Source organism: Desulfonispora thiosulfatigenes DSM 11270 (genome assembly GCF_900176035.1).
Lineage (GTDB): Bacteria > Bacillota > Peptococcia > Peptococcales > Desulfonisporaceae > Desulfonispora > Desulfonispora thiosulfatigenes.
In genome coordinates this window covers 1-57671 of record NZ_FWWT01000008.1, presented here as the reverse complement: position 1 = coordinate 57671, position 57671 = coordinate 1, and the positions used below count along the sequence as shown (strand labels likewise).

At 33.5% G+C, this 57671-nt stretch carries 64 protein-coding genes and 3 pseudogenes; 62 read left to right on the top strand and 5 right to left on the bottom strand.

The features are described from left to right. Positions 1-388 precede the first annotated feature (388 nt). The 3 genes from B8965_RS02055 (at position 389) to B8965_RS02050 (ending at position 3076) form a co-directional block, all read left to right on the top strand. Complete coding sequence (locus B8965_RS02055) at positions 389-1291, top strand: tyrosine-type recombinase/integrase (protein ID WP_242941909.1); 903 nt, start codon at positions 389-391, stop codon at positions 1289-1291. A 553-nt stretch (positions 1292-1844) separates the two neighbouring features. After that, on the top strand, positions 1845-1994 hold the full coding sequence (locus B8965_RS12410; protein ID WP_159446246.1) for a hypothetical protein: 150 nt from the start codon (positions 1845-1847) through the stop codon (positions 1992-1994). 323 nt (positions 1995-2317) lie between these two features. Beyond that, positions 2318-3076 (top strand): hypothetical protein, encoded by a 759-nt coding sequence (locus tag B8965_RS02050; protein WP_084052207.1) that lies wholly within the window; start codon positions 2318-2320, stop codon positions 3074-3076. Between the two features lie 156 nt (positions 3077-3232). Here B8965_RS02050 and B8965_RS02045 read toward each other — a convergent pair whose 3' ends face one another. From B8965_RS02045 to B8965_RS02035, 3 genes are all read right to left on the bottom strand, one after another. Then, positions 3233-4033, bottom strand: a complete 801-nt coding sequence (locus B8965_RS02045; RefSeq protein WP_084052206.1) for an ExeA family protein — start codon at positions 4031-4033, stop codon at positions 3233-3235. Beyond that, positions 4034-5308 (bottom strand): DDE-type integrase/transposase/recombinase, encoded by a 1275-nt coding sequence (locus tag B8965_RS02040; protein ID WP_084052205.1) that lies wholly within the window; start codon positions 5306-5308, stop codon positions 4034-4036. Between the two features lie 142 nt (positions 5309-5450). After that, positions 5451-5981 carry a DUF6431 domain-containing protein gene (locus B8965_RS02035; RefSeq protein WP_084052204.1) on the bottom strand — a complete coding sequence of 177 codons (531 nt, stop codon included), beginning with the start codon at positions 5979-5981 and terminating at the stop codon, positions 5451-5453. Between the two features lie 110 nt (positions 5982-6091). Between B8965_RS02035 and B8965_RS12890 the strand changes: the two genes are divergently transcribed. The 18 genes and pseudogenes from B8965_RS12890 to mntA all read left to right on the top strand — a co-directional run bounded on the left by B8965_RS12890 (position 6092) and on the right by mntA (position 23776). Continuing rightward, the gene (locus tag B8965_RS12890; RefSeq protein ID WP_278336314.1) at positions 6092-6223 is read left to right on the top strand and encodes a hypothetical protein; all 132 of its coding nucleotides are present in this window, start codon (positions 6092-6094) and stop codon (positions 6221-6223) included. 286 nt (positions 6224-6509) lie between these two features. Further along, positions 6510-9290 carry a bifunctional DNA primase/polymerase gene (locus tag B8965_RS02030; protein WP_084052203.1) on the top strand — a complete coding sequence of 927 codons (2781 nt, stop codon included), beginning with the start codon at positions 6510-6512 and terminating at the stop codon, positions 9288-9290. 105 nt (positions 9291-9395) lie between these two features. Further along, complete coding sequence (locus B8965_RS12405) at positions 9396-10064, top strand: hypothetical protein (protein WP_159446245.1); 669 nt, start codon at positions 9396-9398, stop codon at positions 10062-10064. A 145-nt stretch (positions 10065-10209) separates the two neighbouring features. After that, positions 10210-11067: a tyrosine-type recombinase/integrase gene (locus B8965_RS02015; protein WP_084052201.1), complete on the top strand. Its 858-nt coding sequence runs from the start codon at positions 10210-10212 to the stop codon at positions 11065-11067. Beyond that, positions 11048-11863, top strand: coding sequence for a hypothetical protein (locus tag B8965_RS02010; RefSeq protein ID WP_200805862.1), 816 nt, complete (start codon positions 11048-11050; stop codon positions 11861-11863). The genes B8965_RS02015 and B8965_RS02010 overlap by 20 nt, the downstream gene beginning before the upstream one ends. Positions 11864-12090: 227 nt before the next feature. Then, complete coding sequence (locus tag B8965_RS12885; RefSeq protein ID WP_084052345.1) at positions 12091-13725, top strand: flagellin N-terminal helical domain-containing protein; 1635 nt, start codon at positions 12091-12093, stop codon at positions 13723-13725. Between the two features lie 499 nt (positions 13726-14224). Further along, positions 14225-14683: a hypothetical protein gene (locus B8965_RS02000; protein ID WP_084052199.1), complete on the top strand. Its 459-nt coding sequence runs from the start codon at positions 14225-14227 to the stop codon at positions 14681-14683. A 555-nt stretch (positions 14684-15238) separates the two neighbouring features. Continuing rightward, positions 15239-16153, top strand: coding sequence for an Rpn family recombination-promoting nuclease/putative transposase (locus B8965_RS01995; RefSeq protein ID WP_084052198.1), 915 nt, complete (start codon positions 15239-15241; stop codon positions 16151-16153). Positions 16154-16298: 145 nt separating this feature from the next. Then, positions 16299-17441 (top strand): Rpn family recombination-promoting nuclease/putative transposase, encoded by a 1143-nt coding sequence (locus B8965_RS01990; protein ID WP_143334195.1) that lies wholly within the window; start codon positions 16299-16301, stop codon positions 17439-17441. A gap of 401 nt (positions 17442-17842) precedes the next feature. Further along, entirely contained in the window at positions 17843-18625 is a 783-nt protein-coding gene (locus B8965_RS01985) for a hypothetical protein (RefSeq protein WP_084052196.1), read from the top strand. Between the two features lie 75 nt (positions 18626-18700). Further along, positions 18701-19069, top strand: a pseudogene (locus tag B8965_RS01980) (flagellin N-terminal helical domain-containing protein); the annotation flags it as partial. 681 nt (positions 19070-19750) lie between these two features. Next, positions 19751-19975 (top strand): annotated as a pseudogene (locus B8965_RS01975) (tyrosine-type recombinase/integrase); the annotation flags it as partial. 137 nt (positions 19976-20112) lie between these two features. After that, positions 20113-20217 (top strand): phage terminase family protein, encoded by a 105-nt coding sequence (locus tag B8965_RS13095; protein WP_242941908.1) that lies wholly within the window; start codon positions 20113-20115, stop codon positions 20215-20217. Between the two features lie 87 nt (positions 20218-20304). Further along, positions 20305-21348 carry a type II toxin-antitoxin system Phd/YefM family antitoxin gene (locus B8965_RS01970; protein WP_084052194.1) on the top strand — a complete coding sequence of 348 codons (1044 nt, stop codon included), beginning with the start codon at positions 20305-20307 and terminating at the stop codon, positions 21346-21348. A 4-nt stretch (positions 21349-21352) separates the two neighbouring features. Beyond that, complete coding sequence (locus B8965_RS01965) at positions 21353-21568, top strand: hypothetical protein (protein WP_084052193.1); 216 nt, start codon at positions 21353-21355, stop codon at positions 21566-21568. Positions 21569-22056: 488 nt separating this feature from the next. Further along, complete coding sequence (locus B8965_RS01960) at positions 22057-22314, top strand: hypothetical protein (RefSeq protein WP_084052192.1); 258 nt, start codon at positions 22057-22059, stop codon at positions 22312-22314. A 746-nt stretch (positions 22315-23060) separates the two neighbouring features. Next, positions 23061-23255: a YjfB family protein gene (locus B8965_RS01955; protein WP_084052191.1), complete on the top strand. Its 195-nt coding sequence runs from the start codon at positions 23061-23063 to the stop codon at positions 23253-23255. An 83-nt stretch (positions 23256-23338) separates the two neighbouring features. Further along, entirely contained in the window at positions 23339-23776 is a 438-nt protein-coding gene (gene mntA / locus B8965_RS01950) for a type VII toxin-antitoxin system MntA family adenylyltransferase antitoxin (RefSeq protein ID WP_084052190.1), read from the top strand. Between the two features lie 106 nt (positions 23777-23882). Here mntA and B8965_RS01945 read toward each other — a convergent pair whose 3' ends face one another. Both B8965_RS01945 and B8965_RS01940 read right to left on the bottom strand, forming a co-directional pair. Then, positions 23883-24302 (bottom strand): universal stress protein, encoded by a 420-nt coding sequence (locus B8965_RS01945; protein ID WP_084052189.1) that lies wholly within the window; start codon positions 24300-24302, stop codon positions 23883-23885. Between the two features lie 21 nt (positions 24303-24323). Continuing rightward, positions 24324-25787, bottom strand: coding sequence for a SulP family inorganic anion transporter (locus tag B8965_RS01940; RefSeq protein ID WP_084052188.1), 1464 nt, complete (start codon positions 25785-25787; stop codon positions 24324-24326). Positions 25788-25966: 179 nt separating this feature from the next. Between B8965_RS01940 and B8965_RS01935 the strand changes: the two genes are divergently transcribed. From B8965_RS01935 to B8965_RS01745, 41 genes and pseudogenes are all read left to right on the top strand, one after another. After that, on the top strand, positions 25967-26242 hold the full coding sequence (locus tag B8965_RS01935) for an EscU/YscU/HrcU family type III secretion system export apparatus switch protein (protein ID WP_084052187.1): 276 nt from the start codon (positions 25967-25969) through the stop codon (positions 26240-26242). After that, positions 26242-27186: a hypothetical protein gene (locus B8965_RS01930; RefSeq protein WP_084052186.1), complete on the top strand. Its 945-nt coding sequence runs from the start codon at positions 26242-26244 to the stop codon at positions 27184-27186. The genes B8965_RS01935 and B8965_RS01930 overlap by 1 nt, the downstream gene beginning before the upstream one ends. A gap of 151 nt (positions 27187-27337) precedes the next feature. Beyond that, entirely contained in the window at positions 27338-27745 is a 408-nt protein-coding gene (gene flgB, locus B8965_RS01925) for a flagellar basal body rod protein FlgB (protein WP_159446244.1), read from the top strand. A 6-nt stretch (positions 27746-27751) separates the two neighbouring features. Next, on the top strand, positions 27752-28180 hold the full coding sequence (gene flgC, locus B8965_RS01920; protein ID WP_084052184.1) for a flagellar basal body rod protein FlgC: 429 nt from the start codon (positions 27752-27754) through the stop codon (positions 28178-28180). A gap of 75 nt (positions 28181-28255) precedes the next feature. Next, positions 28256-28558: a flagellar hook-basal body complex protein FliE gene (fliE, locus tag B8965_RS01915; protein ID WP_084052183.1), complete on the top strand. Its 303-nt coding sequence runs from the start codon at positions 28256-28258 to the stop codon at positions 28556-28558. Between the two features lie 76 nt (positions 28559-28634). Next, entirely contained in the window at positions 28635-30203 is a 1569-nt protein-coding gene (gene fliF / locus B8965_RS01910) for a flagellar basal-body MS-ring/collar protein FliF (RefSeq protein ID WP_084052182.1), read from the top strand. 11 nt (positions 30204-30214) lie between these two features. Continuing rightward, a complete protein-coding gene (gene fliG, locus B8965_RS01905) occupies positions 30215-31228 on the top strand; it encodes a flagellar motor switch protein FliG (protein WP_084052181.1) in 1014 nt (337 codons plus the stop codon). Further along, complete coding sequence (locus B8965_RS01900; protein WP_207651161.1) at positions 31218-31955, top strand: FliH/SctL family protein; 738 nt, start codon at positions 31218-31220, stop codon at positions 31953-31955. The genes fliG and B8965_RS01900 overlap by 11 nt, the downstream gene beginning before the upstream one ends. Continuing rightward, positions 31952-33271, top strand: a complete 1320-nt coding sequence (fliI, locus tag B8965_RS01895) for a flagellar protein export ATPase FliI (RefSeq protein ID WP_084052179.1) — start codon at positions 31952-31954, stop codon at positions 33269-33271. Before B8965_RS01900 ends, fliI begins: the two co-directional genes overlap by 4 nt. Positions 33272-33353: 82 nt before the next feature. Beyond that, positions 33354-33704 (top strand): annotated as a pseudogene (locus tag B8965_RS01890) (flagellar export protein FliJ); the annotation flags it as partial. A gap of 29 nt (positions 33705-33733) precedes the next feature. Beyond that, entirely contained in the window at positions 33734-34969 is a 1236-nt protein-coding gene (locus B8965_RS01885; RefSeq protein WP_084052177.1) for a flagellar hook-length control protein FliK, read from the top strand. Between the two features lie 10 nt (positions 34970-34979). After that, positions 34980-35480, top strand: a complete 501-nt coding sequence (locus tag B8965_RS01880) for a flagellar hook capping FlgD N-terminal domain-containing protein (protein WP_084052176.1) — start codon at positions 34980-34982, stop codon at positions 35478-35480. A gap of 18 nt (positions 35481-35498) precedes the next feature. After that, positions 35499-35882 (top strand): TIGR02530 family flagellar biosynthesis protein, encoded by a 384-nt coding sequence (locus tag B8965_RS01875; RefSeq protein WP_084052175.1) that lies wholly within the window; start codon positions 35499-35501, stop codon positions 35880-35882. Between the two features lie 82 nt (positions 35883-35964). Beyond that, the gene (locus tag B8965_RS01870) at positions 35965-36768 is read left to right on the top strand and encodes a flagellar hook-basal body complex protein (protein WP_084052174.1); all 804 of its coding nucleotides are present in this window, start codon (positions 35965-35967) and stop codon (positions 36766-36768) included. 99 nt (positions 36769-36867) lie between these two features. Beyond that, positions 36868-37662 carry a motility protein A gene (locus tag B8965_RS01865; protein ID WP_084052173.1) on the top strand — a complete coding sequence of 265 codons (795 nt, stop codon included), beginning with the start codon at positions 36868-36870 and terminating at the stop codon, positions 37660-37662. Next, entirely contained in the window at positions 37649-38413 is a 765-nt protein-coding gene (locus B8965_RS01860; RefSeq protein WP_084052172.1) for an OmpA family protein, read from the top strand. The genes B8965_RS01865 and B8965_RS01860 overlap by 14 nt, the downstream gene beginning before the upstream one ends. Before the next feature lie 66 nt (positions 38414-38479). Further along, positions 38480-38857 (top strand): flagellar basal body-associated FliL family protein, encoded by a 378-nt coding sequence (locus B8965_RS01855; protein WP_143334194.1) that lies wholly within the window; start codon positions 38480-38482, stop codon positions 38855-38857. 11 nt (positions 38858-38868) lie between these two features. Further along, a complete protein-coding gene (locus B8965_RS01850) occupies positions 38869-39255 on the top strand; it encodes a FliM/FliN family flagellar motor switch protein (protein ID WP_084052170.1) in 387 nt (128 codons plus the stop codon). Positions 39256-39259: 4 nt separating this feature from the next. After that, a complete protein-coding gene (gene fliO / locus B8965_RS01845; protein WP_084052169.1) occupies positions 39260-39595 on the top strand; it encodes a flagellar biosynthetic protein FliO in 336 nt (111 codons plus the stop codon). Next, positions 39588-40334: a flagellar type III secretion system pore protein FliP gene (gene fliP, locus B8965_RS01840; protein ID WP_084052168.1), complete on the top strand. Its 747-nt coding sequence runs from the start codon at positions 39588-39590 to the stop codon at positions 40332-40334. Before fliO ends, fliP begins: the two co-directional genes overlap by 8 nt. Positions 40335-40352: 18 nt before the next feature. Next, positions 40353-40622: a flagellar biosynthesis protein FliQ gene (gene fliQ, locus B8965_RS01835; protein ID WP_084052167.1), complete on the top strand. Its 270-nt coding sequence runs from the start codon at positions 40353-40355 to the stop codon at positions 40620-40622. 10 nt (positions 40623-40632) lie between these two features. After that, positions 40633-41403 carry a flagellar biosynthetic protein FliR gene (gene fliR, locus B8965_RS01830; RefSeq protein ID WP_159446242.1) on the top strand — a complete coding sequence of 257 codons (771 nt, stop codon included), beginning with the start codon at positions 40633-40635 and terminating at the stop codon, positions 41401-41403. Continuing rightward, the gene (gene flhB, locus B8965_RS01825) at positions 41400-42488 is read left to right on the top strand and encodes a flagellar biosynthesis protein FlhB (RefSeq protein ID WP_084052165.1); all 1089 of its coding nucleotides are present in this window, start codon (positions 41400-41402) and stop codon (positions 42486-42488) included. Before fliR ends, flhB begins: the two co-directional genes overlap by 4 nt. 13 nt (positions 42489-42501) lie before the next feature. Next, entirely contained in the window at positions 42502-44580 is a 2079-nt protein-coding gene (gene flhA / locus B8965_RS01820; protein ID WP_084052164.1) for a flagellar biosynthesis protein FlhA, read from the top strand. Beyond that, the gene (gene flhF, locus B8965_RS01815) at positions 44570-45721 is read left to right on the top strand and encodes a flagellar biosynthesis GTPase FlhF (RefSeq protein ID WP_084052163.1); all 1152 of its coding nucleotides are present in this window, start codon (positions 44570-44572) and stop codon (positions 45719-45721) included. Before flhA ends, flhF begins: the two co-directional genes overlap by 11 nt. Beyond that, positions 45718-46602 (top strand): MinD/ParA family protein, encoded by an 885-nt coding sequence (locus B8965_RS01810; protein WP_084052162.1) that lies wholly within the window; start codon positions 45718-45720, stop codon positions 46600-46602. Before flhF ends, B8965_RS01810 begins: the two co-directional genes overlap by 4 nt. Positions 46603-46612: 10 nt before the next feature. Then, a complete protein-coding gene (locus B8965_RS01805) occupies positions 46613-47293 on the top strand; it encodes a flagellar brake protein (RefSeq protein ID WP_084052161.1) in 681 nt (226 codons plus the stop codon). A 6-nt stretch (positions 47294-47299) separates the two neighbouring features. Continuing rightward, the gene (locus tag B8965_RS01800; RefSeq protein ID WP_084052160.1) at positions 47300-47971 is read left to right on the top strand and encodes a sigma-70 family RNA polymerase sigma factor; all 672 of its coding nucleotides are present in this window, start codon (positions 47300-47302) and stop codon (positions 47969-47971) included. Further along, positions 47968-48327, top strand: coding sequence for a hypothetical protein (locus B8965_RS01795; RefSeq protein ID WP_084052159.1), 360 nt, complete (start codon positions 47968-47970; stop codon positions 48325-48327). The genes B8965_RS01800 and B8965_RS01795 overlap by 4 nt, the downstream gene beginning before the upstream one ends. A gap of 5 nt (positions 48328-48332) precedes the next feature. Further along, positions 48333-48509, top strand: a complete 177-nt coding sequence (locus B8965_RS12400; RefSeq protein WP_159446241.1) for a hypothetical protein — start codon at positions 48333-48335, stop codon at positions 48507-48509. Between the two features lie 12 nt (positions 48510-48521). After that, positions 48522-49223 carry a flagellar hook-basal body protein gene (locus B8965_RS01790; RefSeq protein WP_084052158.1) on the top strand — a complete coding sequence of 234 codons (702 nt, stop codon included), beginning with the start codon at positions 48522-48524 and terminating at the stop codon, positions 49221-49223. Positions 49224-49249: 26 nt separating this feature from the next. Next, positions 49250-49750, top strand: a complete 501-nt coding sequence (locus tag B8965_RS01785; protein WP_084052157.1) for a chemotaxis protein CheD — start codon at positions 49250-49252, stop codon at positions 49748-49750. A 17-nt stretch (positions 49751-49767) separates the two neighbouring features. Then, positions 49768-50052: a protein-glutamate O-methyltransferase CheR gene (locus tag B8965_RS13010; protein WP_341451553.1), complete on the top strand. Its 285-nt coding sequence runs from the start codon at positions 49768-49770 to the stop codon at positions 50050-50052. Then, entirely contained in the window at positions 50028-50534 is a 507-nt protein-coding gene (locus tag B8965_RS01780) for a CheR family methyltransferase (RefSeq protein WP_341451573.1), read from the top strand. Before B8965_RS13010 ends, B8965_RS01780 begins: the two co-directional genes overlap by 25 nt. A gap of 20 nt (positions 50535-50554) precedes the next feature. Continuing rightward, positions 50555-51172 (top strand): chemotaxis protein CheC, encoded by a 618-nt coding sequence (locus tag B8965_RS01775; RefSeq protein ID WP_084052156.1) that lies wholly within the window; start codon positions 50555-50557, stop codon positions 51170-51172. 11 nt (positions 51173-51183) lie between these two features. Next, the gene (locus B8965_RS01770; RefSeq protein WP_084052155.1) at positions 51184-51546 is read left to right on the top strand and encodes a response regulator; all 363 of its coding nucleotides are present in this window, start codon (positions 51184-51186) and stop codon (positions 51544-51546) included. Positions 51547-51567: 21 nt separating this feature from the next. Continuing rightward, positions 51568-52551, top strand: coding sequence for a flagellar motor switch protein FliM (gene fliM, locus B8965_RS01765; protein WP_084052154.1), 984 nt, complete (start codon positions 51568-51570; stop codon positions 52549-52551). A gap of 1 nt (position 52552) precedes the next feature. Further along, entirely contained in the window at positions 52553-53863 is a 1311-nt protein-coding gene (gene fliY, locus B8965_RS01760) for a flagellar motor switch phosphatase FliY (protein ID WP_084052153.1), read from the top strand. A gap of 54 nt (positions 53864-53917) precedes the next feature. Further along, positions 53918-55315: a M1 family aminopeptidase gene (locus tag B8965_RS01755; protein WP_084052152.1), complete on the top strand. Its 1398-nt coding sequence runs from the start codon at positions 53918-53920 to the stop codon at positions 55313-55315. A gap of 12 nt (positions 55316-55327) precedes the next feature. Further along, positions 55328-56971 (top strand): CoA-disulfide reductase, encoded by a 1644-nt coding sequence (locus B8965_RS01750; protein ID WP_200805864.1) that lies wholly within the window; start codon positions 55328-55330, stop codon positions 56969-56971. Positions 56972-57181: 210 nt separating this feature from the next. Next, a partial coding sequence (locus B8965_RS01745; RefSeq protein ID WP_143334192.1) for a helix-turn-helix domain-containing protein occupies positions 57182-57671 on the top strand: 490 nt, incomplete at its 3' end.

Genomic DNA, 57671 nt, shown 5'->3' with positions numbered 1-57671 from the left:
GGTTGAAAAACCTAGAGTAAGTATTTGTCAAAAGCACTTACTGGCTGAAAAATAGTGACCATTCTCGTTGAAAAACAATGGTGAAATAGAACAAAGTATAGCTTTTCATTCATACCAACAAAACTACTAAAAACGAACCAGAAAAACTCACTGCATAATCTAAATTCTACAACCAGTCCTCCCTTTTTTGATGCACACCCAAATTTGACCCCTAAATATCGTCAGTACCAAAAGTAGCGACAGCCCCACAGGAAAAGCTACAAAGCAAAACCTATAAGAAATTCCTGCAATAAATACCTTTTGTCGCTAGTGCCGATACTGACGGTAAAAACAGAGCAAAAAGGGGGAGGGGAAGGTATAGCTAGAAAATCATACTAACTTTCAGGGAGTGATAGCAGTGGCACATATGAGCAGCCACGAAATCCTGCAAGCCTTTCAGGAATACCTAATAGTAGATGGCAAAGGCGGAAAAACAGTAGTAAGCTATACAGGTGATATTGCTAGATTTTTGACTTGGCTAGAAACAAAGCAAATAGAGTTCACAGGTGAGCTCACAAGATTTTTCATCATCAGCTACAAAGAATACCTAGTAGGAAAAAACTATAGCGTGAACACCATCAACAAAAAGATCAACAGCTTACACAGTTTCAACCAGTTTCTAATAGCTCAAAACTTGTGTAAGGAATTGCTAGTCTACCCAAGCAAAGACAAAATTAAAGTAGCCAGTGGCAGCGAACAAGAAGTAGAAGTTTTCACAGATGAAGAAGTAGAACGCCTGCTATTCTACCTAGAAAATAGAAATAATGTTAGCCAAAGAGATAGAGCAGCTATTGTACTTCTACTCTATACAGGACTAAGGGTAAGTGAGCTTGTAAATCTAAAAACTAAAGATATAGATTTTCTAACAATGTACCTAAAAGTAGTTGGTAAGGGTGGAAAATATCGAGAAGTACCTCTAAAAACAGAAGTAATAGAAGCTATCAAAGACTACTTAGAAGGTGAAAGGAAAAATCATAAGCTAGTAGATAGCCAGTACCTGCTCCTGACCCAAAGGGCAGAGAAAATGGACAAGGACACCATCAATAAACTTCTAAAAAAGCATGGCAAGCAGCTACATCTAGAGATGTACCCCCATAAGTTTCGACATACCTTTTGCACAAGACTAATAAAAAAGGGAGTAGAAATAACCACCGTAGCTAAGTTAGCAGGGCACGCTAATATCCAGACCACCAGTGACTACTATATCAATACCAGCAGAGAAGAAAAACAGCATGCGGTCAATCTGCTCTAGCCCCTTTTTGAGCCTAAAATATCGACAGTATTGTCAATAGTGGCAGATGAAAATAATTAATAATAGAAGGAGGGATGATTCATGGGTTGGTTTCTCGGAGGAATTGTCACAGGCGTAACTATATGTATAACCCTTGAAGTAAATAGTGCAAGATTAAGTTACTAGATAAAAGCATAAATAAGAAAGGAGGGAATTATTATGTTACCATTTCTAACACCAGTAGCTACTGTAAAAACAGTAGAACTTTTCACAAACGGATTAATGCTAGGTATCACAGCCTATACAACAGTAAATAAAGAAAACAAATAGTCTCAATCTCTAAGCCAAGGGATTGAGGTTATTTTTGTGCTACAGATGAAAAGCATAACCTATGTTGAAGTAAATAAAAATTGCTAATAATAAATTGTAATTAATAACTCCTTATCTTCTTATTTGCGGTCAATCTATTATAAGGGTGGTGGCAAAAAATATTTAAACGGGCAAACCAAGATATGCAACGAAATAAATAGCATCAAATGTAAGTGTTGAAATACAAGTAATTCTTTGGAGGATAATGGACAGACGCAGGAACAATCAAGAACCACAACCGTCAATGGAAATGATTGTCCAATTAGAACTGACAGAGAGTCAACCCATTGATACAACTACTTGGATTTGGGATGATGGTTCGCATTGTACTATGATGTTTCCCAATGACTACTAATTGGAGGGGAAAAGGATGGATACTAAGCAAATTGTTATTATCAAGAAAGTGGTATGTGCTTTTTTATCGATTGCTTTGGAAGAATTGTCTAAGAAGAATATAAGGTAAAATGATTTTCTAAATTGGCTGAAGAAAAGGCTAATCACTCACCTTTTGGAAGTGATTAGCTTTTTTTTGCAGAAGCTAGAGGAAAAACGCTGTTTGTGGTCTAGTTCCAATGTTTGGGGAATTCAGGGAAGGCCCCAGAAGTCCCTGAAAAGGCTACTGTCAAGTATGGAAAAAATCTATTTTTTTGGTATTCTTTTAGAAAGGAGTGATTGAAAATGAGTAATGAAGGCTGCTTTGTGTCATTGTACAAAATATGTGAGGAGCTTTTTGAAGAGAAATCACAAAAAGAAAAAGAAAAGTCAAAAGAGGATTTTGAAGAGAAGAGTTTCCAAAATTACTATAATAAACAGAAATCACGTTTCAAAGAAATCCTTACTAGCTTAGGGATTGACATCAATGTATTAAGAAAAGTAGAGGATGATACATTTGAAATCCCAGTAGAAAAGAAAAAGATAGTAAAAAAACTGCTCCATAATTACACATCAAAAGTGATGAAGAAGGTTAGAAAAAAGGATTTCACTGGTATTCCTATTAAAGAATTAAAACAGATAATCGGAGATGTGGAGTTAATAATGGATGGGAAGGTCGATGATGGAAAATATCAATTGGAAAGGAATCGAATGTACTTTTTAACGAGATATTCTGTAGCGAAGGTAATATCCGATATAAAAGAGGATTTGTTAAAACAGATAGAAACAGATATAGAAGAAATGATTCCAATCGTTACCGAGTATACTCTAAATGATGAGGATAAAATAAATTTATTGCGCTTTTATAAGATGCGCTTAAAAGAGATGCATGAGGAAATGAAATCAATTGTTCAATATGTATCTGATTATAGGTTAGATGAACTTTTTAATATTAGTCAAGAAATGATTGAACAAGGTATAGAAAATGACGAAGCCCCCGATCAGAGGGAATTAAGCTTGGACGAAGGCTGGGGAATCATTTTAGAAGCGTTACATACATTGTGAACTTGCACAATAAACCAGTATCTAAATTTCAAATTAAAGCAGGGTAAAATTCTTGCTTTAAAAGTGCATTTATCAAATTAAATTAGGATTTTCCAAGACTTTTTTCACATTAGCATAGTCTTTTAGGATATGAAAAAAGCCGGGAAATCCCGGCAATTATAATCCTGTTTCATTAGAAACCTTCATCACAACCTCCTCATCAATGGTATTTAGTCTTTTTTGACAGCCATAAAGGAGACAATTAGTAGCTAAATTGTTAATAAGCCTAGGCCAGCCATGAGTCCGGCTAGCTATGGCTTCTAAGGCCATAGGAGAAAATATTTCATAATTAGCACCAGCTAAATTTAGATGGTGATTAATATAAGCATTAACTTCCTCTTTTGATAGAGGATTAACCTTAAATCTCATAATAATACGTTGGTTAAGAGATTGGTTATGAGCCAAAGCTAGCCTATCCATAAGATATGGTAGACCAGCTAAAATAAGCACAAAAGGATTATCTGAGTCCATAGAAAAGTTAAAAAGAATACTAAGATCATTTAAAAATTTGTTACTAGAAAGCTGCATCTCATCTAAAATAAAAACAGGTGTGATTTTCTTTTCATTATGCAAAGTGGTTACACCCTTTTGAATCCGTCTAAATAAATCCACCTTCCTAAAACCAGGCATTTCCCCTAATCCATAAGCAAGTCCACGGTAAAAGTCCATCACTGTTCCTGTAGAAAGAGGAAAATAAATAACCTTAAATAAAGATGGATTTAAATAATTGACAAAACTCCTTAAAGTAGAAGTCTTACCTGCTCCTGGCTCACCTACAACTACGCCAATACCCCTTGAATCTTTTAAATAATTAAGTCTTGCTGATAATTCAGTAAAACTTTCAGAAGGGAATAAATTTTTAGTTTCAATTTCTTTAGAAAAAGGTCTCTTAGCTAAAGAATAAAAAGAAGTAAACATTTAATTCTCCCTCCCTTTATTAATTTCTTTAAAGGCTAAAGGAGAAGGATCTTTAATATTTTTAGCTCTTTTAATCTTGGTATTATCACTAAAAGAGACCTTTTTACCAGAGTCTATTCTTTTTCCATCAAGATAAATAAATATTTCATCTAAATTATCTTCAGAATATCTGATATCTAACTTTTCTCCAATATATTTAAAAGGCACCTCATATAAAATAGAATTTAAAGAAATAGTAGCATCATGTTTGACTTTACGTACTACTCTTTTTAAAAATACTTCATCTAAAATTTTAGGATTAGCACACATTTTAACTTCACTAAATTGAGAAATAAAGAAATCAAGAGGAGGCATGTTAATTCCTGTATGGTTTCTTCTATGGTAATCCTCCTCAAGCCATTTCCAAAAAGAAATATTTAAATCTTCTAAAGAAAAATTAGCTTCTTTATCTAAAGTAGGTAAAAATCTAGTTCTGACTGTTCCAAAGAAACGTTCTATCTTACCTTTAGCTGCTGGGTCATAAGGCTTAGTATGAATAAGTGTAATTCCAAGGGAAGCACAGGCTAAAGAAAAATCTCCACTTTGAAAAATCTTCCCATTATCTACATAAACAAGCTTTGGTATTCCTCTTCTTAAAATAGATTCTTTAAAAACTGTTTTTAGAGAATTTATATTTTCAGCTAAAAAGAATTGACCAAAAGGAACGAGTCTTGAGGCATCGTCAATGAAAGCTAAAAGATATGTGCCTACTTTTTTTCCTCCCACTTTAATATATGGACCATAAAGGGTATCCCCTTGCCACAATTGATTTACCTTATCATAACTAAATCTTTTTCGCTCATTAGTAATACTTTCTGTATGTTCTACTAGATTTTCTTTTTTTAGAAAACGATAAACAGTAGTATAAGAAATATTATGAGGATAAAACAATCCTTCTTTAACTAAACTTTCATAAAAAAGAGTAACACTTAGTCCCAAGGATTCTTTCCTTTTAAGAATAATTTTCTCGCTAAGTTCTGCAGGAATTTTTCTTGAAGAACCTTTATCGCTTCTGCCTTTAGGTTTTAACCCGTCAAAACCATACCTTCGGTAATACCTTACCCAGAATTCTATTGTCTTTGGTGAAAACTCTTTAAGTCCATAATGAGGAACATCATGTTTTATAGTAGCTATTTGGGCCAAATATTCTTTTTGACTTTTAACCTGTCCATTTAAAATGGGCGCAATTAAGCCATAGCGAAAAAGTGCAATACTTTCCCTGGTACTTTCATCCATAAAAGTTACCCCTCCTTAATTTAAAGTGATATAAAGACCATTAAAGATATTTTAATAATCCTTAAAACTACTTTAAACGCAAAAGGTGTGTGGTCAGATATTTGAAGTATTAAAATGTCCTTTTTAGGGTAAAATTAAAATGTTATGGTGTCATGAATGATCGTGAAAAATGATGAAAAAACTTTCTGCTAAAGGTTTCTTCTGGGGATACCCAAATCATTTTGACGATCTTCATGGCCTTTTTATTGATATCCTTAGGGATGAAATCTTTAAACTTTAAATCTCTAAAAAATGCTTCCATGATATTAAGATTTTTAAAGAATCTTTTTTTAAGAAAGCTTAAATGTTGACGGACTAATGAAAATATATTTTTTCCATGCAGTATTTTTTCTTTTATCGCCGTAAAAATAAGCTTTAATGGTAATTGATAATAAGGTATAAGAAATATCGGAAGCAAAGAAGTGGTCTTTTGGCAGGAAGGACAGTAATATCTACAGATAGGAATTCTAAGATTTCTCTTAAGTAGATAAATATTTCTATAGTAGAAACCATGTCTTTTTAAAATTACGTTGGCTTTACATGCAGGGCATGTATTTAAAACTGGAAATTTATTTTCTACACCTAATTTTTCATAAATAAATGGACTAATTTTAAAATCATATATTTTTTGCATTTTTATCACCCTAATTTATTTTGCTTAATCTTTAGCAATTTAAATCAGGGTGATTTATTTTTATAGATATTTTAATTTGCTAAAATTATGGGCTTTTTGGATGATATAAAGTGCAAGTTTACAATACATTCCGTGAAGAAAGGTTGAGCGATAGAATTGAAAGGTTAAAACGTCCTTCTAAAGAGGAATTTGAAAGAGTAGAAAACTTCCTGAATAATTATAAAAATGGAAAGTCACTATGAGCATCTATATGTTCATGTGACTTTTTTGTTTTTTTAGAGGCGAAACTAGGGGGCCAAAATTTTTTTTGATTTGGGCTTTTAATTGCTCAAACGAATCTATAGTAGTATCTAATTACAGAGACAAAAACTCTTAAATAAAAAGTAGCAGTAAGTATTGCTAAAGTTCAAGTACTGATGCTTTTTCGAAACGAAGGTATTGTTTTTTGAGGGGAAAAGGGGGAAGCCCCGAATGCCCTATCATGAAAAAATAATGTTCTATGGAAAATAAATATGAAGGGTGATTTTGATGAATCAACAACAAGACAAACGTGCCCATTACCTACGAACCTATGCTAACAAGTTCCATCTGGCAGTGGTTCCTTGCAAGGAAAAGGTACCTAAGATTTCCAGCTGGCAAAAACGAGGGGTCCCGACAAAAGAAGAGCTTGATGAATGGGGTACGAAGTATCCTAATTCCAATGTTGGGTTAGTGCTTGGACAAGCTTCAGGTTTAGTTGGAATTGATGCAGATGGTCAAAAAGGGATTGCTCGGTTGAAAGAAGTCAGTAATGGAGATCTTCCTGACACATGGTCATTTAAAACCCCAGGTGGTGGTATTCGTCTTTTGTACCGCATTCCGAAGGGGCTGGTTCCAAAAAAGTATGTGGAGTCTTTAGAAGGGGAGCACAATGAGCTTGCACTTCTTGGAGAGGGACAACAGACAATCATGCCACCATCCATTCATCCAAATGGAAAGGAATATTTTTGGATGAAAGGCAAGGGACCTTCTAGTATCGAAGTAGCAGAGGCTCCTCAATGGATGATTGACTTGATGACGGGGAAAAAGCCAAAGGAACAAAAGAAAGCTAGTCAAAAAGCAGCAAAGAAGCCAAAAGAAGCTGTAGGTGTTTTAGAGAGACTAGCTGGTAAATGTCCGCTTTTTCAAGAAAGCTGGAAAGAACAACAAGCTCAAGGCATCAGTGAGGAAGATTGGCACAATTGGATGAGACTTCTAGTTAATGCAGGGCAGCATGAGGCAGCTAAACTATTTTCAAAGTCGTCAGACAAGCATGACGAACGTAGTGATGCAAGAAGTCTATCTTTGATTGCAGAGACAGATGAGAATGGAACGGGGCCAATGGTCCGTTGTTCGACTTTCGGTTGTGGGGAAGAAACTATCGAAGGTTGCCATTCCACACTAAATCTGAATGATGAAGAGATAACTAATTCTCCAGGTTCGTTCATTCGAAACATGATGGATGGTCCTACGCTACCAACAGATCCTGTCTATCAACCATACATCCAGGCATTAGATTCAGTTGATGATTACACCATAGATCACCATGGTAATCTATGTTCATTTGACAAAAAAGGGAATCCATTCACAGTCGCAAACTTTGTGGCAAGGCCAACGATGGAAGTGATACGGGATGATGGTGTGACCGAAGATCGGACATTTAGAATCGAAGGTGTGCTTAAAGATGCAAAGCCATTACCTGCCATTGATGTCTCTGCATCCGAATTCCCAATAATGAGCTGGGTGTTGAAAAACTGGGGCATTGAGGCTTCCATCCGAGCAGGACAAAATCGTAAAGACCTATGTAGAGATGCTGTACAAAACATGGCAAAGGAAGTTGTACAACATCGGATTTTTACCCATCTGGGTTGGTGTCAATTAGATGATGGCAGTTGGGTGTACCTGCATTCGGAAGGATGTATCGGTGCTGAGAACATCACAGTTGAAGTAGAGAAGGAACTAGCCCGCTATGCTTTACCATCAGAAATCAGAGATGCAAAGAAGGCTGCGGAAACAAGTTTTTCTTTGCTAAAGATAGCCCCGTTGGATATTACTATACCTTTACTGGCATTGGTATATTTATCACCGCTTGTTGAGGTGCTTAGAAAAGCAGGCATTGAGCCAAACTTTATTCTTTGGTTGCATGGGCTAACAGGTTCGAGAAAAACTTCCCTGAGTCTAGCATTCCTTGCACACTTTGGAGCAGAATTTATCAGCAAAAATCCACCTGCTAGTTTCAAAGATACTGCAAATGCTTTGGAAAAACGATCTTTTGTGACCAAGGATACATTGCTACTAATTGACGATTATCACCCAGAAGCAAGCCGTTATGAAGCTCAGAAAATGGCACAAACAGCACAAAGAATCTTGCGAATGTTTGGGGATCGAATCGGAAGAGGACGTCTGAAATCAACCACAGAGTTTCAAAAAACGTATGCTCCTAGGGGAATGGGGTTGGTTACTGGTGAGGATTTGCCGCAAGGTCAATCATCGGTCGCACGTTTTATAGGTGCAGAAATTAAGTCTGGAGATGTGGATTTAAAGATGTTAACAAAGATTCAGAATGATGGTCTATTGCTTTCGGAAGCAATGGTGGGTTACATCAAATGGCTAATGCCAAAAATGGACGATCTTCCAGAAATCCTGTTGGAGCAATTCCAAGAGAAGCGTGAACAGTTCCAAAAGAACGCAGCACATGGACGTCTTGGTGAGGCAGCAGCATGGCTCTACCTTGCCTATGATTTGATGCTGGGCTACATGGAATCACTTGATGTGACATCATCAGATGAGGTAAAAGAAATGTTGGGAGAAGCAGAAGATGTTCTTGTGTCACTAGTACAGAAACAAGGAGGTCAAGTGAACCAAGAAAGACCAGAACAAATTTTCACTAGAATCCTTGGTGAATTGCTCTCTATGTCCAAAGTGCGAATCGATCCGATTAAGAAGTCCACTAGCCACTATGAATTTGATTCTATTGCTGGAGAGCATATTGGTTGGTCGGATGAGACCTTCTACTACTTACTCCCAGATGCAACTTATAATGCGGTGGTAAAATTTTTAGCAAGTCGTGGAGAAGCATTTCCAGTCAAAGATCGTACACTTTGGAAGAACCTTGAACACGCCAACATGATTCAAGTTGAAAAGGATTCAGAAGGAAATGTTCACCGCTGTATTAAGAAAAACATTCCTAAGCGAAGAGCAAATCCAAAGGAAAAACCATTAAGACCAAGGGTCCTACATGTGTACCGAAATGTGCTTGATAGTGATGATGAAGGCAGAGTAGCTCAATAGTGTCGAACCTGGGAATTCGGGGCACAAAACAGAGCCCCGATGACCCCTAAAAAATATCAGTAAAAGATATCAATGAAACTTTTAAAAAAATGGAGGAATTTAAAAATGGCTAAAGAGATGAATGAATTAGATGAAATGTTTGCAAATGTGGGGACTGTAAATCAGGACAATCTTTTTGATGGTGAGGAAGATGTAGACGACAATGAACTTGATTTTTTTGATGATGAAGAATTAGAGGAATTGGATCAAGGCCATGATGATGTTGACTTTGAGTATGATGAAAATGAACTAGATGAGGAAGAACTCGATTTGGATGCTGACACTTTCGATGAATCAGACGAAGATGATGATGACGATGACTTTGAAGTGGATGAATCAGACGAGGACGATGATGATCTATTTACCCTCAAGGAATCTCTTAGACAACCAAAGCTAGATGAGACTGATTATTTGGGTACGGTAGGTAAGCCTAAAGCAGAAAAAGAGGAAGGAAAATATGGTCCTTGGGTAAAGATTACTTTACCATTTATTATCAAGAATCCAGAAACAGGAGAGAAGGTTACCGTGCCATTTGTAGCGAATCGAAGCATGGATCCTAGAAGTAGACTATACTCAATTCTAAAGGGAATTCTAGGTGCAGCACCAACTTCAGGGTTCAATTTGAAAGGTGTTGAAGGAAAAAAGGTGAGGGTATCCATCGAACATCGTACAGATGAAAAGGGCAATGTTTGGGAGAATGTCATTGTTGTTCGCCCATTCAGAAAGAAAAGATAGATTTAGAGTTTTCTAAGGGACTTTCGGGGCTCAAAAACAGTTGCCCCGAAAGACCATTTCCTAACCTATTGGCATCCAAAGGGTTTTAGCACAATTTTCGACTATATATTATTATTTTGAATCACTGGAAGGAGGAATTAGTCATATGTTATTTATGCAAGCAGTCAAATTATTTGGAAGGTATCAAGCGAACATAGAAAGAAGTCCAGTCACTATTAGAGCTTATTATGAAGATCTAACCCTTCTGAACCGCTATCTACAAGAAAAATACAACTGCCTAATATATTTAGAAGATATTACACAAGAAGATATTGAAAACTATCTTTATTATTTGAAGGAAATCAAACATTATCAACCTATCAGTAGAAAAAGGGTACTAGGAAGTATGCGTTCCTTTTTCAGCTACGCCTACAAAAGCCAGTGGTGCAGCCAAAATGTGACCGCAAGATTAGAACCTATCAAGTGCCAGCAAAAAGAGCGACACTATCTATCGGAAGAAGAAGTCAACCTGTTTGTGGCAGCTATCAAGCACGACTTGGTACGATTAGTAGCCCAAACCCTCTATTATACAGGGATGCGTATTTCTGAATGTCTAAATCTTAAGGTCGAAGATGTGAACTTAGAGGATAATCTCATCCATATTAGGCATGGCAAGGGAAACAAAGATAGGTTTGTACCGATCAACTCCAAATTGAAAAAACTATTGGTGGACTACAATGAGAACTGGAAAGTAGTCTCTGAATATTTCTTTGCTACAAGAATATCAGGTACCCTTTCACCTACAAGAGTAGCAAAAGTATTTAGAGAAACAACAGGTGCTCTAGGTTGGAAAAAGAAAGTCACCGCTCATATTCTCCGCCATTCCTTTGCCTCTAAGCTAGTCAAAAACGATGTTCACCTAGTCAAAATCTCAAAATTATTAGGACATAGTAGCCTCAAAACCACCAGTATCTATGTTCATAGCCATATGGACGATTTGAAAGATGCTGTCAATACATTGTAGGGGAGGAATAGAAATGGCAAAAACAGAACCATTACAACCTATCTATGATGAAAAGGTCAAAAATATTTTGCAATTGCTTGGGGAAGGTTTTTCTAGAGAAGAAGTAGCCGAGCAATTTCGGTACTCCACTTATCGTTCTATGGATGGATATATGAACCGCAAGAATTTTCTTTGGGACAAAACTAGAGGAACCTATGTGCCAGCAGATACTCTCAATGCTCCGCTTGAAACTATAGTCAATTTTCCATCAGATAGAGTACGTAGGATAGTTATGGAACTGAACAAGGAAGGGGCTGATCTCAAGGAAACCGCTCTCAAGGTGGGTTTTGAAAACCATATTGAAATGGCACGCTATATGAAATCAAAAGGTTTTGAGTGGTCACAGGAAGCAGGGAACTATATTTCTGCTTCCTCACCAACACCTAAAGTTGCTGAAAGTGCTGCTACTGCTAGTATTGACGGTACGCAGGAGAGTTCCCTGTCCACTGAAAATGGTGGATTAGAAAAATACTTGCCATTGTTAGAATGGCTAGCTACAAACAAAGAAGCCCTCCAAAGTCTGTGTTTATCGTCAGTATCGGCAATACCGTCAGGGCAGATACCTCGATTTACCCTCAAAGGAACATTTGTGACCAAATCAGTTCATATGACCAATGCCCTAGACCAAATGGTTAGAGATTTTAGCAAGGAAAAGAACATCAACCAAAGGGAAATCTTTGAAGTAGCATTGATAGAGTTTTTCCAAAAGTATGGGTACGAACGAGAAACACAGACTTTGTTAGAAACAAATGTCTAGCAAATGGAATTCTAATGGGAGAAATGAAGAGCAGGTTCTAATGGTTTCCTAATGAACATCTGTTTTTCATTCTTCCATTTTCTTATGCCCACCTAATGTTTTGGAATGAGTTCCTTCCATTATATATAGTTTTCCTAATGATGCTTCAAAATGATTTGCAAGTTCTTTGAGCCACAAGGGTTTCAAGGTTAGGAAGATTTTTGATATTTGAGGTTGCTTTTCGTCAGATGAATGGAGCAACAACAGCTCAAAGTAAATCAATGGAGAAATTATCATCAGGTCTTCGTATTAACAAAGCAGGAGATGATGCAGCAGGTCTTGCAATTTCTGAAAAAATGCGTGGCCAGATTCGTGGATTAAACCAAGCGAGTGCTAACGCTCAAGATGGTATTTCTATGGTTCAAACTGCTGAAGGTGCATTGAATGAAACTCACAGTATTCTACAAAGAGTGCGTGAACTTGCAGATCAATCAGCTAATGGTACTAACACTGCTGAAGATCGTAAAGCTATTCAAGATGAAGTTAAACAATTAAAGGAAGAAATTGATCGTATTGGTAATACTACTGAGTTTAACACTCAGAAGCTACTTAATGGTAACCTTCAGTCTTCAGGTGCTACTATTGGTACTAATAGTACTACAAGTGCTGTAGTGGGTAAACTTGAAGCCGGTAAAATGACTGCTGCACAAGCTCTTGCTGCAGATCTCTCATCTACCACTTTTCAAAAGGATACTTTTAATATTGATGGACACTCAATTGAAGTTAATTGGGATACTTTATTAACAACTGAACAAAAGGATAAAATTAAAGCAATTGGGGCTGGATCTAATATCTCGCAACTGAGTTCTGTGAAAGATCTAATTACCAGTAAAATAAATGAGGCAATTGATCAATACAATGCTCAAAATCCAGCTGGAGCAACAGTGCAGCATGTAGAAGGTTATTTGGATAGTGCTACAGCTGCTACTGCAAAATTGGTAATCAAAAGTGGAACAGAAGGTACTGACTCTGTTGTAGCTCTTACGACTAAAGGTGCTGCTACCAGTGTTGGTGCATTAATTATGTCTGATACTGCTGGTGATGTGACTGCAGATGCTTCAACAAATACTGGTACCAATAAGTTTAATGGATCCACAGTTTCTAGCGGTGCTACTTTTGAAATGGATTTAAATGGTGTTAAAATGAAAGTAGCAACTGGTTCTGATATTGAAAATAATACTACAACTATGGATGCTGCAGCAACTGCCCTACAAACAGCAATTAAAACTGCGGTAGATAGTTATAACACATTGCAAGGTAAGTCTGCTGGAGAAGAGGGTTATGTAGAGCAAGTTAAAGTTAATGCAACTAAAGATGGTAGATTTGAAATCACAAGTGAAAGTGGAACTGTAACGTTTAAAGATTATGAAGGAAAAACATCTGTTAAAGATCTAGGTTTGACACAAGCTCAAACTGATGCTAGTGGTAATGGTGGTATGACCTTCCAAATTGGTGCTAATAAAGGGCAAACTATTACTTTTGGTATTAATGATATGAGAACATCAGCTTTAGGTATTTCAGGTGTAGATGCGTCAACTCAATCTGGTGCATCGTTAGCATTAGAATCTATTGACAAAGCTATCAAAAATGTTTCTGCTGAACGTTCCAAGTTAGGTGCTATTCAAAACCGTTTAGAACATACTATCAACAACTTAGGAACATCTTCTGAAAACTTAACAGCTGCAGAATCTCGTGTACGTGACGTAGATATGGCTAAAGAAATCATGGAAAGTACTAAGAATGGTATCTTAGCTCAAGCTGCTCAAGCTATGATGGCTCAAGCAAATAGCATGCCTCAAGGAATATTACAACTCTTAAGGTAGTTATTTACAGGGTCCCTTAAGGGGTAACCTTTAAGTGCAAATCGGGTGAATTGCTGGAACTTCCTTAGAGCTAACCTCCCTACAACGTAACCTGAAAAGGTAAGCGTGAAAGGTTAAAAAGAGGTAGATTGGATAATCAGCAGCCGAGCTCCTGTTCCGAAAGGATGGAGAAGGTTCAACGACTAGGATGTACCACCTAAAGCAATAGGCTATGGTGATGAGATCCGTAGGGGTAAGAGGTTCCCCGAAGTACCCGACAATCATTAGTACTCAAAGAAAGAAAATGGTTGAAGATATAGTCTGGCAGTTATCGAAAGATAATTGACGATCCGCAAGCAAATCAACAACCTCAAGGAGTATTACAATTACTTCGTTAATCTTAAACTATTTAGAGGAGGCTCTAGCCATGCTAGGGTCTCTTTTCCTATTTAGAAATGTAAATAAAGCAAAGTAAAACATATATTATTACCTTGATATTAAAAATCAAGGAGTGAATGAAATGAGTAAAACAAAGCTAAGTGTAGTCCAAATCCTAGATTCAGATGACTATGATACAGTAGTAACCTATGGTCTTGACCATGGTAACTTTGAAGGAGTAATCCAAGTAGATATCCCTTCTGAAAACAGCTGGCTAGAGGATGAAACAGAACCATTCTTAGTATTCTACAACGGCAAACAACCTGCCCCAGGTATTCAGCTAAAAACCATAGCAGAAGGTTTAAAAGCAGATAGAGAAGAAAATCTCCAAGGAAAAAATAATCCTTCAATAGAACCCCCACATAATGAATACCTAGTAGTAGAAATCACTAATCCAGACAGTTTTTCCTTGTGTGCTGACCTAGGCATGAAACACGCAAACGAGTACTCGAGATGTCTCTACTATCTAGATGACCAAGTATACCCAGACCGCCATTTCATCATCTTCTACAACGGCTGGAACAGCCATCCAGATATCTAGCGGCAGGATGAACTAGTACAGAAGAAAAAGCAGGAACAGCAGTAGCAATAGTAGCTGCTATTGAAGTAGCAGGAGCCACTAGTTTAGGGAAAATAGCTGGGCTATTTTTGTGATTGAAAAATACATGAAAAACCTAGAGCAAGTATTTGCTAGAGCAGCACCTGCTGGCTGAAAAATAGTGACCATTCTCGTTGAAAAATAATGCTGAAAGAGAATCAAGTATAGCTTTTCATTCAAGCCAACAAACCTACCAAAAATGAAGCAGGAAAACTCACTGCATAATCTAAATTCTACAACTAGTCCTATCACTTTTTTGATTCACACCTAAAATTGACCCTAAAATATCGTCAGTACCAAAAGTAGCGACATCCCACAGGAAAAACTACCATGCAAAACTATACGAAACATCTGCAACAAATCCCTTTGCCACTAGTGTTGATACTGACGGTAAAAACGGATGAAAGGGGGTAGGGAAGGTTTTCTAAGAAAGCTATCCTGCATATAATGGCATACTAGGAAGGATTGTTGTATAATATAAGTAGGTAGGTGACAAAAGTGAAAATACAAAACTCCCATGATAAAATTTTCAAGGAAACCTTTTCCGATGTCAAAGTGACAAAGGATTTTATAAATAATTACTTGCCAGAGAGCATTATAAATATTATAGATACAAATACCCTAATACCCCTAAAAGATAGTTTTATAGATAAGAACCTTAATGAATACTTTTCAGATTTATTATTTGGGGTAAAAATAAATGAAAGACTAGGATATATTTACTTTTTATTTGAACATAAGAGTTATACAAGTAAAAATATAGCCTTTCAACTACTAAAGTATATGGTAGAAATTTGGGAAGCAAAAATTACAAAAGAACATACTAATGAGCTACCAATAATAATACCTTTAGTAATATATCATGGAAAAAATAAATGGCAGATAAGAACAACCTTAGGAGAAATGATTGAAGGATATGAAGAACTTCCAGAAGAAATAAAGGAATTTATACCTAATTATAAATATCTTCTATATGATGTATCTAAATATAAAGATGAAGATATCAAAGGAATAGCCCAGCTTAAAATAATACTTACAATATTTAGGGATATATTTATTAAAGATAAAGAAGGGCTAAAAGAAACAATAACACTAGCTGCTAAATATCTTAGAGAACTAGAAGATAGGCAAACAGGAATAGAATATTTTGAAACATTTTTAAAGTATGTGTTTAATGTAGGAGAAAGTTTAGATGAAGAAGACCTTAAAAATATAGCTGAAGAAATAGAAAGAATCTATCCTGAAGGGAGAGAGCTAATTATGACTACCGCTGAAAGGTTAAGAAAAGAAGGAAGAAAAGAAGAACGCAAAAACGTGGCAAGAAAACTCCTAATTAAAGGTATGCCAGTTGCTGAAATCATTGATATTACAGGTTTAACTAAAGAAGAGATTGAAAAGCTAAAAAGAGAATAAGGTGAATTTATTTATTAAGCTGTTCATTATTTAATATGAGCAGCTTTCTTGATATAAATCTTAACTAAGTAGAAAATAGTTTAATGATAAAAGATAGGTCTAGTATATATAGATTATTAAGAAAATTCAGGCACCTTAAATATGGATGATAAAAATTATAAGTGGTATAATAGTATTAAGAAAGCAAAAAGGCGTGACTAAAATGTTAGATAGGGAAACAAAAAATAAATCACAAGACAAATCAAAACATGAATTTAAAGAAAATATACCAGAAAAATCAAAAGAGAATGATAGCTCTAGGGTTAAATTAGATGAAATCTTAAAATCTTTATTTGGGGTTTCTAAAAAAGTATTAATTCAAATGATGAATAGCTTATTTAAAGAAAATTTTGATGTAAATATGACCGATGTAACCTTTGAAAATAATGAATTTATTTCAGATGAATATGATATTATCAGGGGCGATTTATTCCTAAAACTCTCGTCACAGGGCGGCAAGCCTTATCATTATCATATTGAATTACAAACCACAAATGATAACTCTATGATAATTAGAATGTTTGAGTATGGCTTTAAAAAGGCTAAAGAAGTTGCAAAATATAATAATGACGCAGAAACTGTTATTTATATTCCACGACAATTAGTAATTTTTATCGAGCAAAATTCTAATATTAAAGATGAACTAAAAATGAGGTTAATATTCCCAGATGGGCAAGATATTAGATACACAGTTCCTGTGATGAAATACTGGGAATATGATGCTAGAACTTTAATTAACGAAAAAATGTATCCGCTGTTGCCCTTACAAGTATTTAAGCTAAGGTATAAGATGGAGTCCTTAAGAAAAAGAGACGAAAATAAAAATAATAAGACTAATTTAAGAAAAGCCGTTTTAGAAGCAAAAAGAGAAGCCGAACATATCGCCCTAGAAGCAAAAAAATTATATGAAAAAGACGAAATTAATGGCGATGACCTACATAAAGTATTATTAGCAGTAGGGAATTTATTTGAATATTTAAATGATAAATACGGAGAAGATAAAAAATTAGTAGAGGAGGTTTTTTCTATGACTAGAACACTGTATGATCCAGTTGTAGCCGAAAAAGCACTTGCTAGAGGAGAATTAAAAGGAAGAAAAGAAGGAAGAAAAGAAGGAATAAAAGAAGGAAGAAAAGAAGAACGCAAAAATGTAGCCAGAAACCTTCTTTTATTAGGAATTGAGATAGATAAGATTGTGGAAGCCACAAAGTTATCTAAAGAAGAAATAAAAAAACTGGAAAAAGAATAAGTTAGGGTCTACTGTAGATTCAACCAGGTAAGTTGTTCAGTTCGTGTTAGATATCACAGAAGCCCAGAATAATGATGAATTCTTGTAAGGAACTCCTAATCTCCTAAGTAGAGGTTGGAGTATTTTTTTTATGCAAGCTCTATGTTTGTCGTCAGTACTGTAAGTACAATCATTTTGACGTTATTACCTGTACTGACGATAGAAAAGGTTCAAAAAGGGGTTCAAGCAGAAAAAATTAGAAAATGAAAAAAAATAGATGAAAAGAAATGTCTAGCTACTTATTTTCCTTGTATTTACCGTCAGTACTAGCAGTTGCGACAACAAAGATGAAATGAGTACCGATCAACCCTAAATTGAAGAAATTGTTGGTGCTGTCAACACATTGTAGGGGAGGAATAGAAGTGGCAAAAGTAGAACCATTAGAACCTATCTATGATGATAAGGTCAAAAAGATTTTGCAATTGCTTGGGGAAGGTTTTTCTAGAGAAGAAGTAGCCGAGCAATTTCGGTACTCAACCTATCGTTCTATGGATGGATATATGAACCGCAAGAATTTTCTTTGGGACAAAACTAGAGGAACCTATGTGCCAGCAGATGTTCTCAATGCACCGCTTGAAACTATAGTGAGTTTTCAATCAGACAGAGTTCGAAGGGTAGTCATGGAACTGAACAAGGAAGGGGCTGATCCCAAGGAGACCGCTCTCAAGGTGGGTTTTGAAAACCATATTGAAATGGCACGCTATATGAAATCAAAAGGTTTTGAATGGTCACAGGAAGCAGGGAACTATATTTCTGCTTCCCCACCAACACCTAAAGTTGCTGAAAGTGCTGCTACTGTTAGTATTGACGGTGCGCAGGAGAGTTCTCTGCCCACTGAAAATGATGGACTAGAAAAATATTTGCCATTGTTAGAATGGCTAGCTACAAACAAAGAAGCCCTCCAAAGTGTGTGTTTACCGTCAGTACTGGCAATACTGTCAGGGCAGATACCTCGCTTTACCCTCAAAGGAACATTTGTGACCAAATCAGTTCATATGACCAATCCCCTAGACCAAATGGTTAGAGACTTTAGCAAGGAAAAGAATATCAACCAAAGGGAAATCTTTGAAGTAGCGTTGATAGAGTTTTTCCAAAAGTATGGGTACGAACGAGAAACCCATGCCTTGTTAGAAACAAATGCCTAGCAAAGGCAGTTCTAATGGGAGAAATGATGAATAGGTTCTAATAATTTCCTATGAACACCTGTTTTTCATTCTTCCATTTTCTTATGCCCACCTAATGCTCAAAGCAAATCAATGGAGAAATTATCTTCAGGTCTAAGAATTAACAAAGCAGGAGATGACGCAGCAGGTCTTGCAATCTCTGAAAAAATGCGTGGTCAGATTCGTGGTTTAGATCAAGCAGCCAAAAACTCTCAAGATGGTATTTCTATGATTCAAACGGCTGAGGGTGCTCTAAATGAAACACACAGCATTTTACAACTAGCTGACCAGGCAGCCAATGATACTAACGTAACAGTTGACCGTGAAGAAATCCAAAAAGAAATGAATCAGCTAACATCAGAAATTAACCGTATTGGGAATACCACTGAGTTTAATACCCAAAAACTTTTAGCTGGTGATGGTAAAGCAAACTTAGCAGAAACAGGAAAGGCTAAAAATGCTAACTTAACTGGTGGTAAAGTAACAACTACTGAAGCTACTCAAACTGCAACTCTAACTGCAGCTGCTACAAATGGGCAAACAGCAGCTCTAAAAGAAGTAATGGCAAAGAATAATATATTAAAAGGGAACTTTAGTGTTAGTAATGCAGCAGGGGCAATAACTGTAGCAGCAACAGCAACAGGCTTATTTAAAGGACTGAAGGTAATATCGCAGTTTCTGGTGGTACGATTGCTGGAGCAAATACAGGAACAGCTTCCGTAGGTGTAACTACAAAAGCAAAAGCAGTTGCAGATGATGTAGTTGACTTTACTGGAGTTACAACTGCAGCACGAACTAGTACAGAAGAAAAAGCAGGAGCAACTATTTGTCTAGAGCACCAACTGGCTGAAAAATAGTGACCATTCTCGCTGAAAAATAATTCAGAAAAAGAGCAAAATCCAGCTTTCTAATGATGCCAACAAACCTACAAGAAATGAATTAGAAAAACTCACTGAATAATCTAAATTCTACAGACAGTTGAACCTATTTGAGTTCACACCTAAATTTGACCCCTAAATATCGTCAGTACCAAAAGTAGCGACAGCTACAAAGAATACTTAGTAGGAAAAAACTATAGCGTGAACACCATCAACTGAAGAAGTAGAACGCTTGCTCTTTTTTCTAGAAAATAGACAAAGAGTTAGCCAAAGAGATAGAGCAGCCATTGTCCTTCTACTCTATACAGGTCTAAGAGTAAGTGAACTTGTAAATCTAAAAACTAAAGATATAGATTTTCTAACAGCAGCTACAGTAAAATCAGTAGAACTTTTCACCAGTGGATTCATGCTAGGTATTACAGCCTATACAACAGTAAAGCAAGAAAACAAATAACCTCAATCTCTAAGTCAAGGGATTGCTTTTTTGGTACTCTAATAGATTAGCAAAAATATCACCTACAAAATTGAGGAAATTAACAATGGAAGAACGCATTGCATCCAATCTTATGATGGATGATGTATAACATCTTAATGAAAATAGACTCTGCCGGAAATATAAAACCTGATAAAGAAAGTTTTACTGAGAAGGCAGATTGTGTTGTTGTAACAATTATGGCAATGGATAGAGCAATATGAATTTGTTTAAGGGTAAATTAGGGGTTTACAAACAAAAGTTAGTTATGATATATTAATGTTAGAAAATAAGTATCGGAGGTAAAGAGGGTGAAAATTGATATTAATAGAATTGTAAGCATTAATGAATTAGAAAATAATTTTAGTGAGTTTTGTTCTAAATTGAAATCTGAAAATGAAGTATATATTTTTCAAGACAATAAACCTACTCATGTAATCATGACTATCGAACATTATCAGAATTTACTAGAAGGCGCTAGCAGTGAATCCAATGAAGCAAATGACGATAGTATTGAAAAATTACTAAATAAAATTGGTAAAAGGATATTTGTTGATTATTACTACATCTTTAAAGAAGATAATAACCCAGAAGAGCAACTGCCAAGTGGAGATAATGGTTTCTCATTAAACTCTAGGAGAAGTAGAAGTTCAAGTGCAAGGAAAATTTTTAGAGAGGATCTTGAAATAGATGCATTAGAGAATATAGTACAATCTTCTAGATTAGATGATATAACCCTCACTAAAGCAAGAAAAATTCTATCTCAAGAAACTAGCAATGAGTCACTTGTAGTAGGAGCGAACTTAGAGGAAGACGAAAAAGGACACAATTTAAAAATAGGAAAATTGGCTAGAACGTTTATTACTAAGTTTTTGAATGAAAATGTTATCTCTAAATATGAACTAGAAAAAATGGAAACTGCAGAATATTCGAAAGAAGTATTTAACCTTAATTTTGAGATTCTGAAGCTTGTAGATAGGCAAGTTGATATTGATAAGCAAAAACGAGATAGTAAAGGGTATAATCGATATTACGATTTAATATTGCATACAGATGGTGGAGAATACTTTCTTTGTTCACAATGGGTTGAAAATCTTCATAGAGAAGCTTTTGAAACTTGGCTTGTTTATAAATTATTAAGGTTATTGACTGTAAGGGTAAATGGGATAAGTGCGAATAAAGAATTTACAGTTAAGTCAGTACTGAATGATTGTTGGATATATGTGCCTTTCAAAGTAAGACAAAGCCTCGGACGTAAATTTATATCGGAAATCAGAAAAAGTAGAGTTGCAAATGTTATTGAGGTAGACAGGGTAGTAAATAATTCCCAAGTATACAAGAAAATGGAGGAATAATTGTATGAAAAGAAAAGTAACCAATGATATTTTAACTTTCCTTAGTGGATCAAATAAAAGTACAACGGAAATCGAAAACTATGGGTTATCTAAAGGATATACCCAAGAACAAGTCTTGGGTGGAATCGGACATCTGCGTAGTAAAAGAATGCTTAAAATTGTAAGGGATATTTATAATCCTATCACTCTGAGGAAAGAGCATATTTTCAACTTAAAATAAAAATTATCATGAAGTTTAAGTAAGGATATTTTTTTAGATGCATTTCTTGAATGTCTAAATAAAAATAATCATATATTATAATAGCGACAACAAACTTAGTCCAAAATGAGAAGGTTGGGACTATTAGTAACGAAAAACCTTATCAATTATTGTTAAATATATCCGAAAAAATAAGAAGTAAACAAAGGGCAAATAAAGATGAAATGGATGAAGTTATATTACGAATGTGTTCCGTTAAGCCTTTAACGCAAATCACCCCCTTCAATCATATAAGAAAGTTTAAGTAACTTCGGTACTAACAAAAGTTATTGTATTTTGCCAGCCTTTAAAAAAAGTATGTAGATTAAAATAGCTTTCTATGATAAAATCTGAACTGCTCCCTGTCAAGTAGACAGTAGAATAAATAAAAATCTCCGACACCAATCATTTAATTATGATCGGTGTCATTTGCTATGCAGCTGAATTATTAAGATGTTATCTATATTTCAATGGCGTCATACAGTTTAATCTCTTTTGATATCTATGGTTTATGTTTGCTATTGCAATTTAAGCAAACAAAAAAAGAAATAATCCAATTAATAATCAAGAGTCATATACTAATAAAAGCCCTAGGGGATTTTATTTTAGGTGACCATGAAATGATCGAGGTTAGATCTTTTAAAGATATCTTAGTAAAAACATATAGGACTCTTACACAATTATTATTAGGAAAATTCAGACATCTTAAACTGGATGATAAAAATTAAAAGTGGTATAATAATATTAAGTAATAAAAACTGAAAAGTAAATTTAACTTAATTTAACATAAGATAAGAAAAATAGACTAAAGGCGTGACTAATGTGGTAAACAAATAACAAAAAATAAAGCACAACACAAATCAAAACATAAATTAAAAGAAAATACACCAGAATAATCAAAAGAAAATGATAGCTCTATGGTAATTAGAATGTTTGAGTATGGCTTTAAAAATGCGTCTAATATTTCCAAATAGACAAAATATTAAATACACAGTTCCCGTGATGAAATAATGGGAATATGATGCAAAATACTTAATTGAAGAAAAGATGTACACTCTATTGCCCTTACAAGTATTTAAGCTAAGATATAAAATGGAGCAAATTAGAAATAGGAATTGAGATAGATAAAATTATCGAAGCAACAAAATTATCTAAAGAAGAAATTGAAAAGTTAAAAAGAGAATAATTTAGGGTATTTTTGTGCTTCAATGCAAAAACTAGTACTAGAATAAAAATAGGATAACCAAAATAGAAGTTTTCCTGGAATAATTCATACGCTTTTCTTGGTCACTATCTAGAGGCTATTGTTCCTGTAGTGGTCTAGGTCCTATTGACAAAAGTAGTTAAGAAGTCTATAAATAAAGTGCAAGACAGTTTATTATACTTGTAGAAAGTAAATATGATGTTAGCTTTATTTGTACTATCTCATTTAAAGATTATTTAGACTAAGAAAAGGAAATAAGGAGGTATTACCATGGATATAGCGGCTTTATCTATGATAAAAAGTCAGGCTCAGTTACAGCAAGATGTAGGGGTTGCAATGATGAAAAAGGTTATGAATACGGCTGAACAAAGGAGCAATTTTATTAATGAAATGTTAGGTTCTTCTTCCAAATCACCTCAAGCAAATTTACCCCATATGGGTAATAATATAGATAAGTATGTTTAAGCTGTTCAGTGTGAGCAGTTTTTTTATTTAATTTCAAACTTTTATGTTAGAATTAAGAAAAGGGTATTGAAAGGAAAATCAATATGAAAGAGGACATTTTACAAAAACTAAAGTATTTTATTAAGGAAATAGATCAAGAATATAAAATTAAATTGGCTTATTTATTTGGTTCTTTTGCGCGGGGAGAAGAAAATGACCAAAGTGATAGTGATATTGCTATTTGCTTTATGGAGGAATACTCTTCTTTTGATGATGTAATGATTAGGGGAGATTTGATTGAAAGAGGTAAGGAAACTTTAAAAAGAAAAGTGGATATATTAAATCTAGATAAAGCCCCTATCAGTTTAAAATATATAGTTGTACAGCAGGGAATAATTCTAAAAGACAATAATGAAAGAGCTACTTTTGAATCTTTAGTTTTAAGAGAATATTTTGATTTTGCTTATTATGCAGAAAAATACAATGCAGCTATCTTGGAAAGTATTAAAAATGATGAGTACTTTGGAGGAAATAATGGTTAATAATCTAAAAGATATTAGAAAATTTATAAAGGTTATCTCGGGATATATATAAATAAAATAAGCCATGCTCTTAATTTTAAACTAACAAGAGCATGGCTTTTAATATTTATTTTACCACTAAAACAGGAGCTGCCACTCGTTTTACTACTTTATGGCTGACACTTCCTAAGACCATTTCTTGGAGTAAGTTAAGGCCACGACTACCGATCACGACGAGATCAAATTCATTATCATTAGCGTACTGTACTATGGTTGGGCCTGGATCACCCGGCAATATTTTTATTTCATGCGTTAAATTATTAGCTTTTAATTCTTCTATTATGGGAAGGAGCTTTTTTTTGCGTGACTGTTCTAATTCTTCTTTTCCTAGGGAATGTAGGACTTCGTTTTTAGATTTAGAAAAATCAGCGACAAAGATAACTTCAATCATACATTTATGGAGTAAGGAAGCTATTTTTACTGCTTCCCTAGTTGCTCGTAAGGAGTTTTCTGATCCATCAACTGCTAATAAAATATTTTCGTACATTTGATCACCTCTTCAAGTAGATTAATGTGGCATTAAGTTTGTATTTAAATTCTGATAGATGGCAAGTTTATCGACGATCTTTTTACTTGCGGAATTTAGCCCTTTGATGGTTACTTTATTATTATTTTCCCTATAGTTCATTACTGCTTTATCGACAGCTCCTACTGCACTATCATCCCAGATATGTGCTTTGGAGAAATCGATGATAATATTTCTATTCTGTACATTAAAGTCAAAGGATTCTACAAAATCTTCTACCGAGGCAAAAAATAATTGACCTTCTAATTCAAAGATTGTATTTTCACCCGTTTGATGTTCTTTTACTTTAATTTTAGAAATCTTAGCCACAAAGAAAATCGTACTTAAGATAACTCCGGCAATGACGCCTTTAGATAAATCATGTGTAGCTACGATAATAATGACTGTTACGAGCATTACAGCAGCATCGCTTTTAGGTGCCTTTTTTAAATAACTAAATGATGACCAGTCAAATGTACCAATTGATACCATAATCATAATCCCAACAAGTACAGGCATAGGGATTTGGACTACTAAATCGCCTAAAACTATTATTAAAAACATTAAAAATAATCCTGCCACTAATGTAGATAATCTGCCTCGTCCTCCAGATTTAACATTAATCACTGATTGACCGATCATAGCACAACCTGCCATACCCCCAAAAAATCCAGCAACTATATTTGCAATTCCTTGACCTCTAGCTTCTTTATTTTTATCACTGTCTGTGCCTGTCATATCATCGACAATTGAAGATGTGAGCAATGTTTCTAATAAACCAACGATAGCTAAGGCAAAGGAATAAGGAAAAATAATAGCTAATGTTTCAAAGTTAAAGGGAATACTTGGAACAAGAAATTCGGGTAATGTTCTAGTGATCGCTCCAAGATCGCCTACGGTTCTTAAATCTATATTTGCATAAAGTGTAACTGATGTTAAGGCAATTATAGCAATTAAGGGAGCAGGGACTGATTTTGTAAGTCTAGGTAAGAGATAAACGATAAATAGGGTAATTGCCACAAAAATATAGGTCATGTTTGAAATGCCTAAAAAGTGAGGAACTTGCGCCATGAAAATTAAAATAGCAAGTGCATTAACAAAGCCAATCATAACTGCACGTGGAATAAATTTCATTACCTTTGCAATTTTAAAAACGCCAAACAATATTTGGATAATTCCAGTAAGAACTGTTGCGGCTAATAAATAATTAAGTCCATGCTCTTTAACGAGCGGAACCATTAATAATGCCATTGCCCCTGTTGCAGCTGAAATCATTCCAGGACGTCCGCCCACAAAGGAGATAACCACAGCAATACAAAAAGAAGCATATAATCCGATCATAGGATCGACCCCCGCAATAATTGAAAAAGCAATTGCTTCTGGAATTAAGGCTAAAGCAACTACGATTCCCGCGAGGACATCTGCTCTGACATTTGAAAACCATTCTTGTTTAATTTTTTTTATCAATTTTTTTTACACCTCATCTATATTATTTTTTTGCTCATTTTTAAAACAGCCGAATTTGACTCACACAATTTTACATTCTATCACCTTTTGGAGTAAAAGAAAACAGTTTCTGTTAAATTCACCTAATAATTGTGTTATGATAAAAGAAAAGCAACTTGAAGATATTTGCGGAGGTTAACATGAAAAAAGTTCAAAAATTAGCCGTTGCACTTAAATATACTGAGAATGATAGTGCCCCAACTGTCGTTGCTTCAGGTAAAGGAGCTATTGCTGAGACAATTTTAAAAAGGGCACAAGAAGAAAATATCCCTGCTTATGAAGATGAAAATTTAGCCAAAGTTTTAACTTCAGTAGAGATCGGAACTGAAATTCCACCAGAACTTTATCAAGCTGTAGCAGGAGTAATCGCTTTTGTCTGGGGATTAGATAAGAAATATGGCAAGGAGAAAAAATAATGAAGGTAACAGGTATTCAGATTCCAGCATCTGGGGTAAGTAAATTACAGCAAAGCATCTCTTTAAATGAAGGAAAAATAATAAAAGCTGAGGTTATGCATGTTAAAGGAGAGCAGATTAAATTAAAGTTAGGAAAGACTATTATAGATGCTAAGACAAAGGTAGCCCTGCAACAAGGAGACAATTTAAAGCTATTAGTTGAATCGATGAAAGATAATATTATTAAGCTCAAAATTATACCTCAAGGTGAAACGATTAAACCTGAATCTATTTTACTGTCCCGGATGGGCCTAACCCCTAGTGAGAGGCTAGAGTCGATGGTAGGGGAACTATTAAAATTCAAAATGCCTGTAAGTGGGCAAATTTTAGGGGAACTCACAGGGTTTACTAAGCTCCATGATATACCAAAGGAAACCTTACCTTTACTAATGTGGTTAAAAAGTAGTGGCATAGAGGTGCAGTCCAAACAGGATGTGGAAGCATTACTTCATTTACAACGCTTTTTTACAGAAATCCTTTCAGAAGGTGAGGAAAATAAGTTTTTTAACTTTTTAAATAAAACGGAAAGTATGGTTTTAGGAGGTCATAACATTTATGGCTGGCCTTTAGGCGAAAATAGGATCTACTTATTAACTAATAATTCTAAAAATGAAAAGCTTGATCCGAATAATTGCTCAATAGTAGTAAAAACTGTTTCTGAGTATTTTGAGGGCTTATGGTTTAAAATTAATTATCAAAATAATTCTTTAGATGTTATAATTCATTGCGATAATGAAAAAAGAAAAAAAATACTTTCAGGGGAAATTAATTTACTAGAAGAAAATCTAAGTCAATTAGGTTACAATATTAAGAATATACAAATTGAAACCAAAAGTATAAATTCTATATTTGATGTGATTACAAATTCCAAAAAAGAAATAACAGGTGTCAATTATAAAGTTTGAATTGATTAGTCAAAAAATAACTAATTTATTTGGTAATAATAGCTATCTAAACTAGTTTTAACAGAAAAATTTTGGTAGAATGAAGTACATATTTATTTTAAGTAACCTGAAACGGAAAACTAGTTATAATGGTAACGCAGGAGGTTTTTATGTGACTGTTTTTAATAATCGTACTTTATTGTTTTTAGAAAAAGGATTACAAGGTAGTATGGTAAAACAGAAGGCTGTTGCCCAGAACATGGCAAATTTCAATACGCCAGGGTATAATAGTGCTAAAGTTAATTTTAAGGAACAATTACAAAGTGCATTAGGTAGTAGTAAGAAGATTGCCTTAGCGGCTACAAAAGAGGGTCATATTACAAATAGAGCACCTTTAAACAAGATTAATCCCCAGATAGTCAAAATGACAAATACTCAGATAAATACTGATGGTAATAATGTTGACATTGATCAAGAGATGGCGCAAATGGCTGAAAACTTAATTTATCAAAATACAGCCATAAATCAGTTAAATTCTCGCATAGGGATTTTGAAAAATGTAATTTCGGAGGGAAGATAGGAGATTATGAGTTTATTTCAAAGCATGAATATAAGTTCTAAGGGGCTTGCAGCTGAAAGAGTGAGATTAGACTTAGTTTCTGAAAATATTGCGAATATTAATACAACCAGGACTGCTTCAGGAGGTCCATATAAAAGAAAAGTAGCAATTTTTAAGGAAAGTTTAGATAAAGCTTTAGCTTATAAAGGTAATAATTATCAGGGTAAAGGAGTAGAAGTAGATCGCATAGCAGTAGATAATACCCCTCCTTTAATGGTTTATGATCCTAAGCACCCTGATGCAAATGCAGAGGGCTATGTTGCTAAGCCTAATATTAATTTAGCAAATGAAATGGTTGATTTAATTTCAGCATCCAGAGCTTATGAGGCTAATGTCACCGTGTTAAATACAACAAAAAGTATAGCCATGAAAACATTAAGTATTGGTAGAAGATAGTAAGTATTTTTTATTATTAGCTTTAATATGTTTATGGCTATTTTTAAATTAATTCGATCGTGAGGAGTTATGTAAATGAAAATATCTTTGTTAAATCCGCAACCGTTAGTATTACCAAATAGTATAAAAAATACAGAAAAAGATGAGAAAAATGACAAGCCATCCTTTGGGAATATTTTACAACAAAACTTAGACAAAGTAAACAATATCCAAAAAGAAGCGGACAAAATTACAGAAAGTTTTTTAGCAGGAGAGCCAGTTGAACTTCATGATGTTATGCTTAGCATGGAAAAGGCTGATCTAGCGATGCAATTAACTGTGCAAGTTAGAAATAAATTAGTACAATCTTACAAAGAAATCTCGCAAATGCAAATATAGAATATTACTTATTCGAATATTAAGAAGTTTTTAAACGGGTATTTTAATATTTTTTTGCAATAATAGGAGTTTGATAATGAATAAATTGCTTAAAAATTTAACTGATAGATGGGCTAAGTTATCAAAAACACAAAAGTCTGCTGTAGCTGTGATGGGAATTAGTTTGATTTTAGCTTCTATTTTCTTTTACAGTTGGATGATAAAAATTAATTATTCACCTTTAGTTTCTAATATGCAGGTTGAAAGTGCAGGAAAGATAGCAGAAAAGCTCAAGGAAATGAATGTTCCTTACAAATTAGCTGATGAAGGAAAGACGATTATGGTTCCTGAGGAAAAGGTCTATGATTTGCGTTTACAATTAGCTAGTGATGGAGTTTTTACTAGTGAAGGAATGGGCTTTGAATTATTTGATAATAGTCCTCTAGGAACAACAGATTTTGAAAGACAACTTAATAAACAAAGAGCATTGCAAGAAGAATTGCGCAGAACTATCATTCAATTAGATGCGGTAGACCAAGCGAGAGTTCACCTAGTTATTCCTGAAAAAAGTGTTTTTATTGATGAACAAGGTCAATCAACGGCTAGTATATTTTTAAAGTTAAAGCCGATGAAGTCATTAGAACCAGCACAGATAAAAGGTATCGTCGAATTAGTTGCAAGATCTGTGGAAAATTTAGACCCGAAGAATGTTTCGGTTATTGATACAAAAGGGCAAGTTTTAAGCGATGGTATTAATAGTGAAAGTGCAGGTCTTAGCGCTTTACAATTAAAGCAACAAGAATTAAAAAAGGCATTTGAAAAGGATTTAGAAAAAAGAATCCAAAATTTACTTGAAAGAATGTTTGGTGCAGGTAAAGTTTTAACGATGATTTCTGCTGACCTAGACTTTAATCAAAGAGAAGTGACAAGTGTAGATTGGGGCGAAAATGTTATCAGAAGTGAACAATTACTGGAAAATGATGGCGCATCCTCTAGTGGGAATGCAGGACTTGTCGGAGAAAATAATCGTTTAACAGATACTGAATTAGGGGATAGTTATCCGGGTTTAGATGGCTCAGGGGCTTCTTCTAGTAATAGTAGTGAATCTATAAAAAATTATGAAATAGATAAAATTGAAGAAAAGATAAAATATTCTCCAGGAGAAATAAAAAACTTATCCATTGCTGTTACTGTTGATGGTAGATTGTCACAAGGTAATAGGGCGGAAATTGAGGAAATTGTCGCTGCAGCTGCTGGGTTTAACCCCGAACGTGGAGATAAAATTTCAGTACTTAGTATGGAATTTGATAATAGTCTGTTAGAAGAAAACAAAAAGGAAATGGAAAAATTAGCAGCCGAGGCACAAAAACAAGAAAATATTAATACAATAATATCATGGGTAATAAAAGGTTTAGGAGCTTTAGCCGTACTTATTTTTGTAATTTTATTTATGCGTTCGCGTAAGTCAAAACCTAAAAAACAGCAAGTGGCAATAACACAACCTACTCCAATTGCGCAAGTAGAAGAAGAGATAAGTAAAGAACAACAAGATCAAAAGATTATTGCAAATAAAAGTATGCAGCAACAAAAAAAGGCGCAAAAAATTGTGCAAGAAAATACCAAAGAAGCAGTGCAAGTTATTAATACCTGGCTTTCAGAAGATTAGAGGTGAAATAAATGGCGCGGGAAGCAAAAAAATTATCTGGGACTAAAAAGGCAGCGATATTTTTAATATCAATGGGACCAGAATATTCAGCTAAGATTCTAAAAAACTTTAAAGAAGCTGAAATAGAAAAAATAAGTAGCGAAATAGCAAATACTACGACAGTTGATTCTGAACTGAAAAATAGCATTATTGAGGAATTTCTTCAATTAAATGATGCCCAGAACTATATAGCTAGTGGTGGAATTAAATATGCTAGAGAGCTACTAGAGTCAACTCTAGGTCCACAAAAAGCAAGTGAAATTATCAAAAAGTTGACTCATAGCTCCCAAATAAGGCCATTTTCAGCACTAAAGAAAACAGACCCAGAGCAATTGTTTAATTTTATCAGCAAAGAGCATCCGCAAACCATTGCTTTAATTTTATCTTATGTCGAACCAGATAAATCAGCTGTGATCCTTAATTTAATGCCTGAAAAAATGCAAAGCGAAATAGCCAGAAGAATAGCCACGATGGATCGTACTTCTCCGGAAATTATAAAAGAAGTAGAGGCTATTTTAGAAAAAAAACTATCTTCAGTAGTGACTCAAGATTTTACATCAGCTGGTGGAATCGAGACGCTGGTAGATATTTTAAATAGTGTTGATAGAGGTACTGAAAAAAGCATTTTGGAGGATTTAGAACAAGAAGATGTTAATTTAGCTGAAGAAATTAAGAAAAGAATGTTTATCTTTGAAGATATTATTACGCTCGATGATACGGCTATTAGGAGAGTTTTACGTGAAGTCGATTTCAAAGACCTTGCTTATGCTCTTAAAGGTTCGAGTGAAGAAGTTGCAGAGAGAATCTATAAAAACTTATCTACAAGAGCAGCAGATATGCTGAAAGAAGATATCGAATTACTAGGACCAGTTAGAATTAGAGAAGTTGAAACTTCTCAACAGAAAATTGTGCAGGTAATTAGAAAGTTAGATGAAACAGGAGAAATAATTATTTCAAGGGGTGGCGAAGATGCCATTGTCGTCTAAGGTAATTAAAAGTGTAGATAATTCTTTAGAAGGATTTTCTATTAAAACTAAAACTATAGCCGGGCAAAATCAAAACAACGAAGGCAATGCAGAATCAGAATACGCAATATTAAAAGATGCCAAAAAGCAAGCAGCTTTCATTTTAGAAAAAGCTCATGAAGAAATTAGCGCTTTAAAAGAAAATTCATATCAAGAAATCGAAAACTTAAAAAATGAGGCTTATGAGGCAGCTTATGAACAAGGCTATAACGAAGGTTTTGCTAAAGGGCAGGAAGATGCTTGGCAAAAGGTACAGGAAGAAACGACAGGCATCTATGATGCAGCCAAAAGTGTGCTAAGAGAGGCGCGACAGATTGAAAAGGAGATTTATCAAGAAACTGAGCAAGAAATTATCGAACTTTGCATAGAAATGACGGAAAAGTTAGTTTCTAGGCAAATAGATGTAAATTCAGAAACGATTATTGATATCGTGAAGGAAGCGTGCCAACAAAAAATAGAAGCCAAACAATTTGTGATTTATGCAAATCCTAGTGAGGTTGAAATAATCAGGGAAAATAAAGAAAGAATTGCCTCAGAACTAGATTCAACTGCTAAAATACAAATAATAGCTGATAATAGTATCGAACCAGGTGGTTGTTATTTGGAAAATGAAGAGGGATATGTTGATGCTACTTTACAAAAAAGGCTTGAGAACCTTGGTTTTGCAATTAGAAGTGAGGCCGTATGAGTATAGTGAATTTGCAAAAATATATCCCTCGTATCCGTAGTTTAGATTTATATGATTTTATCGGCAAGGTAACAAAAGTAGTAGGATTAACTATTGAAGTAAGTGGAATCAAGCCCTCTGTAGGTGAACTTTGCTTTATTGAGGTAACGGGTAAAGAAAAAAAACTTTTAGCCGAAGTGGTCGGGTTTAAAGAAAAATCTTCCCTTTTAATGCCACTTGGTGAAATAGGTGGAATTTACCCAGGATGTAAGGTCTACGCAAGTGGACAGACTCATACAATTAATGTAGGGCCTGAACTTTTAGGAAAGGTCATGGATAGTACGGGTCGTTTTTTAGAAGAAGATGATATAGCCTTATCGGGTGGTAATTATCCGATTGAAAATGAGCCTCCAAATCCTTTAAAGAGAAAACCTATTGAAGAGATTTTAGAAACAGGCGTAAAGGTCATTGATGGTTTATTAACTTGTGGTGTAGGTCAGAGAATGGGCATTTTTGCCGGAAGTGGCGTAGGTAAAAGTACTTTACTGGGAATGATAGCACGAAATAGTTCAGCTGATGTCAATGTGATTGGGTTAATTGGGGAACGTGGCAGAGAGGTGTTAGAATTCATTAGAAATGATTTAGGACAAGAAGGTATAGCACGTTCTGTTGTGATTGTCTCTACTTCTGATGAGCCTGCCCTTTTAAGAGTAAAGGGTGCATTAGTAGCCACGGCCGTAGCAGAATACTTTAGAGACTCGGGTAAAAATGTTTTACTCATGATGGATTCAGTTACTCGTTTTGCAATGGCACAAAGAGAAATTGGTTTGGCAATAGGGGAACCCCCTACTACTAGAGGTTATACTCCCTCAGTTTTTGCCATGTTACCGAGACTTTTAGAACGCGCAGGTAATTCTGACAAAGGTACGATCACAGGTTTATACACTGTTTTAGTTGATGGTGATGATATGAACGAGCCTGTAGCTGATGCTGTAAGGGGTATCTTAGATGGACATATAGTTCTTTCTAGGGATTTAGCCTCCCAAAATCATTTTCCCGCAATCGATGTTTTACAAAGCGTAAGTAGGTTAATGTCTAGTATTACAGATAAAGAACAACAAGAACTAGCGTCGAAATTAAGAAACCATCTAGCAGTTTATAAGCGTAACGAAGACTTAATTAATATTGGAGCATATTCACTCGGTTCTAATCCTCAGGTAGACGCAGCCATAAAAATACAACCTATTATTACTGAATTTTTAAAGCAAATGATGAATGAAAAATATACATATGAGGATATGCTAGCTAATTTTCATAATGTTATGAGAAATGAGTGATAATAGTGAAAAATTTCAAGTTCTCAATGGAGAATGTGTTTAAATATCGTGAAAATGTTGAAGAACAAAAAAAGAAGAATTAGCAAAAGCAATTAATCTAGAGTACCAGGAAGAAGAAGAATTAGACAAGCTATATGCAAAAAGACACAAGGCCTTACAAGGGAATATTAAGAATATTAATTTAATGAGACAACAACAAGCTTATTTAGAGGCAATCGATAATTCTATTCAAAACCAACAGTTACGCGTCCAAAAGGCAAAGGAAGTTGTAAATGAAAAAAGGGCTAATCTAAATGAGGCAGCAGTAGATCGCAAAATAATGCAAGATTTTAAAGAAAAATGCATTCAAAAATATCGCCAAGAATTTTTAAAAGAAGAACAAAAGCTATTTGATGAACTAGGTGTTATCGGATTTAATAGCAAGGCAAATTAGTTTAATATCTTTTGAAAGGAGGTGAACCAGTGCGAATAGCAGCGATACTACCTAGACCTGAGCCTGTTAAAGGAACAAGAAATACTGAAAAAGCTGAGAATCTAGATAACCAGGGAACACAAGAAAGTAAAAAGAATAAAGCTGAGGAAATGCCTTTTGGAGAAGTAATGCAGCAAATGATTAAGAAAGGTCGGGACGAAAGTGATCCTGATTCAGAATCCACTCAAGTAGAATTAGGTAAAACAAAATTCGGAACGCATTCCCCTAATTTAAATCTAAAATCGAAAGATATATCGCAAGATTGGCAAGCTTTGCTCAGTAAGATAGAACAAAAAAATCAGCAAAATAATCTTAAAACAGAAACTCTAGAAAAACTAGCTTCAGAATCTCAAGTACTAACTAAAAAAGCGAAAAGTAGTGAGCTAACACTACAAAATGCACTTGCTGAGGCAGGTAAAAAGGAAAATATCCCGAGTAATCAGGTGAAAAACGCTGGAAAATCAGTCCCAGATGCGGATACTCTTAAACAAAAATCCGGAGAAGTATCTACGGTACTGACAAGCGTATCAAGTAAAATGACCATAAAAGAAAGTGATAAAGAAAGTCAGTTAGAGGCAAAAGAAAAGCAAGTTGCAGGGGATAAAGTTTTAACTACCGAAACAGATAAAACTAAAAATAGTAAAAAAGATTTTAATTTCAAAGAAGAATTACAAAATTTCGAAAAATCCAAATCAGGTGAAAGTAATAAAGATAAAACTACACTTAGTGCAGAAAAAATCTCATTAGAACGTAATGAATTTAATTTAAAGCTTTCTGAAACAGCTAAAAATAATATGTCTAAAGTACTTCCAGAGCAAACTTTAGAACAAATTGTGGATAAATTTAAAGTTATGATTGAGGGTAAACAAAAAACTTTAGAAGTTCATTTAAGACCAGAGTCCCTAGGTAAGGTTAAAATTGAACTACAGTCTCTCGAAGGAATAGTAACAGCCAAAATAATAGCTGAAAATAGTCGAACGGCAAGTTTGTTAGGCACAAACATTCAGCAGATTAAGGAAAATTTAGAAAGCCAAGGAATAAAGGTGCAAAATTTTGGCGTGAATGTTGGTAGTGAAGGGCAAGGACGATTTACAGGTCAAGAAAATCAAAGTAACAACAGAAGACCTTCAGCTCAAACAAATTATTTAGGCATCGAATCTGAGCTTGTAACTAATCCAGAAGTTAGTCCGGATAGTACTAATACTAGACTTGATATTTTGGCCTAAGGAGGAAAAAATGACTACTATAAATAGTAACCTATTTAATACAATTATGCCTCAGAACAAAAGTAAAACTGAAAATAATGCTAAAACTGAAGCAAAAACTAATAACACCGAAGATGTTTTTACAGGTCCTAATCAAAATTTAGGAAAAGATGAATTTTTGAAATTATTAGCAACGCAATTAAAGTATCAAGATCCTTCAAGCCCAATGGATAATAAAGACTTTATTGCTCAATTAGCTCAATTTAGTTCTTTAGAACAAATGCAAAATATGTCTGGTGAAGTATCAGATTTAAAAGGCTTATTAGAAAACTACATGGGCTATCAGATTAATGTAAGTGGTGCAATGGGAATAGCACAATCTGCTAATTTAATAGGCAAAAATATAACTGCAAACATAGAGGATAAAGAAGTAAAAGGAATAGTAAAATCCATCAAAGTTAAAGATACAATTGTTTATGCAGTTGTAGATGATCAAGAAATACCCATGCATACGATTTCAAAAATCGGTTAACTATGGGGAGTGATAAAAATGGTTAATAAAATTAATCTTCACTATCAAGTAACACCTGTACCAGTTAAGAAAATAACTGAACCTCATAAAATAAACAAGGATACAACGGTAAATTTCAAAGATTTATTAAACAAAGAAATAGTAGACAAAAGACTTAGTTTTAGCAGTCATTGTATAAAAAGATTAGAACAAAATAATATTAACTTATCAAATATACAAATTGACAAATTAACAAAGGCAATTGATAAAGCTGAATCTAAAGGGGCTAAAGAATCTTTAATGTTGTTAGATGATTTAGCATTAGTGGTAAGTATAAAAAATAGAACTGTGATTACTGCTGTTGATAGCGAGCGAATGAAAGATAATGTCTTTACGAACATTGATAGTGCAGTAATAATCTAGGCTGGACCTTTGCAGGAAGCCTATTGTCTACTGACTGATTGAGGTAGACTTAAGAATTAAAATTTGTGGGGGTAGATTAATTATGATGCGTTCTCTATATTCTGGAGTTTCTGGTTTAAGGACACACCAAGAAAAAATGGATGTTGTCGGTAATAATATTGCAAACGTTAATACAATAGGTTTTAAAAAGAGTAATATAACTTTTCAAGATACATTAAGTCAAACTTTAAAGGATGCTGGTAAGCCTCGTGGAAATCGTGGGGGTACTGACCCTAGTCAAATTGGCTTAGGAGTAATGGTGGGAGCGATTAATACTGTTTTCACGCAAGGAGCACCAGCGACAACGGGCAATGCTACAGACCTTGCCATTCAAGGAGAAGGTTTATTCATGCTAAAAGGCGATGATAATGAAACTTATTACACTAGAGCTGGAGCATTTAAGTTTGATAAAGAAGGAACCCTAGTTAATTCCTCTAATGGAATGAAGGTTTTAGACAGCAAGAAAAATGAGATTAAAATTACAAATATGGAAGACGTTAAAAATGTTAGTATTGCACCTAATGGGGAAATTAGCTTTCTCCGTGGTGATAATATAGAAACATTAACCAATCCTGTAGGAATTGCTAAATGTGTAAACCCTGCGGGGTTACTAAAAGCAGGAGAAAACTTATATCTTCAAAGTAATAATTCAGGTAATGTTACAGAAGGGGCTCCTGGTGAAAAAGGCAGAGGTACTCTTCTACCTAATGCCTTAGAAATGTCCAATGTCGATATCGCGCAAGAATTTACGGATATGATTATCACGCAAAGGGGTTTCCAAGCAAACTCTAAAACAATTAAAACTGCTGATGAAATTTTGCAAGAATTAGTTAATATTAAAAGGTAATTTTAAATAAGAGTAAATGCCTAAAGTTTATACAGGGCATTTACTCCTTATAAATCAAATGCTTAAAATTTTTGTCAGGCAAAAAAAGAGGTGACAATTTTGAAAAAGGACTTTTTGACCCCCATTGGGATATTTCTAGGCTTAACCTTGGTTTTTTTATCCATAAGCTTAGGTAGTAGTATCAAAACTTTTGTGGATATAGCTTCTATTATGATTACTGTTGGGGGATCCTTTTGTGGTTTATTGGTTAATTATCAGTGGAATCAAATAGTGGGCGTTATTAAAACTACTAAAAAAGTACTTTCAACCGAGGTTATGGATGTTAGGGATATTATTACAATTTTAGTGGATTTAGCACGAAAGGCAAGAAGAGAAGGAATTTTAGGGCTTGAAGATGATATGGGATTAATTAATGATGGATTCTTTCAAAAAGGTTTACGTTTAACTGTTGATGCTGTTGAGCCAGAGCAAATTAAGATAATTTTAGAAACAGATATGCAGGCTACAGCAATGAGACATGAAGTCAGTCAAGGGGTTTTTAGATCTTGGGGTGAACTAGCTCCTGCCTTTGGTATGATAGGTACTTTAATTGGTTTAATCCAGATGCTAGCAAAGCTAGACGATCCAAGTAGTATAGGCCCTGCTATGTCAGTAGCTTTACTTACTACATTTTATGGGGTTTTATTGGCAAATCTTATTTTAAATCCAATTGCCGGAAAGCTAGAACTCTTAAGTGATCAAGAAATGATGAGAAGACAAATGATGTTAGAAGGTATTTTAGCTATCCAATCCGGAATAAATCCAAGAATTTTAGAAGAACGTTTATTATCTTTTGTAGGAACACCACCAACTACAATAAATCAAGAGGGGCTTGAATCTGATGTTGCCTTATAAAAAAAAGAAAAAGAGTAGTGGTTCACCTGCTTGGATGACTACTTTTTCCGATTTAACAACTTTATTACTAGTATTTTTTGTCTTAATGTATTCTTTTTCTGTGATAGATGTGCAAAAGTTTAAACGCTTTGTGGCATCTTTTCAAGGAGTTGGAATTTTAGATAGTGGAGCCGAGCCCCTTGATAAAGATAGGGATCATGATTATGATGTCCCCTCTAATTCTGAAAATACCTTAGATGATATGAGTAAACTTCAGCCTTTAGATAATCTGTATCAGTCTGTACAAAAGTATATACAAGAAAATAATTTGGAATCAGAAATATCGGTACGTTTTATGGATAAAGGAGTATATTTAGAAATAAAAGATAAAATATTTTTTGAGTCAGGTAAGGCAGATATAAAGCCTGAATCACGCAAATTATTAAGTGATTTATCGGGTCTTTTTAAGGATATTCCTAATATGATTAGTGTGGAAGGCCATACTGATATTAGACCAATAAGAAGTAGTGTTTTTCCAAGTAACTGGGAGCTATCAACGGCTAGAGCTGTGAGTGTTGTTAGATATCTAAGTGAGCAAACAGGGCTAAATCCAGCTAGATTTAATGCAGCTGGTTATGGCGAATATCAACCCGTAGTACCAAATGATTCACCGCAAAACATGGCAAAAAATAGACGCGTAGTTATTGTAATTAATACTGCAAATACTTATTCCGGAAAGGAAGTTGAGATAAATGCCGCAAGAAGAGAATAATGCTAAGGTCCCAGCACCTAAAAAAAAGAAAAAACTTGGATCTTTGTGATATTTTTATTACCCCTAATGTTATTAGGAGCATCTTATGGTTATTTTTATGGAATTAAGGGAGATGACCAAGCAGCTGCTGTAGATATAAAGGATATAAAGCAGTACCCAATGGATAGTTTCACTGCAAATTTAGCTGATATGGGTCAAACTCGTTATATTAGAACATCTATTACTTTAGAGTATTTAGATAAAAAGGCAGCAGAAGAACTAGATATTAAAAAGCATAGATTAAATGATATTATCATTACTTCATTACGTGAAAAAACTGTAAGTGATCTTGATTCACCCGAAAAAACACAAAAACTAAAAAATGAATTATTAAGTAAAATAAATTCGGAATTAACAAAAGGTAAATTAACTGGTTTATATTTTAATGAATTCATTATCCAGTAAAGGAGGATTTTATGACTTTTAGCAATTTAACACAAGAACAAATCGAAGAAATGTTAAATTTGAATAGAGATAGTTCATCTCCCAAAATAAAAAAGGCACAATTTTCTCCTTTTGAGTCTCACAATACTACTAGTGAAGTAACAAATATAAACTTTTTAGATAATATCGAAGTAGAGGTACAGGCGGTTCTGGGCACGGCAAGTCAAACTCTACGAGAAATTTTAGAGTTAAATGTTGACTCCATAATATCCTTAGACAAATTAGCCGGGGATAAAGTAGATGTCTACATTAATGATGAGTGGTTAGGCTTAGGCGAGGTACTAGTATTAAATAATCAATTTGGCATTAGAATTAGTTTATTAAGTCAAGAAGAACAGCAATCCCTTAAGCAGGAGTGACAATATGGTAGATAATTTTTGGGGAGCTATTATTAGATTAGTTATTGCCTTACCTTTAGTTTCATTACTAGCCTATTTTTTAATTAAATATGGACTAAGTAAAAAGTACTTACAATTAGGAGATAAATATATCAAGGTTATAGAGCAAACTTCGATTAATCCTAAGGCATCTTTAAATGTAGTGAAAATTGGAGAAAAGTACTTTTTACTAACAGCTACTGAACAACAGGTAAATGTATTGCAGGAAATTAATGATTATCAGGAAAAAGAAAGACCTGAAAATGAATATCTTAAGGTATTAGCGAAAAAATTTAGCAGGGAAAGTGAGCAAAATGAATAAAAAAGTTATTTTAATATCCTTAATATTTTTAACTGTCCTTTTTTCTCAAGAGGTTTTAGCTGCTCCCTTGCCAGGCATAGACTTACAAGTTAATCCAACAGATAATCCAACTGAAGTAGTGGATTCACTGAAGCTTTTAACGATACTGACTATTATAACTTTAGCACCTGCTTTAATAATGATGATGACTTCATTTACACGTATTGTAATTGTGCTTAGTTTTGTCAGAAATGCACTTGCTACGCAGCAATCCCCACCAAATCAGGTATTAATCGGACTTGCTTTGTTCTTAACCTTTTTTACGATGGCACCAGTGTACCAAGATATAAAGGTTAATGCTTTAGATCCATATGTAGCAGGTTCTCTATCACAAGAAGATGCTCTTACAAGGGCAAGTGAACCACTGAAAAATTTTATGATGAAACAAACGAGGGAAAAAGATTTAGCACTCTTTGTGAAAATGTCAAAAACACCAAAGCCAAAGACTAAGGAAGATGTATCCCTAACAGTACTTGTACCTGCGTTTATTATTAGTGAGTTAAAAACTGCCTTTCAAATGGGTTTTTTAATTTATATACCCTTTTTGGTAATAGATATGGTTGTGGCTAGTACGCTGATGTCCATGGGTATGGTTATGGTTCCACCAATTATGATTTCACTTCCTTTTAAATTATTATTATTTGTTATTACTGATGGATGGTTTTTAGTCGTTAAATCTTTATTAGAAAGTTTTGGGTAATTAAAAGGGGATGTATAAATGAGTCAAGAAATGATAATCTCTTTAGCTAGAGATGCCTTATCATTAGTATTATTACTTTCAGCCCCTGCATTAGGGGTAGGTCTACTGGTTGGTTTAGCTATTAGTATTTTACAGGCAACAACGCAAATTCAAGAACAAACTCTTACTTTTGTTCCTAAAATAATAGCGGTTTTTTTAGCGATTTTAATTTTTGGTAAATGGATGCTTACTATCCTAGTTAGTTATGCCGCAAATATTTTTGGTAATTTAAGTAACCTAGTTCATTAGGAGGGATAGTTTGCCTGACGCTCAAAGTTTTCAATTAGGGTTTTTAATTTTAGCGCGAATTACAGCTTTCATGGTTGTAGCACCTTTTTTTTCTATTAGATATGCTTCCAATGTTGTTAAGGTTGGTTTAGCAGGACTTATTACTATTTTATTACTTCCTTTAGTGCAAAATATGCAAACTACGGTTTCCTATGAGTTGGTATTATACTTATTTTATATTATTAAAGAAGTAGTTATTGGTTTAATTTTAGGATATGTTAGTTCATTGACTTTTACCGCAATAAGGGTAGCTGGGCAAATAATCGATATTCAAATGGGATTTGCAATGGCAAGTGTTTTAGATCCACAAAGCCAGTCCCAGATTACTTTGGTAGGTCAATTTTTATATACATTAGCTATTATGATTTTTTTATCATTAGATGGTCATCACAGTTTATTAATGGCAATCTTTCATAGTTATGAAATTATTCCTATTGGGGAAATAATTTTGTCGAAAAATGTACCAGCCGCTATTTTAAGTATATTCGTGGGAATGTTTGCTATATCCTTTAAAATAGCAGCTCCGATAATGACTGTTTTATTAATTGCAGATATCGCTTTAGCCTTACTTGCTAGAACTGTTCCACAACTTAATGTTTTTATTTTAGGATTCCCGATTAAGGCAGGACTTGGAGTTATCTCTTTGATGCTCATGTTACCTATCACGGTGGTTATAATAGGTAATATTTTAAGCCAAATGGAAAAAGATTTAATTTTAGTTATGGAGCAATTAATGCGATGAGTGAACAAAAACTTTATCTTAATTTACAACTATTTGCAGAATCGGGAGAAAAAACAGAAGACGCTACTCCTAAGAAAAAACAAGATAGTAGGAAAAAAGGTCAAATAGCAAAAAGCCAAGACTTTAATGCTGCTCTTGTTTTAATAGCTCTAGTTAGTTCTCTATATGGGGGAAGAGGCTATTTTGGAGGAAAGATTCAAAATTTCATGAAATTTGTTTTTGCTCATGAAATAAAAATGCCTTTAACTGATGATTATATCTTTAATTTATTTGGGGTAGTTTTACAATTCTTTTTAACTTTAATGGCGCCAATTTTTATTGTAGCGATGGTTTTTGGTTTTTTAGTTAATGTTGTCCAGGTGGGTTTTTTATTTTCACCCGAAATTATCAAGCCAAAGTTTAGCAAATTAAATCCGGTGGAAGGGTTTAAAAAGATTTTTTCCAAAAAGTCCTTAGTAGAATTAGTTAAGTCTTTATTAAAAGTATCAGTGGTAAGTTTTGTAGTTTTCTTAATGGTAAAAAAAGATTTTAAAAAACTATTTTTCCTAAGTGACATGGATGTAGCTGGAATCGGCTCTTATCTTGCTGGTTTAATTTATAAAATTTGCCTCGGTGCAGGACTTATTTTTGTGTTTATTGCAATTTTGGATTTTACTTTTCAAAAATGGGAACACAAGCAAAATATAAAAATGACTAAACATGAAGTAAAGCAAGAAATGAAACAAAGTGAGGGTGATCCTCAACTTAAATCTAAATTACGAGAAAAACAGCGGCAATTAGCAATGGGACGGATGATGGAAAGTATTCCAGAAGCGACAGTAGTAGTTACTAATCCAACTCACTTTGCAGTAGCCTTAAAATATGAAGATGATATGGGTGCTCCTAAAGTAGTAGCTAAAGGAACAGGACATATTGCTTTAAAAATAAAAGAACGAGCTAAAGAATATAATATTCCAATTATTGAAAATAAACCGGTAGCTCAAACTTTATATAAAAATGTAGAAGTAGATGATTTTATTCCAATCGAATTGTATCAAGCTGTAGCTGAAATTATAGCGTCTATTTATAAATTAGGAAAAAGATAAAGGGGGTCATTAAATGGAAACATCTAAAGCTAATATATCAGAAATATTACGAAAATTAACTGCACATAATGATTTATTAGTTGCTGCATTGGTTATTGCGATAATAATGATGATTATCATTCCCTTACCCCCTGGGATGCTTGATGTATTATTAACTTTAAATCTGACAATAGGGTTAATTGTACTTCTTACGACACTTTTTATTACCCAGCCCTTACAGTTTTCTGTGTTTCCCTCATTATTATTAGTGACAACACTATTTCGTTTAGCCTTAAATATATCTTCAACAAGATTAATTTTAATTGATGCTAATGCAGGATCTGTAATTGATGCCTTTGGGTCATTTGTGGTTAGTGGAAATTATGTAGTAGGTATGATTATTTTTATAATTATTACTATTATTCAATTTGTCGTTATCACAAATGGTGCGGGAAGGGTAGCAGAGGTTGCCGCGCGTTTTACTTTAGATGCAATGCCAGGAAAACAAATGAGTATTGATGCTGACCTTAATGCAGGTTTAATAAGTGAACAAGATGCCAAAGAAAGAAGAAAAACTATTCAAAGAGAAGCTGACTTTTTTGGGGCAATGGATGGTGCTAGTAAGTTTGTTAAGGGAGATGCAATAGCAGGAATCATTATTACTATTATAAATATTATTGGTGGTTTAATTATCGGAATGTGGCAACTCCAAATGCCAGCTATGGAAGCACTACAAACTTTTACGATTCTTTCTGTGGGTGATGGTTTAGTTTCACAGATGCCTGCGCTTTTAATTTCGACAGCTACAGGTATTCTAGTAACAAGATCAGGCTCTGGAAATAGTTTTGGGATAGATTTTACTGAGCAATTAAGCTCTTTTCCAAAGGTAATTGCTCTAGCAGCGGGAATTATGCTGATTTTAGGTCTTATCCCAGGATTACCATTTCCACCTTTTATGATTTTAGCTTTAGGAGCAGGATATACAGCATATGCTTTAAATAAAGAAGAAAAGAAAAAAGAAGAATTAGAAATAGAAGAAAAAATAGCTCCAAGCAGTTCAAGAGAACCAGAAAATGTTCTTAATTTCTTTAAAGTAGATCCTTTAGAATTAGAAATTGGCTATAATTTAATACCTCTAACAGATTCTGACCAAGGTGGAGATCTCTTAGAGCGTCTTGCAGCTGTAAGGAGACAATGTGCTCAAGAATTAGGTATATATGTAAAGCCAATTAGAATTAGGGATAATTTACAGTTGTTTGCAAACTCATATCAATTTAAAATTAGAGGAGTAGAAATAGCTAGTGGAGAAATTATGCCTGATCAATTTTTAGCGATGAATCCCGATGATTCAGAAGCTACTATTGAAGGAATTAAAACTACTGAGCCTACCTTTGGCCTTCCTGCCTGGTGGGTAACCGAAGAAAATAAAGAAAAAATAGAACTTGAAGGATTTACTGTAGTAGATGCAGCGACTGTGCTAATTACGCATCTTACAGAATTTATTAAGGTGCATGCTAGTGAATTATTATCAAAACAAGATACTAAAGAATTAATTGAAATAGTTAAGGAAAATAATGAAGCATTGGTAACAGAACTCGTACCAGATCAAATTACGGTAGGTGAAATTCAAAAAGTACTCGAAAACCTTTTAAAAGAAAGGATTTCGATCAAGGATATGGAAGCAATATTAGAAGCTATTTCTGATGCAGTAAGGCTCTCTAAAGATATAGATTATTTAACAGAGTCTAGTAGGGAAAAACTAGCGAGAAATATTAGCAATCAATATTCTAGTGATGGGAAAATGATTGTTGTGACCTTAGAACCTGTCTTAGAAAGAGAATTAGCAGGGTCTATTCAAAATACACCTAAAGGAAGTTATTCCGCTATTTCACCCGAGTTAACACAGCATATCTTTAATCAATTAAGTGAATTTAAAGAACAATTTGCTCTTCTAGGATTACCCCCTGTGATAGTAACATCAGCAGGAATTAGATTACCTTTTAGGAGATTAATTGATAGGTATTTGCCAGAATTAGCAGTGCTGAGTATTAATGAGTTAACAACGGAATTAGAAGTTGAAGCTATAGGTATGGTGAAGCTAAATGAAGATTAAGCGTTATATTGTCAAGGATATGAAAGAAGCTTTAATGACTATTAAAGAAGACCTAAGCCCCAATGCTGTAATTGTTAGTAGTCAAAAGGTGCGTGAAAAGGGCTTTAAAGGATATTTTCTGCCGAAAAAATTAGAAGTAACGGCAGCTGTTGATGAAGAGGATATTGAGGAAACTAAAGAAATAAAGAAGAATGAAGAAATTTTTACCCCTGAAGAAATTAAGCGCTTGAAAAGTCTTTTAAGTCCAGATAAGACAGAAATAAATACTGATCTAAATACTGATGTAAACTCAGAAATAAACCCAGAAATTAACTCAGATATAAATACAGAAAAAGAAAATGTCTCTAAAGAAAATGTTCCTAAAGATGATAATTCTAATTTAGAACATTTAAGAAAAAACCTCCTAGATCTAGAGATAAAGCCAGATATAGTAGATGTAATCTTAAATAATTATCAAAAAAGTGCTTTTAATAAGGATAATATTGATGTAGAAGCATTAACTAATAGTATATCTAAAATTTTAAAGCCAGTAACAAAAGAAAATCAAAAATCAAATATTCTAGCTTTTGTAGGCCCCCCGGGGGTCGGTAAAACTACTACCTTAGCAAAATTAGGTGCACATTTTTCTTTAATCAATAATGTAAGCATTAGCTTAATTACAATAGATACATATCGCATAGGGGCAGTGCAACAACTTGAAACCTATGGAGAAATTATGAATGTATCTGTAGATGTTGTAATGAATCAAGAACAATTAAAAGAAGCCGTTGAAAAAAATAAATCTAAGGATATTATCCTGATTGATACAGCGGGTAGACCTTCTAAAAACATTTCGAAAATTTTAGAACTTAAAACATATCTTGAGGCACTTGATTCCGTAGAGATTTATTTAGTTTTAAGTTCAGTTACGAAAGATAGAGATTTACTTCGTATGTTAGATGACTATAAATGTTTAAATTATACAAAACTTGTTTTTACCAAAACCGACGAAACACAGTATCTAGGTTCTGTAATTAATGCGGCGTATATAACTGATTTACCTATTGCCTATATAACTAATGGTCAAAATGTACCTGATGATATAGATGTAGGAGAACCAGAATCAATAGCAAAATTAATATTAGAAGGTGTATCCTTATGATAAAAGATCAGGCAGAAGAATTAAGAAAATTATTTGTATTAAATAAAGGCCAACAAGAAAAGAAAAAGAACAATGAGCCTAAAAACATGAGGATAATTACAGTTGCCAGTGGTAAAGGAGGAGTAGGAAAAACTAGTGTTGTTTCTAATCTTGCTCTTTCTTTAACTAAGCTGGGTAATAAAGTATTGATTATGGATGCAGACTTAGGTATGGCTAATATAGATATTATGTTTGGACTTTTTCCAAAGCATTCACTTTATGATGTTATTAAAGGGAAAAAAAGCTTAAAAGAGATTGCAGTTACAACAGCTGAAGGGATAACTATTATCCCCGGTGGATCTGGTATAAATGAATTAGTTAATTTAGAAAGCGAGCAAAGAGATAATATTTTAAATGAATTAGCAGAATTTTCGCTTGAAATGGATTATTTATTTATTGATTGTGGAGCGGGAGTTTCTAAAAATATTTTAGGATTTATTTCAGCTGCAGATGATGTTTTAATTGTTATTACGCCTGAGCCTACATCGATTACAGACGCGTATGCTTTAATTAAAATATTATCTCAGTTTAATTTACATAAAGAAGTTTCTGTAATTGTAAATAGAGTTACTAGTATTAAAGAAGCAGATGATACTATAGCAAGAATAGAAAATGTTGCTGATAAGTTTTTAAATATAGATATTAAGAAAATTGGTTTTATTAATCAAGATGATAATGTAGTAAAATCAATTAAAGAACAAAGACCTTTTGTCTTATCATATCCAAGAAGTAAGGCAGCTAAAGATATGAATTATATTGCAGAGAACTTTTTAAGAGGAAATGATAGACCTCCTCAAGGAACAGAAAAGTTTATTAAAAAGTTAATAAATATATTTAGATAAGGGTGTTTTTATGAAAAAGAAAAAAGCATTGGAAATACATAATAAATTAGAAGTAACGAGAAATAATGACACTAATACATATCGAAGTATAATTACAGGAGTAGATAAAGAGACCTTTTCTATGGCAATTCCCGAAGAAAAAAGAATTCAACTTCGCCTAGCAATAGGAGAAAAGGTAGAGATTACTGTTTTTACAGATACTACCTTATATAAGTTTAAAACAGAAATACTGGGTATGAAAAAAGAAAATGAAGCCCCTATGTATGTATTGAAAATAAATCCAAATATGAAGAAGATAGAAAGAAGAAACTTTTTTCGGATAGATGTTTCTTTAGATATAAATTATGAGATTATAAAAAATAGTCAACGTAGAACCTGGACTGCAGTAAACCCAACTAATAAGGCTAGAACGAGCGATTTAAGTGGTGGAGGGATGCAATTAGCCCTAGACAAAGGTTTAGCTGAAGACACGTTGATGGTAGTGTGTTTCCCTATCTTTGTTGATGATACTGAAATTGAAATAAAGGTTTTAGGTAAAGTGGTAAGAAGCATAGAAGATACTACTACTGAAACTAAATATAAGTGGCGTGTAGGAGTAGCTTTAGAAGAGATAACCGAAAGACAAAGGGACTGTATAATTAAATATATTTTTTCTGTAATGAGAAAAAAAATGCATCTTTTTATGGAGTGATTTCTGGTGAAAAAAGAAATGCCCATTAACCCTGAAGATTATCTATCACTTGTGAATATCATAGTAAATCGAATTGATTTAAAATTACCTAGTCACTGGGATAAAGAAGATATGATAAGCTATGGTATATTAGGATTAATGGATGCGATAAAAAGATATAAACCTGAAAAAGAAGTAAAGTTTGCTACCTATGCATCAATTAGAATCAGGGGTGCAATTATAGATGCAATAAGAAAAGCAGCTCCTGTATCCCGTACTAAATGGGAAATGATAAAAAGAATCACAGAAACTATGGAAAAATTAGCTGGAAATATAGATACAGAAGTTTCGTACTCAGCCGTGGCAAAAGAGATTGGAATATCTGAGCAAGAAGTTAGCGAAGCCTTAGAGTCCTTAAATTATTTTGCTCATGTCTCTATCGAAGAAACCTTAGGTATAAAAGACACTCAATTAGGATCTCCAGAAGAGAATTTTGTCAGGGAAGAACAAACGAAAAGTTTAGCAAAAGCTATCTCAGAGCTTAAAGAAAACGAAAGATTAGTCCTAACTCTTTACTTTTATGAAGAGTTATCTATGAAAGAAATAGCAGAAGTATTAGAAGTAGGGGTATCCAGAGTATCGCAGATAAAATCAAAGGCACTTATTTCCCTGCGCAAAAAGCTGGAGGAAGATAGATGAATATTTTCTTAATCATTATAGGTATTATTTTAATGGGCTTCACATATCGTTCTATATTTATCCCAAGTAATATAAATATAACAAGTAAAAAAACAATTAACGAGAAATTAGACAGTTTAAATGATAAAATAGATTATCTGCAGGATAAAATGGGGAAAGAGGATAATATTAACGGAAATAAGAAAATGTTGTCGCAAGAGTTGAATTTTGAAGATTTAGTAAATACGGAATTAAGTAAAGATATAAATGAAGAAATATTTAAAGATTATAAACAAGGTTTGACAGTAAATGAGTTAGCTAGTAAGTATAAAAAAGGAAAGGGTGAGATCGAATTAAGACTAAACTTGAAAAAATAAAAAGCATGGTAAAAAAGTATAGTCAGATAATTTTTGGAATTGGTTTAGGATTTTTTTTAGCGGGAATGATCCTTACTCTTTCAAACTATCAAAGCCTAGATAAAGTAGAAATAGAAAAATTAGCACGAGATCAAGGTATGATTTATCCCGGAGAGATAAAAGTAGACAAACTTTTTAACTAGGAGTGGATACAGGTGATAAAAGGTTTATATATAGCTAATACAGGACTAAATTATAACCAAAAAGCATTAAATACAATAGGTGGTAACTTAGCTAATGTTAATACTTCTGGCTATAAACAACAAGATATAGCAGCTAGCACTTTTAAAGAAGCCCTTGTATCTAAAAATGGGCAAAAAATCATTGGAAGCACCTCTCATGGGGTGAAATTAGATGAAATAAAAACTGACTATACAATGGGCAGTATACAGGAAACAAATAGAGAATTTGATTATGCAATAAAGGGAGATGCCTTTTTTACTTTAGAATTGCCAGATGGTAGTTATCAATATACAAGAAATGGTGCTTTTCAAAAGGATGCAGAAGGCTATTTAGTTGATAATCATGGTTTTAAAGTACAAGGTGAACAAGGATCAATAATGGTTGAAGATGGAAAACCAGATCAAGAATTTGCGTTAACCAACTTTGAAAATTTAGATGATTTGCGAAAAGTAGGAGAAAATCTGTATATTACAAATGATGAAGAAGGCGCAAACTGGTCTGATAATAGTACTGTAATGCAGGGCTTTTTGGAATCTTCTAATGTAGATTTAGTAAAAAATATGGGCGAAATGTTAACCTATTCAAGGTTTTTATCATTTAATAGTAAGGTACTAAGTGTTCAAGATAGGATTTTAGAAAAAAGTGCTAGTGAGATTGGTAGTATTAGAGGCTAATAGAATCGATAATTGGAGGAGTATTAATGAATAATGGAGGAGGAGTAAAGGAACATAAAATAGGTATAGCTGAACATAAAGTTTGTACCCCCCCGGATAAATTACTTACTTTAGGATTAGGTTCATGTGTTGGTGTTGTTTTATTAGATCGTATTAATGGAATAGGTGGCATGATTCATGTAATGTTACCTGATAGCACCCAATTTACAAAGGTTCCAAATCCTTATAAGTTTGCAGATATGGGGATTCCTTTACTACTAAATGAGTTACTAAAAAAAGGAACAAGCAAACACAATCTGTATGCAAAAATGGCTGGTGGAGCTCAAATGTTTAAAACTTCGGCAAAAACATCTCTATTACAAATAGGAGATAGAAATATAAAAAAATGTACAGAAGTTTTAAAAGAATTGGGAATTAGAATTACAGGTGAAGACACTGGTGGATCTGTAGGAAGAACCATGATATTAGATTGTTTAGAAAAAAAGATATATGTGCGTACAGTAGGAAAATCTCCGGTGGAGATTTAAATTAGGAGGAGAGTTAATTGGATTTTGAAGAGTTTAGAAAAAAAGCTTCTTCACTGATTAATATAAATTTAGAAGGTTATAAGGAAAAACAGTTAAAAAGAAGAATAGATCATTTATTAGCCTATCAAGGGTTTAAAGATTATGATGATTATTATATTGCTTTGACAAAGGATATAATTCAAAAGCAACTTTTTATTGATAAATTAACCATAAATGTGTCAGAATTTTTCCGAAATAAAGCTATTTTTGACACTTTAGAAAAAACTATCTTAACGAAATTATTAGAAAAAAGGGAAAGTTAAAAATTTGGAGTGCTGCTTGCTCAAATGGTGCAGAACCATATTCTGTAGCCATGATTTTGGATCAATTAACTCCACGGCAGATCCATACTATCGATGCAACTGATATAGATGATAAAATATTACAAGACGCACGAAAAGGCTGTTATAAGGCGGATCTTTTAAAAAATGTTAGTCCTGATAGATTAGCAAAGTATTTTACGAAAGATGGAGATACCTTTTGTTTGAGCCAAGACATAAAAAATAAGGTTAAATTTAAAAAGCATGATTTAATAAAAGATAGTTATCAAACTAATTATGATTTAATAATTTGTCGCAATGTTACAATTTATTTTACAAAGGAAATACAAAATCAATTATATGAAAACTTTAGAAAGTCACTTGCTCCTGATGGGATACTATTTATTGGAGCTACAGAAAGTGTTTTAGATCATAAGGAACTTGGATTTAATAAAGTTTCTCCCTGGTTCTATCAAAAAAACTAACAATAAAGGAGAATCTGAAAATGATAAATTGGGATAACTTACAGGCTATTCATCTTGATGTGTTAAAAGAAATTGGTAATATCGGAGCAGGAAATGCAGCTACTTCATTAGCAGTAATGACTGGCAAAAAAATTGATATGGATGTACCTACTGCTGCGATTATTGATATGCAATCATTAATTAAATTAATTGGTGATGAAGAAGAAGTAGTAATATGTATTAATCTTGAGGTTTTAGGGGATTCTCCTTCCAATGTATTTTTTGTTATCAAAGAAAATAGCGCTTTAACGCTTGTAGATAAATTAATGGGATTACCCGAAGGAAGTTATACTTCTATAGATGAAACGGCGCAGTCTGCTCTTTCAGAAATAGGAAATATTTTAACAGGATCAATTTTAAGTTCTATGAGTATGATGACTAATTTAAATATGAAACCGTCAGTACCAGCACTTGCCCATGATATGTTAGGAGCCGTAATTAGTGCTGCTATGCTTGAAACCGGTTATTTTGATGATAGATTATTAATTATAGAAACTAGATTTTTTGATGAAAGTATAGCTTTTGATGGATACTTTTTCATGTTACCTCATGTAGGATCTTTAGAAAAAATATTTAATTCTGTTGGAATAGAATTATAGGAGGTCTGGATATGGCAAAGAGAATACTAATTGTTGATGATGCAGCTTTTATGAGAATGATGATTAAAGACATGCTAACTAAAGGTGGTTTTGAGGTAGTTGGAGAAGCAGAAAATGGTGTCAAAGCCGTAGAATTATACCAAGAGTTAAAGCCAGATCTTGTTACAATGGATATTACAATGCCTGAAAAGGATGGAATTGAAGCTGTAAAAGAAATAAAGCAAATTGATCCAAATGCAAAAGTAATTATGTGTAGTGCAATGGGTCAGCAAATGATGGTAATGGAAGCTATCCAAGCGGGGGCAAAAGACTTTATTGTTAAACCATTTCAACAAGATCGAGTGGTTCAAGCCGTGGAAAAATTATTAAAGTAATTAGAAAGGACTGAAAAGTTTATGTCAACGGTTCTTTCGCAAGATGAAATAGATCTTCTTTTAGGAGCAATAGATAGTGGTGAGTTAAACGCAACAGAAGTAAATGAGGAAAAGTTAGAAGTAAAAGCATATGATTTTCGGAGACCTAATAAGTTTACCAATGATCATATGCGTACTTTGCGAATGATTCATGAAAACTTTGCTAGAATAGTATCCAATTTTTTATCGGGATATTTAAGAACTAATGTAACTATAAATATAGCTTCTGTAGACCAAATAACGTATGAAGAATTTTTAGTATCAATCCCAAGTCCGACTTTATTAACAAACTTTAACTTGTCACCTTTAAATGGAAATGCTATTTTTGAATGCAATTCCAATTTTACCTTTCCAATAATAGATTCCTTATTTGGTGGACAGGGTAAAAAATTTGGTGAATCAAGAGAGTTAACCGATATTGAGCTTAGCGTATTAAAAAAGTTAAATCAAAAGATTTTAGATAATTTAACAACTGCATGGGGAGATGTCTTTCAGTTTACCTCTCAAATAGATTCTATGGAAACAAATCCCCAATTAAATCAAATTATTTCTCCTAATGAAATTGTAGCTCTTATTACATTTGTTACAGAAATTAGGGGAGAACATGGAATTATAAATTTATGTTTTCCTTTTTTAACTTTAGAAGATGTTATTGCAAATTTAAGTGCTCAATTTTGGTTTTCTAGCCAAGATTCGAAAAAGAATGCTGAAAGCAAGAGTAAAGATGAAATAGCTCATCGTATTCTAAATGCTCCTTTAGACTTAACTGCACTTTGTGGTGAAACAAATATATCTATTCGTGACTTTTTACAGCTTAGTATTGGAGATGTAATACCGTTAGATAACAAAGTTCATGGAGATATGCATATATTAGTAGAAGGAATTTTAAAATATAAAGGCCAACCTGGATTATTAGGTGATAAATTAGCGATACAAGTTACGGAAAAAGTACAGGAGGAGATGTAATATGGATAATTCCTTCTTATCTCAGGAAGAAATAGATGCTTTGTTAAATCCCAAAAATGATGATGAACCTAAAGAAGAAATAATTGAAAATAAAGAACTATCTCAGGAAGATATAGATGCTATGTTAAATGCACAGGCTGAAGAACCTAAAGAAGAACCTATAAATGAAAATAAAGAATTATCTCAAGAAGATATAGATGCTATGTTAAATGCACAGACTGCAGATCCTAAAGAAGAAATAAAAGTCGATGACCCATCTAAACCAATGGGTATACAGGTTGAAGAAGGATTATTAAATGAATTTGAAGAGGATGCTTTAGGGGAAATAGGTAATATAGCAGCTGGTTCAGCTTCTACTGCTTTGTCCGATCTTTTATCTCATAAAGTGATGATTAATACACCAAAAGTTTTTGTAGTAAAGCCAGAAAATTTAATCTCAAATTTAGAAGTTCCTTATATATTATTAGAAGTAAATTATATTTCCGGTTTAGAAGGAACAAATTTATTAGTTTTAAAGCGCTCAGATGTAGCTATAATTAGCGATATTATGATGGGCGGAGCTGGAGATAATCCTGATTTAGAATTAGATGAAATTAGAATAAGCGCAATCTCTGAGGCTATGAATCAAATGGTTGGTTCATCAGCTACTGCTATGTCAGAGATATTTAATAAAAAAGTAAATATTTCTCCTCCTAAAGTTACTTCTGTAGATGTAAATATGGAAGATTTCAAATATAACTGGAGTAGTGATAAAGAAGTAGTAGTAACTGCTTTTAATATCCAAATCGATAATTTACTAGATAGTGAAATTTTTCAAGTAATGCCCTTAGATGTAGCCAAGCAAGAAGTAGCTTTATTAGTTGAGGTTACCACAGGTCAAACTGCGTCAGAACCTGAAAATAAACCCGAAACTAAAACTGAAAGTAATACTGTTAGTCAAACAAAAACACAAGCAGAACCACAACAAAAACAAGATGTAAAAGAGGTTAAAATAAGTGCTCCCCAATTTGAAACAATTAATACTAGTAATCCAAATATAAATCAGAAAAACCTTGATTTAATTTTAGATGTACCACTTAAGATTTCAGTTATTTTAGGAAGAACGAAAAGACCAATTAATGAAATCTTAGCTTTAAATCCAGGATCTATTGTGGAATTAGAAAAATATGCTAATGAACCTGTAGACATTTTAGTAAATGGAACTTTAATAGCTCAAGGTGAAGTAGTTGTAGTTAATGAAAATTATGGCGTGAAAATAACAAACATTTTATCTGCTGAGAATAGAATAAAGAACTTAGGCAGGTTAAATTAATTTTAAATAGGCAGCCTAAGGGCTGCCTAAATTGATTTTAATGGGATGAACAATATGCTAAAAAAGACAATACTGGTTTTGGTTTATACATTGGTTGCTTTTTTTATCTTAAATATGCATAGTAACTTTAAGGAAAAGGTAAATAGTGAATCTTATCCTAAGCAGGGCTATATTTATAGTCTTTATAATAAGCAGGATAATGAGAATGTTCCTCAATATAAACTTAAATCTAAAATATATAAAGATAAAATGATAGTAACTGAAATGATGATAAAGTATAAAAATAATTATGACTTTTTACAATCTGATTTAAGGTTAATTTTACCTGCTAATATATTATATGAAGACAAATATATAAATATTTTAAATATAAATACAGATAAGAAATCTAAATACGAAGAAAATAACAATGAAATTAATATATATTTTGACAAAGGTTTATTCCCTAAAGAAAAAGTAAATATTTATGTAAAGTTTACTACTTTTCTTCCAGACCAAGCTAAAATGATGGGAAGTCATCAAGGTGTAAATATGCTATCTAATTGGTATCCTGCTATACCTCCCTTTGATGAAAAGAAAAAAGAGTGGCTTAGCTTTATTAAGAGCGATTTTGGAGAACCTTATTTTTATCCAGCGGCTAACTTTTTCGGAACCATTACTGCTCCTACAGATTTTGATATAATAACACCTTACAGTATTTCTGAAAATGTAATAAAAGAGACAAAAACTATTACTTTTGATAGTAAATTACCAGTTCGAGATTTCACTATAGTTTATGGTACAGGATTTAAAAAGAAACAAAAAAATGTGCAGGGTACTCAAGTAGTCTATTGCTATTTAAATAAAAATAGGAATGCTTTACCTCATGCCAGTGCGAGTCTAGAATATTATAATAGTATTTATGGGAAATATCCTTATGAACAATTAGTTTTAGTGGATGTGCCCTTAGATAATCTTTATGGCATGGAGTTTTCAGGAATGCTATTTTTAAGTACAATTCATGATCAGTTAGGAGAAAAAACAATTGCTCATGAAGTTGCCCATCAGTATTGGTATAGTTTAGTTTGTTCAGATCAAGCTAACGAACCGTGGATAGATGAAAGCTTAGCTACTTATTCTTCTTTATTATATTTAGAAAATAAATATGGTCATTATTATTATGATAAAGAAATTAAGAGAATTATTAAAAAAAATATAACTTATTCTAGTTTAGATTCTATATTAAACTATTCTGATAAGGAAATGTACACAGATGCTATTTATCATAAATCAATCTTATTTTGGGATAATATAAGAAATATTGAAGGAAAAACTAAACTGATTAACTATCTTACGGATATTCAAACAAAATATAGGTACAATATTATTGATACACATATTTTGTTTAAAAATATATTACGACATTACCCTGAATTAAATGAGAAAGATTTATATATTTACTTACAAGAATAGTTAAAGGAGAGGATATATTTGAAGGTACTAATTATCGGTGGAGTTGCTGGAGGTGCTAGTGCAGCTGCTAGGCTTAGAAGAATTGACGAAAATATTGAAATAATCTTATTTGAACGCGGACCAAATATATCATTTGCTAACTGTGGCTTACCTTATCATATTGGAGAAGTTATTAAACACAGAGAAAACCTCCTGGTTCAAACAGCTGAAGGTATGGAGCAACGTTTTAGAGTCGATGTAAGGGTAAATAATGAAGTCATAAATATTGACCCTAAAAATAAACAGGTAGAAGTAATGGATTTAAAGAAAAATAAAAAATATACCGAAAGCTATGATAAATTGATTTTATCTCCTGGGGCTGCTCCTTTTAAACCTGATATTGCAGGGATTAAGGCTAAAAATGTATTTACACTACGAAATTTAGACGATACTTTTAGAATAAAGGAATTAGTAGATAATAGTAAACCTAAGCATGCTGTTGTAGTTGGGGGAGGATTTATAGGCCTTGAAATAGCTGAAAATCTTCATGAAAGAGGGGTCAATGTTACTATCGTTGAATTAGCTAATCAAATTTTAGCTCCTTTAGATTATGAAATGGCTGTATTATTACAAGATTATTTAAGAGAAAAAGGGATTAAACTGCAATTAGGAGATGGCTTAAAGGAGATTCAACATAAGGAAGATGCTTCTATTGTAGAATTAAATAGTGGTACAAGCATTGAAACAAATATGATCGTTTTAGGCATAGGGGTGCGTCCAGAGATAGATTTAGCTAAAAAGGCTGATCTTACTATTGGTGAGCGAGGTGGAATCAAGGTTAATAAAAACCTCCAAACATCAGATCCAGATATATATGCCGTGGGAGATGTAATTGAAGTTAAAGATTTTATTAATGGAAATCAAACCTTAATTCCTTTAGCAGGTCCTGCTAACAAGCAAGGCAGAATTGCAGCAAATAATATTCTAGGAATCAAAGATGAATACAAAGGAACTCAAGGAACATCAGTTTTAAAACTTTTTGATATGACTACTGCCTCCACTGGAAATAATGAAAAGATTTTAAAAAGATTTAATATCCCTTATTTAAAATCTTATACTCATTCTATCTCTCATGCTGGATATTATCCAGGTGCTATGCCAATGGCTATTAAACTATTATTTTCGCCTGAAAATGGAACGATACTTGGAGCACAAGCGGTAGGATTTATAGGCGTAGAAAAAAGAATAGACGTATTAGCAACTGCAATTAGAGCTAAAATGACAGTTTTAGATTTACAGGAATTAGAACTTTCCTATGCACCACCTTATTCATCAGCAAAGGACCCTGTAAATATGGCGGGATATGTAGCAAGTAATATTTTAAATAATTCTTCAAAAGTAATTCACTGGGATGAGTTTCAAGATTTATCTAATGACAGTTTTATTTTAGATGTAAGAACTAAGGAAGAAACCAAAGAAGGTATGATTAAAGGTGCTCTTAATATTCCAATAGATGAATTAAGAGAAAGAATAGAAGAAATACCAAAGGATAAAGAGATTATTATTTATTGTGCAATTGGTTTAAGAGGTTATTTAGCACATCGAATATTAGTACAAAATGGCTATAGTAGCAAAAACTTAAGTGGTGGCTATACTACTTACGAGCCCTTAGTTTAAAGGTTTTTAGAACCAAAGGATCAATAATATTAAAATATAAAACGAAATATAAAACGAAATATAAAACGAAATATAAAACGAAATATAAAACGAAATATAAAACGAAATATAAAACACAATATAAAACACAATATAAAAACATCTACTTTATGAATGTACCGACCCCCAAAAGTTAGACCAAAAATCTAACAATTGGAGGTCGGTATTTTTATGGCTGCATACAGTTATGAGTTTAAAAAGAAAGTTGTAGATGCATATTTACGTGGCGAAGGAGGTTATACTTTTTTAGCAGAAAAATATGGAGTAAAAAACAGAAGACAAGTTCTCAATTGGGTACATTACTACGAAGAACTTGGTGATGATGGATTAAAACGTTCAAGAAAGAACGAAGCTTATTCTTTTGAATTTAAGCTTGGTGTGGTAGAGTCTTATTTAACAAGTGAGGTATCTTATCAGGAACTGGCTCTTTCGATAGGGATTAATAATAATGCTCTTATCGCTAGGTGGGTAAATGATTATAGAGCGGCTGGTCCTGATGCCTTAAGAGATAAGAAACGTGGGAGAAGGGCTAAAATGAATTCATCAGGTAAGGCTGTTAATATACAACGCCAAGATGATTCAGCTCCTGTTGATACAAGCACTGAGCATGTTAAACAGCTTGAAGCTGAACTCTTAAAACTAAAATCGAGAATGCTTATTT

Excerpts from the sequence above, each read along its gene's own strand:
- flgC (WP_084052184.1), top strand. The coding sequence starts at position 27,752 with ATGAGTTTATTTCAAAGCATGAATATAAGTTCTAAGGGGCTTGCAGCT.
- B8965_RS12410 (WP_159446246.1), top strand. The coding sequence starts at position 1,845 with ATGGACAGACGCAGGAACAATCAAGAACCACAACCGTCAATGGAAATG.
- B8965_RS02035 (WP_084052204.1), bottom strand. The coding sequence starts at position 5,981 with ATGCAAAAAATATATGATTTTAAAATTAGTCCATTTATTTATGAAAAA.
- B8965_RS01875 (WP_084052175.1), top strand. The coding sequence starts at position 35,499 with ATGGTTAATAAAATTAATCTTCACTATCAAGTAACACCTGTACCAGTT.
- fliP (WP_084052168.1), top strand. The coding sequence starts at position 39,588 with ATGAATAAAAAAGTTATTTTAATATCCTTAATATTTTTAACTGTCCTT.
- mntA (WP_084052190.1), top strand. The coding sequence starts at position 23,339 with ATGAAAGAGGACATTTTACAAAAACTAAAGTATTTTATTAAGGAAATA.
- B8965_RS01930 (WP_084052186.1), top strand. The coding sequence starts at position 26,242 with ATGAAGGTAACAGGTATTCAGATTCCAGCATCTGGGGTAAGTAAATTA.
- fliI (WP_084052179.1), top strand. The coding sequence starts at position 31,952 with ATGAGTATAGTGAATTTGCAAAAATATATCCCTCGTATCCGTAGTTTA.
- fliE (WP_084052183.1), top strand. The coding sequence starts at position 28,256 with ATGAAAATATCTTTGTTAAATCCGCAACCGTTAGTATTACCAAATAGT.
- B8965_RS01870 (WP_084052174.1), top strand. The coding sequence starts at position 35,965 with ATGATGCGTTCTCTATATTCTGGAGTTTCTGGTTTAAGGACACACCAA.
- fliG (WP_084052181.1), top strand. The coding sequence starts at position 30,215 with ATGGCGCGGGAAGCAAAAAAATTATCTGGGACTAAAAAGGCAGCGATA.
- B8965_RS01965 (WP_084052193.1), top strand. The coding sequence starts at position 21,353 with ATGAAAAGAAAAGTAACCAATGATATTTTAACTTTCCTTAGTGGATCA.
- B8965_RS13095 (WP_242941908.1), top strand. The coding sequence starts at position 20,113 with ATGAAAATAGACTCTGCCGGAAATATAAAACCTGATAAAGAAAGTTTT.
- fliQ (WP_084052167.1), top strand. The coding sequence starts at position 40,353 with ATGAGTCAAGAAATGATAATCTCTTTAGCTAGAGATGCCTTATCATTA.
- B8965_RS02045 (WP_084052206.1), bottom strand. The coding sequence starts at position 4,033 with ATGTTTACTTCTTTTTATTCTTTAGCTAAGAGACCTTTTTCTAAAGAA.
- B8965_RS02015 (WP_084052201.1), top strand. The coding sequence starts at position 10,210 with ATGTTATTTATGCAAGCAGTCAAATTATTTGGAAGGTATCAAGCGAAC.
- fliO (WP_084052169.1), top strand. The coding sequence starts at position 39,260 with ATGGTAGATAATTTTTGGGGAGCTATTATTAGATTAGTTATTGCCTTA.
- flhA (WP_084052164.1), top strand. The coding sequence starts at position 42,502 with ATGGAAACATCTAAAGCTAATATATCAGAAATATTACGAAAATTAACT.
- B8965_RS01990 (WP_143334195.1), top strand. The coding sequence starts at position 16,299 with ATGATAAAAATTATAAGTGGTATAATAGTATTAAGAAAGCAAAAAGGC.
- B8965_RS02030 (WP_084052203.1), top strand. The coding sequence starts at position 6,510 with ATGAATCAACAACAAGACAAACGTGCCCATTACCTACGAACCTATGCT.
- fliY (WP_084052153.1), top strand. The coding sequence starts at position 52,553 with ATGGATAATTCCTTCTTATCTCAGGAAGAAATAGATGCTTTGTTAAAT.
- flhB (WP_084052165.1), top strand. The coding sequence starts at position 41,400 with ATGAGTGAACAAAAACTTTATCTTAATTTACAACTATTTGCAGAATCG.
- B8965_RS02010 (WP_200805862.1), top strand. The coding sequence starts at position 11,048 with ATGCTGTCAATACATTGTAGGGGAGGAATAGAAATGGCAAAAACAGAA.
- fliM (WP_084052154.1), top strand. The coding sequence starts at position 51,568 with ATGTCAACGGTTCTTTCGCAAGATGAAATAGATCTTCTTTTAGGAGCA.
- B8965_RS01795 (WP_084052159.1), top strand. The coding sequence starts at position 47,968 with ATGAATATTTTCTTAATCATTATAGGTATTATTTTAATGGGCTTCACA.
- B8965_RS02040 (WP_084052205.1), bottom strand. The coding sequence starts at position 5,308 with ATGGATGAAAGTACCAGGGAAAGTATTGCACTTTTTCGCTATGGCTTA.
- B8965_RS01785 (WP_084052157.1), top strand. The coding sequence starts at position 49,250 with ATGAATAATGGAGGAGGAGTAAAGGAACATAAAATAGGTATAGCTGAA.
- B8965_RS02000 (WP_084052199.1), top strand. The coding sequence starts at position 14,225 with ATGAGTAAAACAAAGCTAAGTGTAGTCCAAATCCTAGATTCAGATGAC.
- fliF (WP_084052182.1), top strand. The coding sequence starts at position 28,635 with ATGAATAAATTGCTTAAAAATTTAACTGATAGATGGGCTAAGTTATCA.
- B8965_RS01880 (WP_084052176.1), top strand. The coding sequence starts at position 34,980 with ATGACTACTATAAATAGTAACCTATTTAATACAATTATGCCTCAGAAC.
- B8965_RS12405 (WP_159446245.1), top strand. The coding sequence starts at position 9,396 with ATGGCTAAAGAGATGAATGAATTAGATGAAATGTTTGCAAATGTGGGG.
- B8965_RS01945 (WP_084052189.1), bottom strand. The coding sequence starts at position 24,302 with ATGTACGAAAATATTTTATTAGCAGTTGATGGATCAGAAAACTCCTTA.
- B8965_RS01770 (WP_084052155.1), top strand. The coding sequence starts at position 51,184 with ATGGCAAAGAGAATACTAATTGTTGATGATGCAGCTTTTATGAGAATG.
- B8965_RS01855 (WP_143334194.1), top strand. The coding sequence starts at position 38,480 with ATGTTATTAGGAGCATCTTATGGTTATTTTTATGGAATTAAGGGAGAT.
- B8965_RS01810 (WP_084052162.1), top strand. The coding sequence starts at position 45,718 with ATGATAAAAGATCAGGCAGAAGAATTAAGAAAATTATTTGTATTAAAT.
- B8965_RS01805 (WP_084052161.1), top strand. The coding sequence starts at position 46,613 with ATGAAAAAGAAAAAAGCATTGGAAATACATAATAAATTAGAAGTAACG.
- B8965_RS01775 (WP_084052156.1), top strand. The coding sequence starts at position 50,555 with ATGATAAATTGGGATAACTTACAGGCTATTCATCTTGATGTGTTAAAA.
- B8965_RS01850 (WP_084052170.1), top strand. The coding sequence starts at position 38,869 with ATGACTTTTAGCAATTTAACACAAGAACAAATCGAAGAAATGTTAAAT.
- B8965_RS12885 (WP_084052345.1), top strand. The coding sequence starts at position 12,091 with ATGAATGGAGCAACAACAGCTCAAAGTAAATCAATGGAGAAATTATCA.
- flhF (WP_084052163.1), top strand. The coding sequence starts at position 44,570 with ATGAAGATTAAGCGTTATATTGTCAAGGATATGAAAGAAGCTTTAATG.
- B8965_RS01935 (WP_084052187.1), top strand. The coding sequence starts at position 25,967 with ATGAAAAAAGTTCAAAAATTAGCCGTTGCACTTAAATATACTGAGAAT.
- B8965_RS02050 (WP_084052207.1), top strand. The coding sequence starts at position 2,318 with ATGAGTAATGAAGGCTGCTTTGTGTCATTGTACAAAATATGTGAGGAG.
- B8965_RS01960 (WP_084052192.1), top strand. The coding sequence starts at position 22,057 with ATGGCGTCATACAGTTTAATCTCTTTTGATATCTATGGTTTATGTTTG.
- B8965_RS01955 (WP_084052191.1), top strand. The coding sequence starts at position 23,061 with ATGGATATAGCGGCTTTATCTATGATAAAAAGTCAGGCTCAGTTACAG.
- B8965_RS01755 (WP_084052152.1), top strand. The coding sequence starts at position 53,918 with ATGCTAAAAAAGACAATACTGGTTTTGGTTTATACATTGGTTGCTTTT.
- B8965_RS01860 (WP_084052172.1), top strand. The coding sequence starts at position 37,649 with ATGTTGCCTTATAAAAAAAAGAAAAAGAGTAGTGGTTCACCTGCTTGG.
- B8965_RS12400 (WP_159446241.1), top strand. The coding sequence starts at position 48,333 with ATGGTAAAAAAGTATAGTCAGATAATTTTTGGAATTGGTTTAGGATTT.